The 57,671-nt window shown below is 71.0% G+C and carries 48 protein-coding genes, 1 tRNA gene, 1 other RNA gene and 1 pseudogene (1 of these 51 running past the window's edge); 40 read left to right on the top strand and 11 right to left on the bottom strand.

The genetic code is table 11. The features are described 5' to 3' along the window. Positions 1 to 708, top strand: partial view of a peptide chain release factor 2 gene (prfB, locus tag RM704_RS30215; RefSeq protein WP_033524966.1) — the 3' portion only. The gene continues 396 nt to the left of window position 1, outside the view; only the last 708 of its 1,104 coding nucleotides appear in the window; its start codon lies off the left edge, out of view; it ends in the stop codon at positions 706 to 708. A 307-nt stretch (positions 709 to 1,015) separates the two neighbouring features. Then, a complete protein-coding gene (locus RM704_RS30210; protein ID WP_033524967.1) occupies positions 1,016 to 1,930 on the top strand; it encodes a hypothetical protein in 915 nt (304 codons plus the stop codon). A gap of 107 nt (positions 1,931 to 2,037) precedes the next feature. Here the strand turns inward: RM704_RS30210 and RM704_RS30205 are convergent, their stop codons facing one another. Then, positions 2,038 to 2,229, bottom strand: coding sequence for a hypothetical protein (locus RM704_RS30205; protein WP_033524968.1), 192 nt, complete (start codon positions 2,227 to 2,229; stop codon positions 2,038 to 2,040). Positions 2,230 to 2,470: 241 nt separating this feature from the next. On the opposite strand from RM704_RS30205, the gene ftsE reads away from it, so the two are divergent. From ftsE to ssrA, 5 genes are all read left to right on the top strand, one after another. Continuing rightward, positions 2,471 to 3,160 carry a cell division ATP-binding protein FtsE gene (ftsE, locus tag RM704_RS30200; RefSeq protein ID WP_033524969.1) on the top strand — a complete coding sequence of 230 codons (690 nt, stop codon included), beginning with the start codon at positions 2,471 to 2,473 and terminating at the stop codon, positions 3,158 to 3,160. 34 nt (positions 3,161 to 3,194) lie between these two features. Continuing rightward, a complete protein-coding gene (ftsX, locus tag RM704_RS30195) occupies positions 3,195 to 4,112 on the top strand; it encodes a permease-like cell division protein FtsX (protein ID WP_033524970.1) in 918 nt (305 codons plus the stop codon). A gap of 68 nt (positions 4,113 to 4,180) precedes the next feature. Further along, positions 4,181 to 5,380 carry a S41 family peptidase gene (locus RM704_RS30190; RefSeq protein ID WP_033524971.1) on the top strand — a complete coding sequence of 400 codons (1,200 nt, stop codon included), beginning with the start codon at positions 4,181 to 4,183 and terminating at the stop codon, positions 5,378 to 5,380. A gap of 72 nt (positions 5,381 to 5,452) precedes the next feature. After that, the gene (gene smpB, locus RM704_RS30185; RefSeq protein WP_033524972.1) at positions 5,453 to 5,995 is read left to right on the top strand and encodes an SsrA-binding protein SmpB; all 543 of its coding nucleotides are present in this window, start codon (positions 5,453 to 5,455) and stop codon (positions 5,993 to 5,995) included. Between the two features lie 113 nt (positions 5,996 to 6,108). Further along, positions 6,109 to 6,495, top strand: a transfer-messenger RNA (tmRNA) gene (gene ssrA / locus RM704_RS30180). A 77-nt stretch (positions 6,496 to 6,572) separates the two neighbouring features. On the opposite strand, the gene RM704_RS30175 is transcribed toward ssrA, so the two are convergent. The 6 genes from RM704_RS30175 to RM704_RS30150 form a co-directional block, all read right to left on the bottom strand. Further along, positions 6,573 to 7,586: a LacI family DNA-binding transcriptional regulator gene (locus tag RM704_RS30175; RefSeq protein WP_033524973.1), complete on the bottom strand. Its 1,014-nt coding sequence runs from the start codon at positions 7,584 to 7,586 to the stop codon at positions 6,573 to 6,575. Continuing rightward, entirely contained in the window at positions 7,583 to 9,868 is a 2,286-nt protein-coding gene (gene yicI / locus RM704_RS30170) for an alpha-xylosidase (RefSeq protein ID WP_311591377.1), read from the bottom strand. The genes RM704_RS30175 and yicI overlap by 4 nt, the downstream gene beginning before the upstream one ends. 25 nt (positions 9,869 to 9,893) lie before the next feature. Continuing rightward, positions 9,894 to 10,718, bottom strand: coding sequence for a carbohydrate ABC transporter permease (locus RM704_RS30165; RefSeq protein ID WP_033524974.1), 825 nt, complete (start codon positions 10,716 to 10,718; stop codon positions 9,894 to 9,896). Then, positions 10,715 to 11,668: a carbohydrate ABC transporter permease gene (locus RM704_RS30160; RefSeq protein ID WP_033524975.1), complete on the bottom strand. Its 954-nt coding sequence runs from the start codon at positions 11,666 to 11,668 to the stop codon at positions 10,715 to 10,717. Before RM704_RS30160 ends, RM704_RS30165 begins: the two co-directional genes overlap by 4 nt. Continuing rightward, positions 11,665 to 12,963 (bottom strand): extracellular solute-binding protein, encoded by a 1,299-nt coding sequence (locus RM704_RS30155; RefSeq protein WP_033524976.1) that lies wholly within the window; start codon positions 12,961 to 12,963, stop codon positions 11,665 to 11,667. The genes RM704_RS30160 and RM704_RS30155 overlap by 4 nt, the downstream gene beginning before the upstream one ends. A gap of 98 nt (positions 12,964 to 13,061) precedes the next feature. Beyond that, positions 13,062 to 14,471, bottom strand: coding sequence for an MFS transporter (locus RM704_RS30150; RefSeq protein ID WP_311591376.1), 1,410 nt, complete (start codon positions 14,469 to 14,471; stop codon positions 13,062 to 13,064). A gap of 84 nt (positions 14,472 to 14,555) precedes the next feature. On the opposite strand from RM704_RS30150, the gene RM704_RS30145 reads away from it, so the two are divergent. The 15 genes and pseudogenes from RM704_RS30145 to RM704_RS30075 all read left to right on the top strand — a co-directional run bounded on the left by RM704_RS30145 (position 14,556) and on the right by RM704_RS30075 (position 33,733). Next, positions 14,556 to 15,530 (top strand): LysR family transcriptional regulator, encoded by a 975-nt coding sequence (locus RM704_RS30145; protein ID WP_033524978.1) that lies wholly within the window; start codon positions 14,556 to 14,558, stop codon positions 15,528 to 15,530. A 161-nt stretch (positions 15,531 to 15,691) separates the two neighbouring features. Continuing rightward, positions 15,692 to 16,666 carry a hypothetical protein gene (locus RM704_RS30140; protein WP_311591375.1) on the top strand — a complete coding sequence of 325 codons (975 nt, stop codon included), beginning with the start codon at positions 15,692 to 15,694 and terminating at the stop codon, positions 16,664 to 16,666. Further along, entirely contained in the window at positions 16,666 to 18,975 is a 2,310-nt protein-coding gene (locus RM704_RS30135) for a bifunctional polysaccharide deacetylase/glycosyltransferase family 2 protein (RefSeq protein ID WP_033524979.1), read from the top strand. Before RM704_RS30140 ends, RM704_RS30135 begins: the two co-directional genes overlap by 1 nt. Next, a complete protein-coding gene (locus tag RM704_RS30130) occupies positions 18,972 to 20,222 on the top strand; it encodes an acyltransferase family protein (RefSeq protein ID WP_078936911.1) in 1,251 nt (416 codons plus the stop codon). The genes RM704_RS30135 and RM704_RS30130 overlap by 4 nt, the downstream gene beginning before the upstream one ends. A 118-nt stretch (positions 20,223 to 20,340) precedes the next feature. Next, the gene (locus RM704_RS30125; RefSeq protein ID WP_033524980.1) at positions 20,341 to 21,156 is read left to right on the top strand and encodes a hypothetical protein; all 816 of its coding nucleotides are present in this window, start codon (positions 20,341 to 20,343) and stop codon (positions 21,154 to 21,156) included. 156 nt (positions 21,157 to 21,312) lie between these two features. Next, positions 21,313 to 21,768: a helix-turn-helix domain-containing protein gene (locus RM704_RS30120; RefSeq protein WP_033524981.1), complete on the top strand. Its 456-nt coding sequence runs from the start codon at positions 21,313 to 21,315 to the stop codon at positions 21,766 to 21,768. Positions 21,769 to 21,968: 200 nt separating this feature from the next. Further along, positions 21,969 to 23,360 carry a serine hydrolase domain-containing protein gene (locus RM704_RS30115; protein ID WP_033524982.1) on the top strand — a complete coding sequence of 464 codons (1,392 nt, stop codon included), beginning with the start codon at positions 21,969 to 21,971 and terminating at the stop codon, positions 23,358 to 23,360. A 202-nt stretch (positions 23,361 to 23,562) separates the two neighbouring features. Next, positions 23,563 to 24,945, top strand: coding sequence for a nitrate/nitrite transporter (locus RM704_RS30110; protein ID WP_033524983.1), 1,383 nt, complete (start codon positions 23,563 to 23,565; stop codon positions 24,943 to 24,945). Positions 24,946 to 25,183: 238 nt separating this feature from the next. Beyond that, entirely contained in the window at positions 25,184 to 26,374 is a 1,191-nt protein-coding gene (locus RM704_RS30105) for a uroporphyrinogen-III synthase (RefSeq protein ID WP_052145794.1), read from the top strand. A gap of 301 nt (positions 26,375 to 26,675) precedes the next feature. Further along, positions 26,676 to 27,265, top strand: a pseudogene (locus tag RM704_RS30100) (CGNR zinc finger domain-containing protein). 290 nt (positions 27,266 to 27,555) lie between these two features. Next, on the top strand, positions 27,556 to 28,131 hold the full coding sequence (locus RM704_RS30095; RefSeq protein WP_013003188.1) for a sigma-70 family RNA polymerase sigma factor: 576 nt from the start codon (positions 27,556 to 27,558) through the stop codon (positions 28,129 to 28,131). Between the two features lie 29 nt (positions 28,132 to 28,160). Continuing rightward, positions 28,161 to 28,949 carry an anti-sigma factor family protein gene (locus tag RM704_RS30090; protein ID WP_192829543.1) on the top strand — a complete coding sequence of 263 codons (789 nt, stop codon included), beginning with the start codon at positions 28,161 to 28,163 and terminating at the stop codon, positions 28,947 to 28,949. A gap of 124 nt (positions 28,950 to 29,073) precedes the next feature. Further along, complete coding sequence (locus tag RM704_RS30085; protein ID WP_033524986.1) at positions 29,074 to 31,371, top strand: HelD family protein; 2,298 nt, start codon at positions 29,074 to 29,076, stop codon at positions 31,369 to 31,371. Between the two features lie 397 nt (positions 31,372 to 31,768). Further along, on the top strand, positions 31,769 to 33,181 hold the full coding sequence (locus tag RM704_RS30080) for an NAD-dependent malic enzyme (RefSeq protein ID WP_033524987.1): 1,413 nt from the start codon (positions 31,769 to 31,771) through the stop codon (positions 33,179 to 33,181). 270 nt (positions 33,182 to 33,451) lie between these two features. Continuing rightward, complete coding sequence (locus tag RM704_RS30075) at positions 33,452 to 33,733, top strand: HU family DNA-binding protein (protein WP_005486790.1); 282 nt, start codon at positions 33,452 to 33,454, stop codon at positions 33,731 to 33,733. 162 nt (positions 33,734 to 33,895) lie between these two features. Here RM704_RS30075 and murA read toward each other — a convergent pair whose 3' ends face one another. After that, the gene (gene murA, locus RM704_RS30070) at positions 33,896 to 35,242 is read right to left on the bottom strand and encodes a UDP-N-acetylglucosamine 1-carboxyvinyltransferase (RefSeq protein ID WP_033524988.1); all 1,347 of its coding nucleotides are present in this window, start codon (positions 35,240 to 35,242) and stop codon (positions 33,896 to 33,898) included. Between the two features lie 358 nt (positions 35,243 to 35,600). Here murA and RM704_RS30065 point away from each other — a divergent pair, with 358 nt between their 5' ends. From RM704_RS30065 to RM704_RS30020, 10 genes are all read left to right on the top strand, one after another. Further along, a complete protein-coding gene (locus RM704_RS30065; RefSeq protein ID WP_033524989.1) occupies positions 35,601 to 36,173 on the top strand; it encodes a YqgE/AlgH family protein in 573 nt (190 codons plus the stop codon). Between the two features lie 29 nt (positions 36,174 to 36,202). Then, positions 36,203 to 36,484 carry a DUF3039 domain-containing protein gene (locus RM704_RS30060; protein WP_005486786.1) on the top strand — a complete coding sequence of 94 codons (282 nt, stop codon included), beginning with the start codon at positions 36,203 to 36,205 and terminating at the stop codon, positions 36,482 to 36,484. Between the two features lie 224 nt (positions 36,485 to 36,708). Further along, complete coding sequence (locus RM704_RS30055; protein WP_033524990.1) at positions 36,709 to 38,010, top strand: extracellular solute-binding protein; 1,302 nt, start codon at positions 36,709 to 36,711, stop codon at positions 38,008 to 38,010. Continuing rightward, positions 37,988 to 38,995 carry a carbohydrate ABC transporter permease gene (locus RM704_RS30050; RefSeq protein WP_107072196.1) on the top strand — a complete coding sequence of 336 codons (1,008 nt, stop codon included), beginning with the start codon at positions 37,988 to 37,990 and terminating at the stop codon, positions 38,993 to 38,995. Before RM704_RS30055 ends, RM704_RS30050 begins: the two co-directional genes overlap by 23 nt. Beyond that, positions 38,992 to 39,834, top strand: a complete 843-nt coding sequence (locus RM704_RS30045) for a carbohydrate ABC transporter permease (protein WP_033524992.1) — start codon at positions 38,992 to 38,994, stop codon at positions 39,832 to 39,834. Before RM704_RS30050 ends, RM704_RS30045 begins: the two co-directional genes overlap by 4 nt. Before the next feature lies 1 nt (position 39,835). Further along, positions 39,836 to 41,482 (top strand): beta-N-acetylhexosaminidase, encoded by a 1,647-nt coding sequence (locus RM704_RS30040; protein ID WP_033524993.1) that lies wholly within the window; start codon positions 39,836 to 39,838, stop codon positions 41,480 to 41,482. Positions 41,483 to 41,855: 373 nt separating this feature from the next. Further along, on the top strand, positions 41,856 to 42,749 hold the full coding sequence (locus RM704_RS30035) for an FAD binding domain-containing protein (RefSeq protein WP_033524994.1): 894 nt from the start codon (positions 41,856 to 41,858) through the stop codon (positions 42,747 to 42,749). Beyond that, entirely contained in the window at positions 42,746 to 44,689 is a 1,944-nt protein-coding gene (locus tag RM704_RS30030) for a 2Fe-2S iron-sulfur cluster-binding protein (protein WP_033524995.1), read from the top strand. Before RM704_RS30035 ends, RM704_RS30030 begins: the two co-directional genes overlap by 4 nt. Further along, positions 44,686 to 47,001, top strand: coding sequence for a xanthine dehydrogenase family protein molybdopterin-binding subunit (locus tag RM704_RS30025; RefSeq protein ID WP_033524996.1), 2,316 nt, complete (start codon positions 44,686 to 44,688; stop codon positions 46,999 to 47,001). The genes RM704_RS30030 and RM704_RS30025 overlap by 4 nt, the downstream gene beginning before the upstream one ends. A gap of 179 nt (positions 47,002 to 47,180) precedes the next feature. After that, positions 47,181 to 47,777 (top strand): SUKH-4 family immunity protein, encoded by a 597-nt coding sequence (locus RM704_RS30020; protein ID WP_311591374.1) that lies wholly within the window; start codon positions 47,181 to 47,183, stop codon positions 47,775 to 47,777. A gap of 93 nt (positions 47,778 to 47,870) precedes the next feature. Here the strand turns inward: RM704_RS30020 and RM704_RS30015 are convergent. After that, a tRNA-Cys gene (locus RM704_RS30015) sits at positions 47,871 to 47,942 on the bottom strand. A 236-nt stretch (positions 47,943 to 48,178) separates the two neighbouring features. Between RM704_RS30015 and RM704_RS30010 the strand changes: the two genes are divergently transcribed. The 5 genes from RM704_RS30010 (at position 48,179) to RM704_RS29990 (ending at position 53,298) form a co-directional block, all read left to right on the top strand. Then, positions 48,179 to 49,666, top strand: coding sequence for an MFS transporter (locus RM704_RS30010; protein ID WP_033524998.1), 1,488 nt, complete (start codon positions 48,179 to 48,181; stop codon positions 49,664 to 49,666). 84 nt (positions 49,667 to 49,750) lie between these two features. After that, the gene (locus RM704_RS30005) at positions 49,751 to 49,951 is read left to right on the top strand and encodes a hypothetical protein (protein WP_033524999.1); all 201 of its coding nucleotides are present in this window, start codon (positions 49,751 to 49,753) and stop codon (positions 49,949 to 49,951) included. A gap of 32 nt (positions 49,952 to 49,983) precedes the next feature. Further along, the gene (locus tag RM704_RS30000) at positions 49,984 to 50,358 is read left to right on the top strand and encodes a type II toxin-antitoxin system death-on-curing family toxin (protein WP_192829547.1); all 375 of its coding nucleotides are present in this window, start codon (positions 49,984 to 49,986) and stop codon (positions 50,356 to 50,358) included. A 160-nt stretch (positions 50,359 to 50,518) separates the two neighbouring features. Further along, on the top strand, positions 50,519 to 52,315 hold the full coding sequence (locus RM704_RS29995) for a DEAD/DEAH box helicase (protein WP_033525001.1): 1,797 nt from the start codon (positions 50,519 to 50,521) through the stop codon (positions 52,313 to 52,315). A gap of 341 nt (positions 52,316 to 52,656) precedes the next feature. After that, positions 52,657 to 53,298: an IclR family transcriptional regulator gene (locus tag RM704_RS29990; RefSeq protein WP_033525002.1), complete on the top strand. Its 642-nt coding sequence runs from the start codon at positions 52,657 to 52,659 to the stop codon at positions 53,296 to 53,298. A 135-nt stretch (positions 53,299 to 53,433) separates the two neighbouring features. Here the strand turns inward: RM704_RS29990 and RM704_RS29985 are convergent, their stop codons facing one another. Beyond that, positions 53,434 to 54,264 carry an alpha/beta fold hydrolase gene (locus RM704_RS29985; protein ID WP_033525003.1) on the bottom strand — a complete coding sequence of 277 codons (831 nt, stop codon included), beginning with the start codon at positions 54,262 to 54,264 and terminating at the stop codon, positions 53,434 to 53,436. A 109-nt stretch (positions 54,265 to 54,373) separates the two neighbouring features. On the opposite strand from RM704_RS29985, the gene RM704_RS29980 reads away from it, so the two are divergent. Beyond that, positions 54,374 to 54,850: a MarR family winged helix-turn-helix transcriptional regulator gene (locus tag RM704_RS29980; protein WP_033525004.1), complete on the top strand. Its 477-nt coding sequence runs from the start codon at positions 54,374 to 54,376 to the stop codon at positions 54,848 to 54,850. A gap of 80 nt (positions 54,851 to 54,930) precedes the next feature. Continuing rightward, positions 54,931 to 55,731: a S16 family serine protease gene (locus RM704_RS29975; protein WP_033525005.1), complete on the top strand. Its 801-nt coding sequence runs from the start codon at positions 54,931 to 54,933 to the stop codon at positions 55,729 to 55,731. Between the two features lie 37 nt (positions 55,732 to 55,768). Here RM704_RS29975 and RM704_RS29970 read toward each other — a convergent pair whose 3' ends face one another. Then, positions 55,769 to 56,269, bottom strand: a complete 501-nt coding sequence (locus RM704_RS29970; RefSeq protein WP_192829548.1) for an Lrp/AsnC family transcriptional regulator — start codon at positions 56,267 to 56,269, stop codon at positions 55,769 to 55,771. Positions 56,270 to 56,391: 122 nt separating this feature from the next. Between RM704_RS29970 and hppD the strand changes: the two genes are divergently transcribed. Next, positions 56,392 to 57,555 (top strand): 4-hydroxyphenylpyruvate dioxygenase, encoded by a 1,164-nt coding sequence (hppD, locus tag RM704_RS29965; RefSeq protein WP_033525006.1) that lies wholly within the window; start codon positions 56,392 to 56,394, stop codon positions 57,553 to 57,555. Positions 57,556 to 57,671: the final 116 nt, after the last annotated feature.

The following is a 57,671-nucleotide window of genomic DNA, read 5'->3' as shown; positions in this document are numbered from 1 at the left end:
GCCGAGGCCGGTGGCGTCGACGCCGCCGACTTCGCCGAGAAGCTGCAGCGGATGTACCTGCGCTGGGCGGAGCAGAAGGGCTACAAGACCGAGGTGTACGAGACCTCGTACGCGGAGGAGGCGGGCATCAAGTCCACCACCTTCGCCGTGCAGGTGCCGTACGCCTACGGCACGCTCTCCGTCGAGCAGGGCACGCACCGGCTCGTCCGCATCTCGCCCTTCGACAACCAGGGGCGGCGCCAGACCTCCTTCGCCGGTGTCGAGATCCTGCCCGTGGTCGAGACGACGGACCACATCGAGATCGACGAGTCCGAGCTGCGCGTGGACGTCTACCGGTCCTCCGGGCCCGGCGGCCAGGGCGTCAACACCACCGACTCCGCGGTGCGGTTGACCCACCTTCCCACCGGCATCGTCGTCTCCTGCCAGAACGAGCGGTCGCAGATCCAGAACAAGGCCACCGCGATGAACGTTCTCCAGGCGAAGCTGCTGGAGCGGCAGCGCCAGGAGGAGCGGGCCAAGATGGACGCCCTCAAGGACGGCGGCAGCTCCTGGGGCAACCAGATGCGTTCGTACGTCCTGCACCCGTACCAGATGGTCAAGGACCTCCGCACCGAGCACGAAGTCGGCAACCCCGAGGCCGTGTTCAACGGCGAGATCGACGGCTTCCTGGAGGCCGGAATTCGCTGGCGCAAGCAGCAGGAGAAGTAGGCCCGCCACATTCGGCGCTTTGTCGACAAGGCAACTGCCTTCCACCGGAAGGCAGTTGCCTTTTCTGTGTGGGGATGTCTGGGTCTTACGTCACACTCACATGTTGGTGACGAGGTCAAATGCGGTGAACGGGACATCGCGTACGCAACGACCTTGACGTTGCTGGGAAAACTGAGAAGCTGACGTATGGCATGCGCATTACTGGGGCGCATGTGAACCGGGGGACTTCGACCCAACCGACTGCTCCCGTTGATCGCGGCCCCGGGCGCTGCTCCATTTACTGATAGCTACTGGGGGTAGCAGCCATATGACGAAGAAGACGCGGATCCGCGTGGCGCGAATAGCCGCGGGTGCCGTGATCGCCGCCGGCGCGTCGCTGACCGCCGCGGGCGCCGCTTCCGCGCTGGACCTCGGTGTCGGCGTGGGCGTCAGCACCGACGACGGCGGTTCCATCAAGGCCGATGTCTCGGTCCAGACCGGCAACGACACCGAGGGCAACACCAACGTCGGTGCGACCACCGGCGAGACGACCGGTGAGACCACGACCGGCGAGACCACCGCCGGCACGACCGGCAGCGTCAGCACGACGGGCACCATCGGTACGACCGGCACCACGGGCGGCGACACCGGCACGACCGGTACCACGGGCACCACCGGCACCACGGGTGGCGACACGGGTACCACGGGCACGACCGGTACCACTGGCACGACGGGCACCACCGGTACCACCGGTACCACTGGCACGACCGGTACCACGGGCACCACCGGCACGACCGGTACCAGCGGCTCCACCTCGAACGGAACGTCCAACGGGACGTCCAACGGCACCTCGGGCGGCTCCACCTCGAACGGGACGTCGAACGGCACCTCGGGCGGTTCCACCTCCAACGGGACCTCCGGCGGCTCCTCCGACGGCGGCTCGACCTCCGGCGGCACCGACGGCGGTTCCTCCGTCTCCGGCGGCTCCTCCGACGGCGGCTCCACCTCCGGTGGGACCGACCCCGACGGCGGCAACGACGAGGTCGTCCAGCAGGAGGGCTCCTCGGCCCTCACCGACACCGGATCGGAGACCGAGGCTCAGGGCGCCGGCAGCGGCGAGCTGGCCGAGACCGGTGCCGCCGAGACCACGTTCCTGCTGGTCGGTGCCGCCACGATGATCGCCGGCGGTATCGGCTTCCGTCTGCTGCCGCGCCTGATGGTCGGCCGCGGCGCCGCCGCCTGACCGTAGACGGTCGGACACGGCACACGTACGACGAAGGCCCGGGGCAGCCAGCCCCGGGCCTTCGTCGTACGTCCTGTCCCGCGCACGCCCTGTGTCGTCGGGCGTCCCTATGCCGTCTGGTGAGCCAACAGCGCCACGGCCGCTATGAGGATCGCCAGGAGGGCGATCAGGGTCATGGGGCTCAGGCCCGCGAAGGGGTTCTCCTGCTGGAGCCGCTCGCGGCTGGCCCGGCACACATGGCAACGGCCCTCGGCGACGGGGGACGCGCAGTTCGCGCACACCAACCGGTCGTACGTCATGCGCCTCGCCCTCCTTGCAATGGCCTCACACATACCTCAACGCTTCGCGGAACCGGACCGTTCCTCCACCCCACTGTGCCAGGTTCCTGAGGAGGTTGCGCGGGGGCCTCGGAAAGGGGTGGGGGCGGTTGTGGCGCGGCCGCGGGCCGGTGGCGGCTTGCCGCGCAGTTCCCCGCGCCCCTCACGGGGCTGGGGACGGTACAGTCTCGTCCATCCATCCCCGACGGCTTGTGGTGCATCCGTGATCCGATTCGACAACGTGTCCAAGGTCTACCCCAAGCAGACCCGCCCCGCACTCAGGGATGTCTCCCTGGAGGTGGAAAAGGGCGAGTTCGTGTTCCTCGTGGGGTCCTCCGGCTCCGGAAAGTCCACGTTCCTGCGGCTGATCCTCCGGGAGGAGCGGTGCAGCCAGGGGCAGGTGCACGTCCTGGGCAAGGATCTCGCGCGCCTGTCCAACTGGAAGGTGCCGCAGATGCGCCGCCAGCTCGGGACGGTCTTCCAGGACTTCCGGCTGCTGCCGAACAAGACGGTCGGCGAGAACGTCGCCTTCGCGCAGGAGGTCATCGGCAAGTCGCGCGGCGAGATCCGCAAGTCCGTGCCGCAGGTGCTGGAACTGGTCGGCCTCGGCGGCAAGGAGCAGCGGATGCCGGGCGAACTGTCGGGTGGTGAGCAGCAGCGTGTGGCCATCGCACGGGCTTTCGTGAACCGGCCCAAGCTCCTCATCGCGGACGAGCCCACCGGCAACCTCGACCCGCAGACCTCCGTCGGCATCATGAAGCTGCTCGACCGCATCAACCGGACGGGCACCACCGTGGTGATGGCGACCCACGACCAGAACATCGTGGACCAGATGCGCAAGCGCGTCATCGAGCTGGAGAAGGGCCGCCTCGTCCGCGACCAGGCGCGCGGCGTCTACGGCTACCAGCACTGACCGCCCCGTCCACGGAAAGGCCTATCGAGACGCCATGCGCGCCCAGTTCGTCCTGTCGGAGATCGGTGTCGGTCTCCGCCGCAATCTCACGATGACCTTCGCGGTCATCGTCTCCGTCGCCCTCTCCCTCGCCCTGTTCGGCGGCTCACTGCTGATGAGCGACCAGGTCAGCCAGATGAAGGGCTACTGGTACGACAAGGTCAACGTGTCGATCTTCCTCTGCAACAAGAGCGACGCGGAGTCCGACCCCAACTGCGCCAAGGGCGCCGTCACGACCGAGCAGAAGAACCAGATCAAGTCCGACCTGGGCAAGATGGCCGTCGTCGAGAACGTCGCCCACGAGTCGCAGGACGAGGCGTACAAGCACTACAAGGAGCAGTTCGGCGACTCCCCGCTCGCCAGCAGCCTCACCCCGGACCAGATGCAGGAGTCGTACCGCATCAAGCTGAAGGACCCGGAGAAGTACCAGGTCATCGCGAGCGCCTTCAACGGCCGTGACGGTGTCCAGTCGGTGCAGGACCAGAAGGGCATCCTGGACAACCTCTTCCGGCTGCTCGGCTATCTGAACTGGGCGGCGCGCGGTGTGATGGCGGTCATGCTGATCGTGGCGCTGCTGCTGATCGTCAACACGGTGCGTGTCTCGGCGTTCAGCCGCCGGCGTGAGACGGGGATCATGCGGCTGGTCGGCGCCTCCGGTTTCTACATCCAGGCGCCGTTCATCATGGAGGCCGCGGTCGCCGGGATCATCGGCGGCACGATCGCCTGTGCCTTCCTGATCCTGGGGCAGTACTTCGTGATCGACAACGGGGTGTCCCTGTCCCAGAACCTGCCGTTGATCAATTTCGTGGGCTGGGACGCGGTCCTGACGAAGCTGCCGCTCATCCTCGCGGCGAGCTTCCTGATGCCCGCGTTGGCCGCCTTCTTCGCTCTGCGCAAGTACCTGAAGGTGTGACGCACGCCCCTGGGGGCCGTACCGGCAAGGGCCGGTACGGCCCTTCGCGTTGTCCTAGACTCGCCGTCATGTCAGGCCGCGACCTGTTCTCCCAGCCCCGCCGCATCGGCCGCGGGGCCGCCCTGACATTGGTCTTCGCGAGCGTGCTCGCCACCGGCGCCGCGACCGGCTCCTTCGACGACCCGCGCGGCGGGACCACGGCCGTCGCGAACCCCTCCCGCCCCGCCCCGGCCGACAAGGAGCAGGACGTCGCCGACGCCGCCGCCGAGGCCATGGCCGAGGGCAAGTCCCCCGTGGAGGCCGCCGAGCGTGCCGTCAGCCGCAGCGGCGACCGGTGGGGCGCGGTCTACTCCGAGGGTGAGTACGAGCAGTTCGAGGAGGCCCTCGACGGCGAGTACACCGGCGTCGGCCTGTGGACCCGGCTGGAGCGCGACGGCCGGATCGAGGTGACCCGGGTGCAGGACGGCTCACCCGCCGCCCGCGCCGGGATCCGCGCGGGGGACCGCCTCGTCGGCGTCGACGGCGAGAAGGTCGACGGCCGCCCGGTCACCGAGGTCGTCTCCTTACTGCGCGGCGACGCGATCGACGAGGGCACCGGGAACACCGGGACCCCGAAGAGCGCGGCCGCCGGTACGAAGGTGACGCTGGTGCTGGAGCGCGCCGGCCGGACCTGGTCCGCGACCCTGCGCCGGGCCCGCCTCTCCACCGAGGACGTGACCGTGAGCCGCACCGCCGGCGGGGTCAGCGTCATCACCGTCGACGCGTTCACCAAGGGCTCCGGCGATCTCGTACGAGCCGCCGTCGAGCAGTCCGCCGACGCCGCTGGCTTCGTCCTCGACCTCCGTGGCAACTCCGGCGGTCTGGTCTCCGAGGCCGTCACCGCCGCCTCCGTCTTCCTCGACGGGGGCCTCGTCGCCACCTATGACGTCAAGGGGGAGCAGCGGGCCCTGCACGCCGAACCCGCCGGCGACACCACCAGACCCCTGGTCGCGCTCGTCGACGGCGGCACGATGAGCGCGGCCGAGCTGCTCACCGGTGCGCTCCAGGACCGGGGACGCGCGGTGGTCGTGGGCTCCCGCACCTTCGGCAAGGGCTCGGTGCAGATGCCGAGCCGCCTCCCCGACGGCTCCGTCGCCGAACTGACCGTCGGCCACTACAACACCCCCTCCGGCCGGGGCGTCGACGGCCGGGGCATCACCCCCGACCTCGAAGCGGACGAGGACGCCCTGCAGCGGGCCGAAACGGTGCTGAGCGGTCTCGGGCAGTGAGCCGCCCTCGTTAATCGGCTTCCCTCGCACCCCCTCCGTGGTGCGAAAATGGACGGCACTATGAGCAAGGGAATGTACGTACCGAAAGAGTCCCAGCCCAAGCAGGGCGGGACGGCCGTCAAGGGCCGGGACGGCGAGAAGGGCGGCAAGAAGAAGATCGTCGCCCAGAACAAGAAGGCCCGGCACGACTACGCGATCATCGACACGTACGAGGCCGGCCTCGTGCTGACGGGCACGGAGGTCAAGTCGCTGCGTCAGGGCCGGACCTCCCTGGCCGACGGCTTCGTCCAGATCGACGGGGGCGAGGCGTGGCTGCACAACGCCCACATCCCCGAGTACCACCAGGGCAGCTGGACCAACCACTCCGCGCGCCGCAAGCGGAAGCTCCTGCTGCACCGCGAGGAGATCGACAAGCTGGAGTCCAAGGCGCAGGAGACGGGTCACACGATCGTGCCCCTCGCCCTGTACTTCAAGGACGGCCGGGCCAAGGCCGAGATCGCGCTCGCGCGAGGCAAGAAGGAGTACGACAAGCGGCAGACGCTGCGGGAGAAGCAGGACCGGCGGGAGTCGGACCGGGCGATCGCGGCGGCGAAGCGGAAGCAGCGGGGCCAGTAGGGCGAGGTCGCCGGGAATACGGTGGCATCGGCTCGCGTTGGTCACGTACGATGGCACCTGCACCCCACAGCGGGTGCGGACGTCCTCCCCGGAGGGCATTGAAAAAACAACATGGGGATGATCGGTTTCGACAGCGGCTGTTGAGGCAGGGGAAGCGTGTCGAGGAAGCGGCAATGATCTCGTAAACCATATGTCGCAACCAATAATCGCCAACACCAAGCGCGATTCCCAGACCTTCGCTCTCGCTGCCTGATAAGCAGTGATCGAAGGCCCTAATGGGTGTCAGCCCGGGAGTGTTCCCGGCCCGGATCCTGGCATAATCTAGGGAACTAAACCATTGAGCCCGGTCACGGGGTTCGATGGGAAATCAAACAGTGACTGGGCCCGTCGGCGACTTGTTCGCGTGATCGCCGGGGCCGAGAAAATCGCAGCGAACTGCACACGGAGAAGCCCTGGTTCTGCACCGTTGGACGCGGGTTCGATTCCCGCCATCTCCACAATTCCCATGTGGGCGAGGCCCCGCTGCCGTAAGGCAGCGGGGCTTTCGTCATTTCTCAGCAGGTCACCCGCCACCCGGTCATCCCGTCACCCGGCGGGCCGTGCTCGCCCGAACGGTCAGGCGGGGCGGGAGCAGGGTGGCCTCGGGGACGGGCGTGCCGGAGAGCTTCCTCATCAGCAGGGCCACCGCCTGTTCGCCCACCTCCGCCGCCGGGATGGCGATCGAGGTGACGGGCACGGGGAGGGCCGCGGCGACGTCGTCCGGGCACAGGGCCGTGATCGAGAGGTCGGCGGGGACGCGCAGGCCCAAGTGCTCGAACGCGTCGACCAGGGGTTCCAGGACCGCCTCGTTGTGGATCACCACACCCGTGAGGGCCGGCTGTTCGCGCAGCAGGCGTTCCGCGACCGCGCGGGCCGCCGCCGGGGTGGCCTCGCAGGGGTGCACCGTGGAGGACATGCCGTTGCGGGTGGCGGCGGAGGTGAAGCCCTGGACGACGCGCTGTGCGAAGGACGTCTGGCGGACGTAGACCTCGGGCGGGGAGCCGATCAGGCCCACCACGCGGTGGCCCAGACCGGCCAGATGCTCCACGCACAGTTCGCCCGCCGTCCTGAAGTCCAGGTCGATGCAGGTCAGGCCGGAGCGATCGGCGGGAAAGCCGATCAGGACCGAGGGGCGGTCCAGCGTGCGCAGCAACGGCAGCCTCGGGTCGTGGAGTTGGACGTCCATCACGATCAACGCGTCCACCAGGGCCGAGTCCGCCACCCGCCGCAGGCCCTCCTCGCCCTCCTCCTGCGTCAACAGCAGGACGTCGTGGTCGTGTGCGCGGGCCGTCGTGACCGCCGAGACCGCGAACCGCATGACCACCGGCACATGGATGCCGGCCCGTAAGGGCACCACCATCGCCAACACGTTCGACTTGCTGCTGGCCAGGGCGCGGGCGCCCGCGTGCGGGCGGTACCCCAGCTCGCGGATGGACGCCTCGACCCGCGCCCGTGTCTCCGCCGAGATCGGGCGCTTGCCGCTCAGCGCGTACGAGACGGTGCTCGGGGAGACGCCCGCGTGCCGGGCCACGTCCGTGATCTTCACCGTCACCTCGCCCTCGTTCCCGGGGGAGCGGACTCCCCGTCCAGTTCCAGCGTCAGGAACCCCGTGCCCGCCTCCGCCCGCACCTCACGCCCGTGCGCCGCGAGCCCCCAGGGCGCCCTCGGCTCACCGCAGGACGCCCGCAGCACGGTCCCCTCCCGTACGACGGTGAACGTCACCTCGCCCACCGGGACCGTCACCTGGGCGCCGTGTTCGAGGCCGTACGCGTGCAGGGTGACCCCGTCGGCGTGGTCGTAGTCCGGGCGGTCCACCGCCGCGCCGACCGGGACGACCGTGCCCGGCCGGACGAGGAGCGGCACGCTGGTGAAGTCGTGCCGTTCGCGGACCCAGCGGGGGCCGGTGACCGTGCCGCCGTCCGGGAAGCGGGTCCAGGTGCCCTCGGGGACGTAGTACGTGACGTCGCCCTCGTCGTCGAAGACGGGTGCCACGAGGAGGTCGGGGCCGAGCATGTACTGGCGTTCCAGGTGCGCGCAGCCCGGGTCGTCCGGGAACTCCAGCACCATCGCCCGCATCAACGGCACACCCTCGGTGTGGGCGGTGCGCGCGGCCTCGTAGAGGTAGGGCATGAGGCTGAGCTTGAGGTGGGTGAACTTCCGGAGCACGTCGACCGATTCGTCGTCGAAGAGCCAGGGGACCCGGTACGACGACGAGCCGTGCAGACGGCTGTGCGAGGAGAGCAGGCCGAAGGCGATCCAGCGCTTGAACAGGGCGGGGGAGGGGGTGCCCTCGAAGCCGCCGATGTCGTGGCTCCAGTAGCCGAAGCCCGACAGGCCGAGCGACAGGCCGCCCCGCAGGGACTCGGCCATCGACTCGTACGTGGACTCGCAGTCGCCGCCCCAGTGGACGGGGAAGCGCTGGCTGCCGACCGTCGCCGAGCGGGCGAAGAGGACCGCCTCGCCCTCGCCCCGGTGTTTGCGCAGGACGTCGAAGACGGTGCGGTTGTAGAGGTAGGTGTAGTAGTTGTGCATCCGCTCCGGGTCCGTGCCGTCGGACCAGGCCACGTCCAGGGGCACCCGCTCGCCGAAGTCGGTCTTGAAGCAGTCGACGCCCTGGGCGAGCAGCGCCTCCAGCTTCGACGCGTACCACTCGCGGGCCGCCGGGCTGGTGAAGTCGACCAGCGCCATGCCGGGCTGCCAGAGGTCCCACTGCCAGACGCTGCCGTCCGGCCGGCGCAGGAGGTGGCCGAGGGCCTTGCCCTCCGCGAAGAGGGGGGAGCGCTGGGCGATGTACGGGTTGATCCAGACGCTGATCCTGAGCCCCCGGCGTTTGAGGCGGGCCAGCATGCCCTCCGGATCGGGGAAGACCCGGGGATCCCACGCGAAGTCGCACCACTGGAACTCGCGCATCCAGAAGCAGTCGAAGTGGAAGACGGACAGGGGCAGCCGGCGCTCCCGCATGCCCTCGATGAAGGAGGTCACCGTCTCCTCGTCGTAGGAGGTGGTGAAGGAGGTCGACAGCCACAGGCCGAACGACCAGGCGGGCGGGAGGGCCGGGCGGCCGGTGAGGGCGGTGTACTTGCGGAGGATGTCCTTCGGGGTGGGGCCGTAGATGACGTAGTACGTGAGCTGCTGGGTCTCCGCGCTGAACTGGACCCTCGACACCACCTCCGAGGCGACCTCGAAGGACACCTTGCCGGGGTGGTCGACGAAGACGCCGTAGCCCGCGTCGGTGAGATAGAACGGCACGTTCTTGTAGGCCTGTTCGGTGGCCGTGCCGCCGTCGGCGTTCCAGACGTCCACGACCTGGCCGTTCTTGACCAGCGGGCCGAAGCGTTCACCGAGGCCGTAGACGCTGGTGCCGACGCCCAGGTTGAGCTGTTCGCGGAGGTAGTGGGCGCCGGACGCCTCGCGCATGATGCCCATCGACTTGGGGCCGCTGGTGGTGAGCGTGCGGCCGTGGGCGAGGAAGTCGACGTGCCAGGGGCCGCCGCGCGACACACGGACCGACAGGTCTCCGGCGGTGAGAGTGGCGTGCTCGTCGTCGTAGGAGGTGTGCGGGGTGAACTCCTCGCTCGTCAGCTCGAAGCGCGGGCCGCGCGGTCGCTCGCCCTCGAAGTGGGTGAACGTGACACCGATGACGTCGGGCATCGGGGCGTGGGCGCTGATCGTCACGACCGGTCCCTTCAGCAGGTCGCCGCGGTGGCGGATGGGCCGGGTCGGGGCGTGCACCTCCAGGGCGCCGCCCGCCGTCGCGGTGACGTCGAGCACCTCGGCCGGGTACGCGGCGGTGACGCCCTCGCGGAGCAGCCAGTAGCCGTCGGTGAACTTCATGTGGGGGATCTCCTTACGTCACGGCCTACTTCACGGCTCCCACCGCGATGCCGCGGGTGAGCGTGCGCTGGAAGAGGAGGAAGAACACCAGGGCGGGGAGCAGGCCGAGCAGGGCGGCCGCGTTGGTCATCGTGGCGTCCATCAGACGCTGGCCCTGGAGGACGCCGAGGGCCACGGACACGGTCTGGTTGTCGTTGGAGATCAGCATGACCAGGGGCAGCAGGAACTCGTTCCAGGTCCAGATGAAGAAGAAGACCAGGAGCACGCCCAGGGTGGGTCGGCTCACGGGGACGACGATCCGCCACAGCACCTGCCACTTGGTCGCGCCGTCGATCCGGGCCGCCTCGACGATCTCGCGGGGGAACTGCCCGAGGACCGAGGAGAGGAGGTAGGTGCCGAAGGCCGCCTGGATCACCGTGAAGACGATGATCACGCTGAGCCTCGTGTCGTAGAGGCCGACCTCCTTGCTCAGGTAGTAGACCGGGTAGACCAGCGCCTCCTGCGGGAGCACGTTCGCGAGGACGAAGAAGGCGAGGACCCAGGTCCGGCCCTTGATCCGGCCGATGCCGATCGCGTACGCGTTCAGGACGGACAGGACCACGGCGAGCAGCGCCACCGAGCCGCTGATCAGCACCGAGTTGACGAGCTTCCGGCCGAAGTCGACGCGCTCCCAGAAGTCCCGCACACCGTCCGTGTGGAAGCCCTCGGGGAGACTGAGAGGGCCGTTCTGGGCGTACTCCGCCGGGGACTTGACCGCGTTGAGCGCGACGATCAGGAACGGCACGATCATGAACAGGGCCGCGACGCACAGGGCGATCAGCACCGGGTAGCGGCGCAGGGCGGTGGTCACGCGTCGGTCCTCTCCTGGAGTTTCAGGCCGACCAGGGCCAGGGCGAGGACGAGCACGGTCAGGACGGTGGAGATCGCCGCGCCGTAACCGACCTGGGTCTTCTCGAAGAACGTGGTGAAGGAGAAGTAGGACGGCACGTCCGTGGCACCGCCGGGGCCGCCCTTCGTCAGCACGTACACCGCGCCGAACACCTTGAGCGCGGCGATCGTGCACCACAGCAGGACCACATGGATCTCGGGCCGGATCTGCGGCAGCGTGATGTGGCGGAAGCGGCGCCACCAGCCGGCGCCGTCCAGCTCGGCCGCCTCGTACAGCGCCGGGTCGACGCGTTGCAGGCCCGCCATGAAGACCACCAGCGGGAAACCGAGCTGCACCCATACCATCACGGCCATGACGGTGTAGAGGGCGAGGTCCGGGTCGCCGAGCCAGTCCTGCTGCCATCCGCCCAGGCCGACCGCCTTCAGCACCTCGTTCAGGGAGCCGTTCTCCGGGGCGAGGATCCAGCTCCAGACGATGCCGGCGACCGCGATCGGCAGCACCTGGGGCAGATAGAAGCAGGCGCGCAGCACGGCGGTGACCCGGCCGCCGAAGTGCTTGCCGACGAAGTCGAACAGGGCGGCGGCCAGGACCAGCCCGAGCGCGGTCGGCACGGCGGCCATGGCGACCACCATGAACAGGCTGTGCCGGAACGACGCCCAGAAGTCCTCGTCGCCCGCCAGTTCCCGGTAGTTGGCGAGGCCGGACCACTCGGGGCCGCCCACGCCCTGCCAGTCGGTGAAGCTCACCCCCGTGTTCATCAGGAACGGGACGACGACGACGGCGAGGAACGCGAGGGCACCGGGCAGGAGGAACAGGGCGTAGGAGTCACCGGGGCGGCGGGGGCGGTGGGCGGCGCGGCCGGAGCGGCGCTTCCCACCGGCCGCCGACCCCCGTTCGACGGTCACCGTCATCGCTTCGGCGCGTCCTTCTCGTACGCCTCCCCGATCGCGTCCAGGTAGGCGTCCGGATCCGAGCCGCCGGTGATCAGTTTCTGGGTCTCGGAGACGAGGACGTCGTAGAAACCGGGCACGGGCCAGTCGGGGTAGAAGGCCAGACCGTCCTTCTCGGAGAGGGTGTTGAAGTCGGCGATCAGCTCCTTGGCCCGCGGGTCGGTGAGGGCGGCCGGGTCGGCGGCCATCGGGACCCCGCCCTTCTCTCCCAGCAGGTTCTGGATCTTCTCCGACATGGTGATGTCGATGAAGTCGTAGGCGAGTTCCTTGTTCTTCGCCCCTTCGGGGACGACCCAGAGGTTGCCGCCCGAGCCGAGCGTGAGGTCGGTGTCCGGCCACGGGAAGGTGCCCCAGTCGAACTGGTTCTCCGCCGTGAAGCGGCCGTACCACCAGCTTCCCGAGAACAGCATCGGCGCCTTGCCCTGGATGAACGAGACGCCCGCGTCCTCGGACTTCGTCCCCGTCGACTTCTCGCTGATGTACCCCTTCTCCACCCAGTCGGCGAAGGTCCGCGCCCCGTACGTCCACGCGGCGTCGTGGAAGTCGGTCTCGCCCTGGTACAGCTCGTAGGCGTTCACCCAGGCACGGTCCGCCTTGCTCAGCGCCAGCTGGTACAGGTACTGCTGCGCCATGTACTCGGCACCGGCGTTGGCCAGCGGGGTGATGCCCGCATCGACGAACTCGTCCATCGCCGCGGTGAGTTCGGCGAGCGTGGTGGGCTCGGCGATGCCGTGCTCCGCGAAGAGGTCCTTGTTGTAGAAGACCATCGTGTACTCGGCGTAGTTCGGCACGCCGTACCACTTGCCGGAGCCCATGACCCCGTCGGTGTCGTACTGGCTGGTGGTGCGGACACCCGCGCCGATCTTCTTGTCCCAGCCGCGCGCGGTGACCTCCGGGGTGAGGTCGGTGAGAAGGCCCTGCTTGGAGAGGAGCCCGGCCGTCGCGTTGCCCTTGTTGTACTCCATCAGGTCGGGCGCGTCGGAGGAGTTGAGGACCATCGGGGCCGTCTTGCGGATCTGTTCGAAACCCTTCTCCTCGAACTCGACCTCGACGCCCGGATGGGTCTTCTCGAACTCCTCGATCGCCGCGTTCCACGCCACGCCCATCGCGCTGTCGGGACCCTCGTAGTGCCAGAGGCGGAGCGTGCTGCCGTCCCCGCCCCCGCCGCCGTCCGAGCCGCCGCAGGAGGTCAGGAGCAGGGCCCCGCTCAGGGCCGCCGCCGCGAGCGCCGTCATACGCCTTCGTGCCGTTGACATCCTGTGCCTCCAGGGGAGTCGGATGGATCGTCGAACGGTGTGGTCGAATCGCTTCGACGCCTGACGTCGAAGCGCTTCGAGGGAAGGTAAGGGCGGGTTCAGAGTGCGTCAATGGGTGCACGGGAATTCGTCCGGATCATCGCGACCGGCAGAGCCAGGGCCGCCGCGGCCACCGGTACCGCGAAGCCGGTCGCGCCGGAGGCGAAGCCGGTGCCGGCCGCCGGGGCGTGTTCCGCGACCCAGCCGCCCAGCGCCGATCCGCCCGCTATCCCGCCGAGCAGACCGGTGACGGCGAGGGTCATGCCCTCGTTCAGCCGGCCCCGCGGGGTGCGCCGCTGGACCAGGGCCATGGCGGTGACCATCGTGGGAGCGGTGGCCATGCCGGCGAGCAGGAGGGCCGGGGCGAGGAACAGCAGGGACCCGGTGCCGGCGGCGGCGAGCCAGGGGAGAGCCATGAGGGCGGTCATCGCGGCGAGGCACCGGCAAAGGCGGCGCTCCGCCGGGCCCGTCACCCGCAGCGCGCCGTAGGCCAGCCCCGCCGCGCAGGAGCCGGCCGCCTGCAGGCCGAGGATCACCCCCGCCCAGGAGGCATGGCCCCGGGCGTCCGCGTAGGCGATGGTGACGACCTCCAGGGACCCGAAGACCGCACCGGTGGCGAGGAAGACGGCGAGGAGCGGCGGGATGCCGGGGGCGCGCAGGGGGGACTTCGCGGTCGTACGGCCCGTGGGCGGCGGTTCCGTGGCGCGCTGGGCGGCGAAGAGCAGGACGCCCGTCATGCAGAGCAGGCCGCCGACCAGGGTGCCGGCCTCGGGGAACAGGGTGGTGCAGAGGACGGCGGCGAGGACCGGGCCGAGCATGAAGCAGAGTTCGTCCGCCGCCTGTTCGTAGGAGTTGGCGGTGTGCAGGGCGGCAGGGTCCCCCTTCAGGAGATGGGCCCAGCGGGCGCGGGACATGCCGCCGGTGTTGGGGGCCGTGGCGGTGGCCGCGTACGAGGCGAACAGGGTCCAGTCCGGGGCGTTCCAGTGGACACAGGCGATCAGGCAGAGGCCGCCGAGGAGGGCGACGGCGGTGGCGGGTACGGCGATCCTGGCCTGGCCGTGGCGGTCCACCAGCCGGGCGGTCCAGGGGGCGACCAGGGCGGTGGCGCCGAGGCCGGTGGCGACGACCGCGCCGGCGAGGGCGTAGGAGCCGCGGGCGTCGGCGATCATCAGGATCGCGCTCACGCCGAACATGCCCATGGGGAGGCGGGCGAGGAGGGCGGCCGCGGCGAAGCGGAGGGTGCCGGGGTGCTGGAAGAGGGCGCGGTAGGGGGTGGGGGCGCCTGAGGGGGTGGGGGTGCTTGTTTCGTCGGCGGGTGCGGATGGGTGGGGCTTCTCGCGCAGTTCCCCGCGCCCCGTTCGGGGCGCTGTCCTCGGGCGGCGACGAGAAGAGAAGTCGGCTGCCACGAGGGTGTCGGCGGTGACGGTGAGCAGGGGCGTGCGTGGGTGGTCGGGTTCGGGTCTCGGCATGTGGCCTACCGTCGCCCGTTCCTTGATCCACCGTCCAACACCTGCTCCGTCGTCATTCACGCACTTCAGTTGTAGATTCGCCGGATGTCCGCCGCCCCGTACGCCGTCGATCCTCGGCTTCTCCGCGGGTTCCTCGCCGTCGCCGAAGAACTGCACTTCACCCGGGCCGCCGCTCGGCTCTACGTCGCCCAGCAGGCACTCAGCCGGGATGTCCGGCGGCTGGAACGGGAGTTGGGGGTGGAGCTGTTCGTGCGCAGCACCCGGCAGGTGGTGCTGACGGGGGACGGGGAGCGGCTGGTGCCCCACGCGCGGCGGGTGCTGGAGGCGCAGGAGGAGTTGGTGGCCGCGTTCCGGCAGGCCCGGCCCCTGCTGGTGGACCTCAACTCGCCGGGGCTGGCCACCGGCGCGCGGGTGCTGCGGCGGGCCCGGGAACTGGCGCCGGAGCTGGAGCTGATGGCCCGCTACGAGAGCGGACTGACGTACGCGGCGGCCGAGATCCTCGCGGGGCGGCTGGACGTGTCGTTCGGGCGGTTCGCGGGGCTCGAACCGGCGGTCCGGGTCGGCCTCGCACAGCAGCCGGTGCGGTACGCGCCGATGACGGTGATCCTGCCCGAGGACCACCGGCTGGCCGCACTGGACGCCGTACCGCTGGCGGAACTCGCGGGCGAGCGGGTGTACGCCGGGGCCGGGAACCCCCGTACGCCGGAGTGGACGGATCTGGCGGCGCGGCTCTTCGAGGGGCGGGGGATCGAGCTCGCGCCGCCCGCCCCGCTGGCCGTGGGGGAGGAGGAGTTCCGGCGGATCATGGCCAAGACGAGGTCACCGGTACTGGCGGTGGTGGACTTCCCGCCCATGCCGGGCACGGTGGCGCGGCCGCTCGTCGACCCCGTACCGCTGTCCCCGGTCTCGCTGGTGTGGCGGAAGGGGCTCCGCCATCCCGGGCTCGACGCGTTGCGGCGGGCCGCCGCCGAGCTGGCGGAGGCGGGAGTATGGCTGTCACATCCGGCGGACGGGTGGATTCCGCCCACAGATGCACTCATCATGATGACCTTCATCTGACGTCACACACATGCACATCTTTCCCGCCCATACATTCGTTGGCCCGGGTGCGTGTGAATGGGTGGGGCGCCCCGGATCGGGTGGGGGCCCGGTCCGGTACAGGAAAGTGCGACAGCCCGGCATCGAACACGCACCTGGAACGATCCCGTGGGGGGAAGTGCGTGCACGTCGACAACTGGCCCAAGGGCATTCAGCCGAAGCGGACCGAGGGCGAGGGCCCGGGTCCGGGCCGTGATGGTGGTGGCGGTGACTCGGGAAACGAGGTGGTCTGGCCCGACGCCGCCGGCAGGACGGGAGCGGTCTCCCAGGTGGAGGCGGCGCCCTGGGAGCGGCCCGACCAGCCCGGGCGCAACCACGATCCGCACGAGGTGACCGTCCAACTCGACGGCGTCGGGCGTGAGGTGGAGGAGGGAACCGGCAGACACGCCGGGAAGAACGGGGACGCGGCGGGTGCCGGTCAGGACTCCGACGGGCCGGTCTTCGTCGACGAGTCGGGGCGGCGCCGCAACCTCTACCGGCGGCTCGGTATCGCCGTCGGCACCGCCTGCGCGGCGTACGCCGTGGTCATCGTCGGCACCCTGGTGTCGGGCAACTCCGACGCCCCCTGGCTGCCGGTGCCGATGCAGAAGGACGACAAACCGGCGAGCAAGGTGGACACACCTCCGCTGCCGGCCGAGTCGGACGAGCGGTCCGACACGGCGGACGGTTTCGTACCCGACTCCGGTCCGGGCGGCGGCCGCGCGGGAGCGACGGTCTCGCCCGGCGGCAAGTCGCCGACCGGTGCGTCGGGACGGGCCCGGCAGCCCGAGTCGTCCGCCGGTGCCGAGCCCTCGGCCCGGCCCAGCGCCGGCGTGGTGCCGCAGCCGAAGCCGAGCACCAGCGCCGAGGACCCCGAGCCGTCCGCCTCCGCGTCCGAGCCGCCGAAGGTCGACCCCAGCCCCTCGGCCTCGCCGTCGCCCACGCCCTCGGACACCACCGACCCCGGCCCCGCTCCGGACGGCGGCACGGACACCGTCGCCGGCGGTCCGGCCTCCCCGGCGCCCGTCGAGCCCGCCCCGGCGACCTCGGACGGCTCACAGAGCCCGCAGGAGCCGTCGAGCCCGCAGGACCCGCAGAACCCGGAGACACCCGCCTGATGACCCGCTCCCAGCGCGGCGGCACGCCCTCGCGTGCCGCCAAGCGCCCCACCCGCTCACCGCGTTCCTCGACGAGCGGTACGGGCGGCACCGACGACACCACGGAGAACGGCTCCGCGAAGCGTGCGCGCAGGAGCCCGAAGAAGCGTTCCGGGCGGCGGGTGCCGCTGCGTCATCTGCTCCCCTGCGTCCTGCTCCTCGCCCTGATGGCCATGCTCATGCTGCGCGGCTACGTGCACAGCGAGATCCTCGCGGACCACCGGGTCCGGCCGCCCGTCTCGAACGACCGGGTGCCGAAGGACATACTGAAGGGCGGGCCCGTCATCGACACCCGCTCGGAACGCCGCCTCAGCCTGGACATCCCCGACTACGAGCTGGTCCTGACGTTCGACGACGGGCCGGACCCCCGGTGGACCCCCAAGGTCCTCGACATGCTGAGGAAGCACGACGCCAAGGCCGTCTTCTTCATCACCGGCACCATGGCCTCCCGCTACCCGGACCTGGTCCGGCGCATGGTCGACGAGGGCCACGAGATCGGTCTGCACACCTTCAACCACCCGGACCTCTCGCTCCAGACGAAGGACCGCATCGACTGGGAGCTCTCCCAGAACCAGCTGGCGCTCGCGGGCGCCGCCGGTATCCGCACCTCGCTGTTCCGGCCGCCGTACTCGTCGTTCTCGGAGCGCATGGACAACCGGACGTGGCCGGTGACGCAGTACATCGGCAGCCGCGGCTACATCACCGTCGTCAGCGACACCGACAGCCAGGACTGGCAGCGGCCGGGTGTCGCCGAGATCATCCGCCGGTCCACGCCCGAGCGCGGCGAGGGCGCGGTCGTGCTGATGCACGACTCCGGCGGCGACCGCTCGCAGACCGTCGCCGCGCTGGACCGCTACATCCCCCAGCTCCAGGTCAAGGGCTACAAGTTCGACACCCTGACCGGCGCCCTGAAGGCCCCCAGCGCCCATACCCCGGTCACGGGCCTCGGCCTGGTGAAGGGCAAGGTCTGGGTCACCCTGGTGCAGGTCTCGGAGAAGACCACGAGCGTCCTCGTCGTCGCCCTCGCGGTCGTCGGCGTCCTCGTCCTCGCCCGCTTCGGCCTGATGCTGATCCTGTCGGTCGCGCACGCCCGCAAGGTCCGCCGCCGCGCCTTCCGCTGGGGCCCGGACGGGCCGATCACGGAACCCGTCTCGGTGCTCGTCCCCGCGTACAACGAGGCCAAGTGCATCGAGAAGACGGTCCGTTCCCTGGTGGCGAGCGACCACCCCATCGAGGTGCTGGTCATCGACGACGGCTCCAGCGACGGCACGGCCGGCATCGTCGAGGAGCTGGGCAAGGACCTGCCGGGCGTCCGCGTCGTACGGCAGCTCAACGCGGGCAAGCCCGCCGCCCTCAACCGGGGCATCGCCAACGCCCGGCACGAGATCATCGTCATGATGGACGGCGACACGGTCTTCGAACCGTCCACCGTCCGCGAACTGGTCCAGCCCTTCGCCGACCCCCGGGTCGGCGCGGTCGCCGGTAACGCCAAGGTCGGCAACCGGGACACCCTCATCGGCGCCTGGCAGCACATCGAGTACGTGATGGGCTTCAACCTCGACCGCCGGATGTACGACATCCTGCGCTGCATGCCGACGATCCCCGGCGCGGTCGGGGCGTTCCGCCGCGAGGCCCTCGAACGCGTCGGCGGGATGAGCGAGGACACCCTCGCCGAGGACACCGACATCACCATGGCCATGCACCGCGACGGCTGGCACGTCGTCTACGCGGAGAACGCGCGCGCCTGGACCGAGGCCCCGGAGTCCGTCCAGCAGTTGTGGTCCCAGCGCTACCGCTGGTCGTACGGCACCATGCAGGCGATCTGGAAGCACCGTGGCTCGTTCTTCGACCGGGGGCCCTCCGGCCGCTTCGGACGCGTGGGCCTTCCGCTGGTCTCGCTGTTCATGGTGGTGGCGCCCCTGCTGGCCCCGCTGATCGACGTGTTCCTGCTCTACGGGCTGATCTTCGGGCCCACGGAGAAGACGATCGGCGCCTGGCTGGGCGTCCTGGCCGTCCAGGTGGTCTGCGCGGCCCTGGCGTTCCACCTGGACAAGGAGCGCATGACCCATCTGATCTCCCTCCCCCTCCAGCAGCTCCTCTACCGCCAGCTCATGTACGTCGTCCTGCTCCAGTCGTGGATCACGGCGCTGACCGGCGGCCGGCTGCGCTGGCAGAAGCTGCGGCGGACGGGTGCCGTGGGGCTGCCCGGCGCGCCGCCGGAGGGTGCCGTGCCCCAGCAGCAGACGGGGGAGCGGAGGCCGGTCGGATGAGCACCCTCGCGCACGGCTCCACGCCGCCCGACTCCTCACACCCCGGCTCACAGGACGACTCGCGGCCCGGCTCGCCCGCGCCGGGTGTGCCCCCGCAGGCCGGCGCCGGACCGCAGGACCCGCCCGCCCGCGCCCCCGGCCGGGACCGCTACTTCGACCTCCTCAGGGCCCTCGCCCTCTTCCGGGTGGTGCTCTACCACCTCACCGGCTGGGCCTGGCTGCCGCTCCTCTTCCCCTCCATGGGCGTGATGTTCGCCCTCGCCGGCCACCTCATGGCGCGCTCGCTGAGGCGCCCGGCCCTGGGTGTCGTCCGGGGCCGGCTCCGCCGACTGCTGCCGCCGGTGTGGCTGCTGGGTGTCGTCGGCGTGACGGCGATGGTGGTCCAGGGATGGGGGCCGGACGCGGACGGGCACCCCGCCTGGTGGTGGTTCCACCTCACGTTCTGGATCGTCCCGATCAGCGACCCGCCGTACGCCGAGGGCCTGCCCGGAGTCCAGGGCCTCATCGGCGCCGACTGGGCCGGGGAACTCGCCGGACCTCTCTGGTACGTCCGCGCCTACCTCTGGTACGTCGTCCTCTCCCCGCTGCTGCTCCGCGCGCTGCGGGCGGTACCGGCGGTGACGGTCCTCGCTCCGATCGCGCTGGCCGGGGTCTTCGAGCTGGGTCTGCTCCAACTGCCGGGCGAGCGGTTCGCGTCGGGGCTGACGGACTTCAGCACGTTCGGCGCCTGCTGGATCCTCGGCATGGCCCACCAGGAGGGCATCCTCGCGCGCCTTCCGCGCTATCTCGTCCCCTCCGTGGCCCCGGCGGTCGCCCTGGTCGGTCTCTGGTACGCCCTGAACCACGACTTCGGCACCGGCAACGACCTGGACAGCATGCCGTTCGCCCAGGCGCTCTGGTCCGTCGGCACGGTGGCGCTGCTGCTGCACATCAGCCCGTCGTGGCAGGAGTGGCCGGACCGGCTGCGCCGCTGGGACGGGCTGATCACCCTGCTCAACGCCCGTGCCGTGACGATCTATCTCTGGCACAACACCTGCATCCTGATCGCCGCGACCCAGTGGGACCGGCTGTGGAACGTGGTGTTCCTCGAACAGCACGTCCCGTGGCTGCTGGAGAGCGTCTGGCCCGTGCTGGTCGTGACCTGGCTGCTGATCGCCCTCTGTGTCGTCGCCTTCGGCTGGGCGGAGGATCTGGCGGCCCGGCGCAGGCCGCGGTGGTGGCCGGCCCGTCGTGTACTGAGCCGGTAACCAACCGGGATACGCACTTGCGTACGACTGACCGGGTGTTGGATGTTGGGCTCGCTTGAGGCAGGTGTTCCTCGCACTGCTCGCCTCGTCGAAGCGACTCAAGGAGTGACACCCGCCGATGACCCAGCCCCCCGGCCAGCCGCCGTACGACGGTTACGGAACCCAGCCGCCGCAGCAGCCGTACCCGGGGTCGTACCCGCCTCCGGGCCAGGTGCCCGGTCAGCCGCCGAACCCGTACGCGACGGCTCCGCAGCAGCCGTACGGGGCCGGCGGGCAGCCGCCGTACGGGGCGCCGGGCGGGCCGGGGGCGGGGAACTACGGGCCTCAGTACGGGGGTTATCCGCCGCCGCCCCCGCCCTCCGGTGGTAGCGGTGGCAAAGTCGCGCTGATCATCGTGGCCGTCGTGGCGGCGCTCGCGGTGATCGGCGGGGGAGTCTTCCTCCTCACCGCCAACGGGGACGACGACACCACGGCCAAGCCCGAGCAGAGCGTCTCGGCCACGGAGACCGGCTCCGCGACCCCGACGGAGGAGGCCACCGGGGACGACGCCGCCGACGAGGGCACCGGAACGCCCGACGGCGGTCTGGACGACGGCGGCTCGAGCACCGCGCCCGCCAAGGGCGTCGAGGGCCAGTGGCAGGACGACGAGGCCCGGACCCTGACCATCGGTGCCGAGCAGACCAGCGGTGACGGCAAGGGCCAGCACCCGCTCTCCTACATCGACATGGTCGGCGGCAAGGGCATCATGACCGGCGTCGGTGCCTACCGCGACGAGAACAACTTCCGTATGGCCCTGACCCCCATGGCCTCGAAGGACGTCAGCGACGAGGACGTCACCTTCGCCACCGTCCGCCGCTCCGGCGACGACGTGGTCATCACCTGGGAGGCCGGCGGCACGGACACGCTCAGCTATGTGGGCGAGTCGTCGAGCTGACGCGCTCCGGTACGTCGGTGGGGGGTGGGCCGGGTCTCCGGCCCACCCCCCACCGCTGTGTCCCTGTCTCCCGCTCGTCGCCGATCCCACCATGGGGGCCGGGGCAACCAAGCGGTGGGGCGGTGGCGACTGAGGGGGAGGGAAGGAGCGTCCACCATGAAGAGCGATGCCGCTCACATCGACGAGTTCGCGGCCTGGATACAAGGCGTGATGCGGGCGCGCGGGTACGACATCGACAGCCCTCGGGGCGGTGGAAAGACCAAGCTCGCCGAGGACGCGGGGGTGCACCGGGCGGCCATCACCCGGTTGCTGCAGCGGCAGAGCATGCCCGATCTGGACACGATGCGCGGTCTGTCCAGGGCGCTCGGCATCCCCGTGCGGGAGGTCCTGATCCGCTCGGGCAAGCTGACCGAGCAGGACCTGCCCCCCACCCACACGCCACCCGGGACCGGCACGGTCCCCGGCGACCCCACGCTCACCGCCGAGCAGGCGGCGGCCGCTCTCGGCATCCCGGAACACCTGCGGGCGGCCTTCGTCCAGATCACCGAACAGCTCCGACGCGGCGCCCCCGACGCCCCGGAAGCGGGCGGGGGCGACCAGGCGGGTACCTGACCGTCCCCACCACCTGAGCCCTCCCTGACCCCGACCCCGACCTCGAGGCCGCGTGCGGCAGTCGTCGTACGCGGCCTTCGCGCGCTCAGCCCGGAACACCGTTCGTGCTTGCGCACGCTGTGCGCAATGCGTACGGTGTTCCAGGCCGCCGCGCAACGCACGGCGGCGGCCCCGCCCGCACACGTCCCGGAGGATCCGCCATGTCTCAGCCCGCCGCCCCCGCCCCTGTCCCCGCCCTCGACCTCGCCCACTGGCAGCGTCGCCTCGACACCCTCCGCGCCGCCCACGACGTGCCCGGCGCGAGCCTCGCCTTCGTCGTCGACGGCGAGGTCCACGAACTCGCGAGCGGGGTGCTCAGCCGCGCGACCGGCGTGGAGACCACCACCGACTCCGTCTTCCAGCTCGGCTCGATCGCGAAGGTCTACACCGCCGCCCTCGTCATGCAGCTGGTGGAGTCCGGCGAACTCGACCTGGACGTCCCGGTGGTGAAGGTGCTGCCGGAGTTCGCGACCGTCGACCCGGCCGCCACCGAGGTCATCACGCCCCGCATGCTGCTCTCCCACACCAGCGGCCTGACCTGCGACTTCCACATCGACACCGGGCGCGGCGACGACGCGATCGCCAGGTACGTCGAGGCCGCGAAGGGCGTGGCGATGGACTGCCCGCCGGGTACGGCGGTGTCGTACAGCGGCATCGGATACGTCGTCCTCGGCCGGATCGTCGAGGTGCTGACCGGGCTGACCTGGGACCAGGCGCTCAAGGAGCGGGTGTTCACGCCGCTCGGGCTGACGCACTCCATGACCCTGCCCGAGGAGGCGCTGCCGTTCCGCGCGGCGATGGGACACCTCGCGGGGGAGGACGGGACGCAGACGCCGGCCCCGGTCTGGGACCTGATGCCACGCGCGGCCGGACCGGGCGCCCGGGTGCTCGCCACCGCCGGGGACGTCGTCCGGTACGCGAAGGCCCACCTCGACGGCGGCGCCGGCGTCCTCCGCCCCGAGACGGTGAGGGCCATGCAGGCCCGCGAGACCGACGTCCCGGACAAGTGGACGGTCAGCGCCGACGGCTGGGGCCTCGGCTGGACGCTGTACGACTGGGACGGCGTCCCGGGCTACGGCCACGACGGCGCCGCGACCGGCCAGTACGCCTTCCTCCGTGTGGTGCCCACCGAGGGCGTCGCCGTCGCGTTGCTCACCAACGGCGGCGCCTCCCGCCTCCTCTACGCCGACCTGCTGCGCGAGTTGCTGGCGGAGCTGGCCGGGATCACGCTGCCCGCCCCGTTCGCCCCGCCCGCCGAGCCGCCCACCGTCGACATCACGCCCTGGACCGGTACGTACAAGAGGGAGGGAGTCGTCATCACGATCGGCGAGAGGAACGGCACACCGCACCTCACGTACGCCTTCGTGGACGGCATGGTCGGCTACTCGCCGGACCTGGAGATGGAACTCGTGCCCTTGTCGGACACGGTGTTCGCCGGGGCGGGCGGCGGCGCCTCGTTCGCGGAGGACTGGATGCCTGTGGTCTTCGCCACGCTCAGCGACGGCACCCGGTGCGCCTACATTGGCATGAGGGCCGCGCCGAAAGTGGCGTGACCACCGGGTATCCGCCAGGTGTCCACCCGGTATGACGCCCTGCTCACCGATTCCTCACCGGCCGGTCCGCCCGCTCGTGAGAGCAAAGTTCCTTTCCGGTCACCCAGTGCCACAGGCAGGAAACGCGCTCTCCCTACCTTCGGGACTCATCACCCCTCATCACCGCATCGCGACACCGGAGCCCGGAGAACGTGGAGGCGTCATGACAGCCCCGAGCACTGCCCCCGCATCGAGCAGGGGAGGCCGCTGGATTCAGCACTGGGACCCTGAGAACGAAGCCTTCTGGAACGAGACCGGCGAGAAGGTCGCCCGTCGCAACCTCTTCTTCTCGGTGCTCTCGGAGCACATCGGCTTCTCCATCTGGACCGTCTGGTCGGTGATGGTGCTCTTCATGGGCCCCGAGTACGGGCTCACCCCGGCCGACAAGTTCTTCCTCGTCTCGATGGCCACGCTGGTCGGCGCCATCGTCCGCATCCCGTACACCTTCGCGGTGGCGATCTTCGGCGGACGCAACTGGACGGTCGTCTCCGCGAGCCTGCTGCTGATCCCGACCGTCGCGGCCTTCGTCGTGATGGAGCCCGGGACCTCGTTCAACACGTTCCTGATCTGCGCGATGCTCGCCGGCATCGGCGGCGGCAACTTCGCCTCCTCCATGACGAACATCAACGCCTTCTTCCCGCTGCGGAAGAAGGGCTGGGCGCTCGGTCTCAACGCGGGCGGCGGCAACATCGGCGTCCCGGTGGTGCAGCTCATCGGTCTCGCCGTCATCGGCGCCGCCGGCGGTCCCCGTGTCCTGCTCGGGATCTACATCCCCTTCATCGTCATCGCCGCGGTCCTCGCCGCCGTCTACATGGACAACATCGCGTCCGTGAAGAACGACACCGGTGCCGCGAAGGACGCCGTGAAGGAGGGCCACACCTGGATCATGTCCTTCCTCTACATCGGCACCTTCGGCTCCTTCATCGGCTACAGCTTCGCCTTCGGCCTCGTCCTGCAGACCCAGTTCGGCCGTACGCCCCTGGAGTCCGCGTACGTCACCTTCATCGGCCCGCTGCTCGGCTCGCTGATCCGGCCGGTGGGCGGCGCACTCGCCGACAAGTACGGCGGCGCCAAGATCACCCTGTGGAACTACGTCGGCATGGCCGCCGCCACCGGGATCATCGTCATCGCCTCCATGCAGAAGTCGCTGCCGCTCTTCACCACCGCGTTCATCGTGCTCTTCGTCCTCAGCGGCCTGGGCAACGGCTCCACCTTCAAGATGATCCCGGGCATCTTCCAGGCCAAGGCCCTCGCCAAGGGTCTGGAGGGAGAGGAGGCCGCGGCCTACGGACGCCGTCTCTCCGGTGCCTCCATGGGCATCATCGGCGCGGTGGGCGCCCTCGGCGGCCTCGGCATCAACCTGGCCTTCCGGCAGTCCTTCCTCTCCGTGGGCTCCGGCACCGGCGCCTTCGTCGCCTTCCTCGCCTTCTACGGGCTCTGCTTCGCGGTGACCTGGGCCGTATACCTTCGCCGCTCGGCCTCGAACGCCTCTGCGACGACGGCCGCGACGGAGGCGAAGCCGCAGCTCAGCTACGCCGAGGTGTGACATCGCCCATGCTGTGACACGTGCGACGTAACACCAGCGACATCAAGCCGAACCGAGCCTGTCACGCGCCGTTGACAGGCTCGTTCGGCATGTGGGCGCGCCAATCGGTGCACCCGCACAGAGCTTCGACTGAGTGCAACGACTCGACTGCGGGACGAGAGCCATGTACGACGAACAGCAGCGACCCGAGCGATCAGATCGAGCCGATCGACCAGACAGGACGGTTCTGATGGATCGGATGGACCGGACAGATCGAACGGACCGGACTGACCGCACCGACCGAGCGGACCGGGTGGCGCAGACCGAACACGGGCCGCTCGCCGGCTTCACCGTGGGCGTCACCGCCGCCCGCCGTGCCGACGAGCTCGGGGCACTGCTCCAGCGCCGCGGCGCCGCGGTCCTGCACGCCCCCGCGCTGCGCATCGTGCCGCTCGCCGACGACAGCGAACTGCTCGCCGCGACCAAGGGCCTGCTCGACCAGGCACCCGACATCGTGGTGGCGACGACGGCCATCGGCTTCCGCGGCTGGGTCGAGGCGGCGGACGGCTGGGGCCTCGGCGAGGCCCTGCTCGACCGGCTGCGGGGTGTCGAGGTCCTGGCCCGCGGACCGAAGGTGAAGGGCGCGATCCGCGCCGCCGGTCTCACGGAGGAGTGGTCCCCCTCCTCCGAGTCCATGGCCGAGGTGCTCGACCGTCTGCTGGAGCAGGGGGTCGAGGGCCGCCGCATCGCCGTCCAGCTCCACGGCGAACCGCTCCCCGGCTTCGTGGAGTCCCTGCGCGCCGGGGGAGCGGAGGTGGTCGGCGTCCCCGTCTACCGCTGGATGCCCCCCGAGGACATCACCCCCGTGGACCGCCTCCTCGACGCGACGGTCGGCCGCGGCGTCGACGCCCTCACCTTCACCAGCGCCCCCGCGGCGGCGTCCCTGCTCTCCCGCGCCGAGGACCGGGGCCTGCTCCCTGAGTTGCTCAACGCGCTGAACCACGACGTCCTCCCCGCCTGTGTGGGCCCGGTGACCGCCCTGCCGCTCCAGGTCCACGGCGTGGACACGGTCCAGCCCGAACGCTTCCGCCTCGGCCCGCTCGTCCAACTCCTGTGCCAGGAACTCCCCGGCCGCGCCCGCACGCTGCCCGTCGCCGGCCACCATGTGGAGATCCGCGGCCACGCGGTCCTCGTCGACGGGGCCCTGCGCCCCGTGCCCCCGGCCGGCATGTCCCTGCTCCGCGCGCTCTGCCGCAGGCCCGGCTGGGTCGTCCCCCGCTCCGACCTCCTGCGCGCCCTCCCCGGCGCGGGCCGCGACGAACACGCCGTGGAGACGGCGATGGCCCGCCTCCGCACGGCCCTCGGCACCCCGAAACTGATCCAGACCGTGGTCAAGCGCGGCTACCGCCTGGCCCTGGACCCGGCAGCGGACGCGAAGTACGACGCGTGAGGGACGGACCGGCGGTCTTCGGCCGCGGGTCCGTCAGGGCCTGCGGCCCGTGCTTCTCGCCCTGAGGGCCGAAGGCCCGAAAGGGGCGCGGGGAACTGCGCGACCAGCCCCCACCGGGCGGACGGCTGGGGGTCGAAGGGGCGCAGCCCCTTGAGGACGGGACGGGATGGGGCGGCGGGGGCGACCCAACCCGCCCGAGCACCGCAGGTTCCCCTCACCGGGTGCGCCCAGGCACTGTAAGGGGTACGTACCTCTCAAACGCACCCCTGCCGGCCGGCAACCCAAGGGCGGTGACAGGCACATGGCACACCCCCAACCCCCTCGCTTCGACTGCGGCCACCTCTGCCTGGACTTCCTCACCACCACCCACCCCGAGGAACAACTCGACTCCCCGACCGGCCTGCGCGCCTGGATCACCGCCGCCCACCTGGTCCCCGAGGGCACCCCCCTCGACCACGTCACCCCCACTGGCTGGTCGGCTTCAGAGAACTGCGCGGCCACATCGCCCGGTTGGTGCGCCCCGCCCCCGACCGCGCCCCGGACCCCCGCGCCTTCGACCTCTCCCTGGCGAGGGTCAACGACCTGGCCCGCGCGGCGACTCCGGTCCTCCGTGCCGTCCGCGGCGCCGACGGCACCCTCACCCGCGCGCTCGACCACACCCCCGACTGCGCCGCGCTGCTCGCCCTGCTCGCCCGTGACACCGTGGAGCTGCTCACCGACCCCGACGCCTGCGCGAGCCTGCGCCAGTGCGCCGGTGACAACTGCCCCGTCGTGTACGTCGACACCTCCCGCGGCCGGCGCCGCCGCTGGTGCTCCAGCGAGATCTGCGGCAACCGCGAACGCGTGGCCCGCCACCGCCGCCGGGCCGATCTGGCCCGTGCCCGCGCGTAGTTGGCACCGAAATGCCCACCCGCCCTACCCCGTCGGGAAGTTGGGCAAACCCCGGGTAGCCGTAAAGAAGCAGCAGTGCTGTTTTTCACATCGCGACGCGGGTGTCTTCACAGTTCCCGTCCAGGCGTGCCGGTTTAAGCGTGGATATGGAACCACTTGTCCCCCACCTGCCTCACTTTTCCCGCGTTGAATCGAGAAAGTTGTGGCTCAACTCTGAACACACAACTGGTTACCTACGTATCCCGATGTGAGCGACCGACTGGGGGAACCCCCGGACACCGGAGGTAGCCGTGCGCAAGGATTCCGCTGTGGCCGATGAACGCCCGCACAGGGCCCGACATCGCGCATCACAGCCCTCAGAGCCAGACGAGGAGCTGATGCGCGCGCTGTACCGCGAGCACGCTGGACCCTTGCTCGCGTACGTGCTGCGTCTGGTCGCGGGCGACCGCCAGCGTGCCGAGGACGTTGTGCAGGAAACTCTCATCAGGGCCTGGAAGAACGCCGGTCAGCTCAATCGAGCGACCGGATCGGTACGCCCCTGGCTGGTGACGGTCGCACGCCGCATCGTCATCGACGGCCACCGCAGCCGGCAGGCCCGGCCGCAGGAGGTCGACCCGTCGCCGCTGGAGGTCATCCCCGCGGAGGACGAGATCGACAAGGCGTTGTGGCTGATGACACTGTCGGACGCGCTGGACGACCTGACCCCTGCCCACAGGGAGGTCCTGGTCGAGACCTATTTCAAAGGGCGTACGGTCAATGAGGCGGCCGAGACGCTTGGCATCCCCAGTGGCACCGTCCGCTCCCGGGTGTTCTACGCCCTGCGGTCGATGAAGCTGGCTCTAGAGGAGCGCGGGGTGACGGCATGAGCAACATCTACGGGGGGTATGGACCGGGAATGCCCGGATCTGTGCAAGGAGCCCAAGGTTCCGGCGACAACATCCACGAGACCGTCGGCGCGTACGCCCTCGGGATACTGGACGACGCCGAGGCCACACAGTTCGAGATGCATCTCGCCACGTGCGAGTGGTGCGGACAACAGCTCGACGAGCTGGCCGGTATGGAACCGATGCTGGCCGCGCTCGCCGACCTGCCCGCTGCCCAGGGCACACCTGCCATCGGCGAGTCCCTGTCGGCGAAACCGACCACCGGACTCGCGGACCGCCTGGTCGGCGAGGTCGTCCAGCACCGCGCGAAGAAGAGCCGACGGAACTTCTTCATGCTGGCGGCCGGTGTCGCCCTGATCGTCGGCGGCCCGACGGCGGTGTTCGCGACGACGGGCGGCGGGGACGAGGCGCCGAAGGAGGGGCAGACCTTCAGCGCGGCGCAGGACTCCTTCACGCACATGGGCGCGAAGGACAAGGTGTCGTCCACCGACGCGTCCACGCAGGTCACCGCCACGGTCGGCATGGAGTCCAAGGCCTGGGGCACGCACGCGGTCCTGGAGCTGAAGAACGTCAAGGGTCCGGAGAAGTGCTCGCTGATCGCCGTCGGCAAGAACGGCGAGCGTGAGACGGTCACCTCCTGGTCCGTCCCGGAGTGGGGCTACGGCATCAAGAACGCCAAGACCGAGCAGGCGAGGAACCCGCTCTACGTCCACGGCGGCGCGGCCTTCACCCCCGACGAGATCGACCACTTCGAGGTTCTGACCTTCAGCGGCAAGAAGCTCGTCTCGGTCAAGGCGTAACCCGTCGAGGCGAAACGCCACTCCTCGCGGCAAGCAGCGGACGGACCCCGGTAGGGCACATAGCCTGGCGGGGTCCTTTTCGCGTACGGTGGACGGCTGCCCAGCACGTCAGAAGGGGGCCCGGGTGGCCGCTCAGGTTCAGCAGGAAACGCTCGACTCCGCTCACGACTCGGTGCGTGAGAAGGAGATCGGCGTCGAACAGGAACATCTGGACCGGGTCTACCGGCGTCTCGAGGAGAAGATCCACGAGGCGGAGTTCCTGATGAACGACGCGGCCAAGCGCGGTCAGGTCGGCACCCCGGGCGCGCTCGCGGAGCGGGACGCCCAGGTCTTTCGGGCGGGCATCCACCTGAACCGCCTCAACAACGAGTTCGAGGACTTCCTCTTCGGCCGGATCGACCTGCTGCTCGGCAAGGACGGCAAGAAGGGTCCGGACGGCGCGTACACCGCCGTCGAACCGGCCGAGGGCGCGGTGCGCCCCGACAGGACCGCCGACATCGCCGAGACCCTGCACATCGGCCGCATCGGCGTCCTGGACTCCGACTACGCGCCGCTGGTCATCGACTGGCGGGCCCCGGCGGCCGCCCCCTTCTACCGCTCGACCCCGGTCGACCCCGGCCGGGTCGTCCGCCGCCGGGTCATCCGCTCCAAGGGCCGCAAGGTGCTCGGCGTCGAGGACGACCTGATGCGCCCCGAGCTGAAGGCCTCCCTCGACGGCCACGAGCTGCCCGTCATCGGCGACGGCGCCCTCATGGCCGCCCTCGGCCAGGCCCGCAGCCACACCATGCGCGACATCGTCGCCTCCATCCAGGCCGAACAGGACCTGGTGATCCGCGCCCCCGCCGCCTCGGTGACGTACGTCGAGGGCGGCCCCGGCACCGGCAAGACGGCCGTCGCCCTGCACCGCGCCGCCTACCTCCTCTACCAGGACCGCCGCCGGTACGCGGGCGGCATCCTGATCGTCTCCCCGACCCCGCTGCTGGTCGCCTACACCGAAGGCGTCCTGCCCTCCCTCGGCGAGGAGGGCCAGGTCGCCATCCGCGCCATCGGTTCCCTGGTCGACGGTGCCGAGGCCACGCTGTACGACTCCCCGGCCGTGGCCCGCGCCAAGGGCTCGTACCGCATGCTCAAGGTGTTGCGGAAGGCCGCCCGGGGCGCCCTGGAGTCGAGCGACGCGCCCACCCGCCTGCGGGTCGTCGCCTTCGGCCGGCGCCTCGAACTGGAGGCCCCCGAACTGGACCGCGTCCGCCGCAACGCGCTCAGCGGCACGGCCCCGGTCAACCTGCTGCGCCCCCGGGCGCGCAAGCTGCTGCTGGACGCCCTGTGGTCCCAGTCGGGCGCGGCCGGCCGCCACACCGATCCGGAGCTGGCCGCCGAACTGCGCTCCTCCTTCGACGAGGACATCACGAGCGAGGACGCGTTCATCGCCTTCCTCGACGCCTGGTGGCCCGAACTGACCCCGCGCGGCGTGCTCGCCGCCATGGCGGACGAGCGCCGCCTCGGCCGCTGGGCCCGCCGCATCCTCAACCCGGGTGAGGTCCGCCGCGTCGCCCGCTCCCTGAAACGGGACGGTCTGTCCGTGCACGACGTCGCCGTGCTCGACGAACTCCAGGCGATCCTCGGCCTCCCGGCCCGCCCCAGGAAGAAGCGCGAACTCGACCCGCTGGACCAGCTCACGGGCCTGGAGGAGCTCATGCCCGTACGCGAGGAGACCCAGCGGGAGCGGGCCGAGCGGCTGGCGCAGGAGCGCACCGAGTACGCGCACGTCATCGTCGACGAGGCGCAGGACCTGACGCCGATGCAGTGGCGGATGGTGGGCCGCCGCGGCCGCCACGCCACCTGGACGGTCGTGGGCGACCCCGCCCAGTCCTCCTGGTCCGACCCCGACGAGGCGGCCGAGGCCCGGGACGAGGCCCTGGGCACCCGCCCCCGCCGCCGCTTCACCCTCACCGTCAACTACCGCAACCCGGCCGAGATCGCCGAACTGGCGGCGAAGGTGCTGGCCCTGGCCATGCCGGGCTCCGAGTCCCCGTCGGCGGTCCGCTCCACCGGGGTGGAGCCCCGCTTCGTCACGGCGGCCCGCGACACCCTCGCCCGTACGGCCCGCGCGGAGGCCGCCCGTCTGCTGGACCTCGTCGACGGCACGGTGGGCGTGGTGGTCGCCATGAACCGCCGGGAGGAGGCCGCCCGCTGGCTGGCCGGCCTCGGTGACCGTGTGGTGGCCCTCGGCAGCCTGGAGGCGAAGGGCCTGGAGTACGACGCCACGGTGGTCGTCTCCCCGGCGGAGATCGCGGACGAGTCCCCGGCCGGGCTGCGGGTGCTGTACGTGGCCCTCACCCGGGCGACACAGCAGCTGACGGTCGTGTCGGCGGAGAGGGACGACCCCGACGCGAACGGAGTCCCCGACCTGTTGCGGGACTGACGCGCGGGCGGGACTGACGCGAGGAGCCCCACCGGACCGCACCGTCGGCGCGCCCCCGACCCCCCGAGCTCCAAGGCGCCCCAAAAACAACTCCCGTACGGGAATGGCCTTACGGGATCTGTTTGTTAGCCTGGGTGTGGCACCGGCTCGATCCAAGCCCCCGGGCCCAACCTTCGTCGCTTAGAGCGACCACTTGCCGCGAGGCGAGCATGGCGGGTCGGTGCCACTGAACGTAGGAAGAGGTCCACGTCGAATGTGACGTGGACCTCTTCTTGTTGAGAACAAAACGTTCTCAACCCCGGACGGCTAACGCCTACCCGGCGGTAGGTGCGACGATCGGACGGCAAAACGCAGCAAACGCAGTAGCAGAAGTACGCGAAAGCAGAGGAAGTCGGCCATGGCAACGGCGCCCAGCGTCTCCTACTCGATGACGGTCCGGCTGGAGGTGCCCGCGAGCGGAACCGCGGTCTCCCAGCTCACCGGAGCCGTCGAGTCCCACGGAGGCTCGGTGACCGGCCTCGACGTGACCGCGTCCGGCCACGAGAAGCTCCGCATCGACGTCACCATCGCCGCCACCTCCACCGCGCACGCCGACGAGATCGTCGAGCAGCTGCGCCACATCGAGGGCGTGACGCTCGGCAAGGTCTCCGACCGTACGTTCCTGATGCACCTCGGCGGCAAGATCGAGATGGCGTCGAAGCACCCCATCCGCAACCGTGACGACCTCTCGATGATCTACACCCCCGGTGTGGCCCGCGTCTGCATGGCGATCGCCGAGAACCCCGAGGACGCCCGCCGCCTCACCATCAAGCGCAACTCCGTTGCGGTCGTGACGGACGGCTCCGCCGTGCTGGGCCTCGGCAACATCGGCCCCAAGGCCGCGCTGCCCGTCATGGAGGGCAAGGCGGCCCTCTTCAAGCGGTTCGCCGGCATCGACGCCTGGCCGATCTGCCTGGACACCCAGGACACCGACGCGATCGTCGAGATCGTCAAGGCGATCGCCCCCGGCTTCGCGGGCATCAACCTGGAGGACATCTCCGCGCCCCGCTGCTTCGAGATCGAGGCCCGCCTGCGCGAGGCCCTCGACATCCCCGTCTTCCACGACGACCAGCACGGCACCGCGATCGTCGTCCTCGCCGCCCTCACCAACGCACTTCGCGTCGCGGGCAAGGCGATCGGGGACATCCGCGTCGTCATGTCGGGCGCCGGCGCGGCCGGTACGGCCATCCTCAAGCTGCTCCTCGCCGCCGGTGTGAAGAACGCCGTCGTGGCCGACATCCACGGTGTCGTGCACTGCGACCGCGACGACCTGGTGGACGCCGCCTCCGACTCGCCGCTGCGCTGGATCGCCGACAACACCAACCCCGAGGGCCTCACCGGCACCCTCAAGGAGGCCGTGCGCGGCGCCGACGTGTTCATCGGCGTCTCGGCCCCGAACGTCCTCGACGGCGACGACGTGGCCGCCATGGCGGACAACGCCATTGTGTTCGCTCTCGCGAACCCGGACCCCGAGGTCGACCCCGCCGTCGCCCGGCTGACGGCGGCCGTCGTGGCCACCGGCCGCTCCGACTTCCCGAACCAGATCAACAACGTGCTGGTCTTCCCGGGTGTCTTCCGCGGTCTCCTCGACGCCCAGTCCCGCACCGTCAACACCGAGATGATGCTGGCCGCCGCGACCGCGCTCGCGGACGTCGTCACCGAGGACGAGCTGAACCCGAACTACATCATCCCGAGCGTCTTCAACGACAAGGTCGCGGGCGCGGTCGCCGGCGCGGTGCGCGAGGCCGCGAAGGCGGCGGCGTCGGCCTGAGCCCCCGCTGTGACGGTGACCACGGCCCCGCGCCGTCGGCGCGTCGCGGGACCGGAGGGCTTGCGCCGCCCTTTAGTGTGGCGGCCAAGCTCAGGCCTGCCGCGACGCCCATGGGCGTTCGTGTGACTCCCAAGGGTGTTCGTGTGACTCCCCAGGGGTGCCGGATTGGCTTTCCCGCCGCAGGTGAGTGCAGGATGCGTTTCTGGGCGCGAGGGTCTGACGACGGACCCGGGTCCGCCTCAACGGCAAGAAGAACACGGGAGTAACAACATGAACCGCAGTGAGCTGGTGGCCGCGCTGGCCGACCGTGCCGAGGTGACCCGTAAGGACGCCGACGCCGTGCTGGCCGCGTTCGCCGAGGTCGTCGGCGACATCGTCGCCAAGGGCGACGAGAAGGTCACCATCCCCGGCTTCCTGACCTTCGAGCGCACCCACCGTGCCGCTCGCACCGCTCGTAACCCGCAGACCGGCGACCCGATCCAGATCCCGGCCGGCTACAGCGTGAAGGTCTCCGCGGGCAGCAAGCTCAAGGAAGCGGCCAAGGGCAAGTAACCTTGCCGGCTGTCTCGCACGGGATGGTGTGCGGCGCGTAGAACGCCTGATGGGGGCGGCACCTGGTCTTCCAGGTGCCGCCCCCATCGTCGTAGGGACATCGGGTGCGGGCCGGTGGAGCCGGTCGCGCGGTTCCCCGCGCCCCCTACGGGGCGCGGGCCCCTAGCCCAGTGCCTTGCCCGGCAGCTCGACCTTCGCGCCGAGCTCCATGAGCTTCTCCATGAAGTTCTCGTAGCCGCGGTTGATCAGCTCGATGCCGTGGACCCGGGAGGTGCCCTGGGCCGCGAGGGCGGCGATGAGGTACGAGAAGCCGCCGCGCAGGTCGGGGATGACCAGGTCGGCGCCCTGCAGACGGGTGGGGCCGGAGACGACCGCCGAGTGCAGGAAGTTGCGCTGGCCGAAGCGGCAGTGCGAGCCGCCGAGGCACTCGCGGTAGAGCTGGATGTGCGCACCCATCTGGTTCAGCGCCGAGGTGAACCCGAGCCGGGACTCGTAGACCGTCTCGTGGACGATCGAGAGGCCGGTGGCCTGCGTCAGCGCGACGACCAGGGGCTGCTGCCAGTCGGTCTGGAAGCCCGGGTGGACGTCCGTCTCCAGCGCGATCGACTTCAGCTGGCCGCCCGGGTGCCAGAAGCGGATGCCCTCGTCGTCGATCTCGAAGGCACCGCCCACCTTCCGGTAGGTGTTCAGGAACGTCATCATCGAGCGCTGCTGGGCGCCCCGGACGTAGATGTCGCCTTCGGTCGCCAGCGCGGCGGACGCCCAGGAGGCGGCCTCCAGGCGGTCCGGGAGCGCCTTGTGGTTGTAGCCGCCGAGCGAGTCCACACCGGTGATGCGGATCGTGCGGTCGGTGTCCATCGCGATGATGGCGCCCATCTTCTGCAGGACGCAGATGAGGTCCTCGATCTCCGGCTCGATCGCCGCGTTCGCGAGTTCCGTCACGCCCTCCGCGAGGACGGCCGTGAGCAGCACCTGCTCGGTCGCGCCCACCGACGGGTACGGCAGCTGGATCTTGGTGCCCCGCAGTCGTCGCGGCGCCTCCAGGTACTGGCCGTCCTCCCGCTTCTCGATCTTCGCGCCGAACTGCCGCAGCACCTCGAAGTGGAAGTCGATCGGCCGACCGCCGATGTCGCAGCCGCCGAGGCCGGGGATGAACGCGTGGCCGAGGCGGTGCAGGAGGGGGCCGCAGAAGAGGATCGGGATGCGCGACGAGCCCGCGTGGGCGTCGATGTCGGCGACGTTCGCGCTCTCCACGTTCGTCGGGTCCATCACCAGCTCGCCCGGCTCGTCGCCGGGGCGGACCGTTACGCCATGCAGCTGCAGCAGCCCGCGCACGACCCGTACGTCGCGGATGTCGGGCACGTTGCGCAGCCGGCTCGGACCGCTGCCGAGCAGCGCGGCGACCATGGCCTTGGGTACGAGGTTCTTCGCACCGCGGACACGGATCTCGCCACTGAGCGGGGTGCCGCCGTGTACAAGCAGTACGTCGTCAGAGCCGTTGACGGTCATGGATCTCGCGTTCCGTGGAGTTGGGCAGAGGCGTGTTGCGGCGTGGGCGGACGGCCGACGGACCCGTTGTGCGGGGGCCGGCGCGGCGCGAGCCGGAGAGCTAGCGTAATCGCCGCCCACCCCCCTTCCGTAAGCCCAAGTGCTTCTCAGCCACGTCATGGATTCGCCACAACACGAACCGTTCACCGTCGGCCACGGGGGGTCACCGCGCAGGCCCGTGCGCCCCCCGCGCCCGCCCGTCTCCCCTCACCACCCCACCGGAGGTCCCGCGGGCCGCTGGCCTGGATTCATGGCCGCGCGCACACCGCTAGGGGCATTGACTCCCCGTACACGGGCGGGATGCGGGATCATGTCTGGCATGACCGAGGTGTCCTCGCTCACAGGGCGGCTGCTCGTGGCCACGCCCGCCCTGGCGGACCCGAACTTCGACCGCGCTGTCGTGCTGCTCCTCGACCACGACGAGAAGGGCTCGCTCGGCGTGGTCCTCAACCGGCCCACCCCGGTGGACGTCGGCGACATCCTGGAGGGCTGGGCGGATCTCGCCGGCGAACCCGGGGTGGTCTTCCAGGGCGGCCCGGTGCAACTGGACGCGGCGCTGGGGGTGGCGGTGATCCCCGGCGGCGGCTCGGTGGACCGGACCCCGCTCGGCTGGCGGCGCGTGCACGGCGCGATCGGCCTGGTCGATCTGGAGGCCCCGCCGGAACTGCTGGCCTCCGCGCTCGGCTCGCTGCGCATCTTCGCCGGGTACGCGGGCTGGGGCCCCGGCCAGTTGGAGGACGAGCTGGCCGAGGGCGCCTGGTACGTCGTCGAGTCCGAACCCGGCGACGTGTCCTCCCCCTGCCCGGAACGGCTCTGGCGCGAGGTCCTGCGCCGCCAGCGCAGCGAACTCGCGATGGTGGCCACGTACCCGGACGACCCTTCGCTCAACTGATGCGTGTGCGCTTCAGTACCCTTGGCGTCATGAGCACTCTTGAGCCCGAGCGCGGTACTGGTACGGGGACCCTCGTCGAGCCGACGCCGCAGACGTCGCACGGCGATGGTGACCACGAGCGCTTCGCCCACTATGTCCAGAAGGACAAGATCATGGCGAGCGCCCTCGACGGCACGCCCGTCGTGGCGTTGTGCGGGAAGGTGTGGGTCCCGGGCCGCGACCCGAAGAAGTACCCCGTGTGCCCCATGTGCAAGGAGATCTTCGAGTCCCTCGGCGCGGGCGGCGACGACCAGGGCGACGGCAAGAAGTAATCAGGGCGCGATCGGCTCGGGAGCGCTGTCGGCGGGTGCTCCCGAGCTTTGTCGCGCCCTTTGTGCTGAACGTCGTTGCAGGGGACGCTTCTTCGGATCACAAGGTGGTTGAGACCTCTTGTGGTCATGTTCCTGTACTCCATAGCCTCCGGTGTGTTGTGTAGAGCAGAACGCCCGTTGCAGAGAATGCAACGCTCCGCTCCCCCCTCCGGAGGATTCGCTCGATGAAGCTCGCCGCCCGACTCGCCGCGCCCCTGGCGGCACTGGCCCTCGCCGGGCTGACCGCCTGTGCTCCTCAGACCTCCGACAACTCCTCCTCCGGGGAGGACGAGAAGACCGGCACCCTGCGGGTGTGGCTCTTCCAGGAGGTGAGCAACGAGCCGAAGCAGAAGGTCGTCGACAAGGTGGTCGCCGCCTTCGAGAAGGCGCACGACGGCGCGAAGGTGAAGGTCGAGTACATCCCCGTCGAGACCCGCGCCCAGCGCATCAAGGCCGCCTTCAACGATCCCGAGAGCGCGCCCGACGTCATCGAGTACGGCAACACGGACACCGCCGGCTACGTGAAGGACGGCGGACTCGCCGACGTCACCACGGAGTTCAACGCCTGGTCCGAGGCCAAGGACTCCGACCCGACCGCCAAGACGTCCGTGACGGTCGACGGAAAGGTCTACGGGGCGCCGTTCTTCGTGGGCGTGCGCGCCCTGTACTACCGCACCGACGTCTTCGAGGAACTCGGCCTCGAACCCCCGAAGAGCCTCGACGAGCTGGCCACCACCGCCAAGCGGATCCGCGCCGCCGAGCCGGAGCTGTACGGGCTCGTCGTCGGCGGGGCCTACACCTACGGGGCCATGCCCTTCGTCTGGGCCAACGGCGGCGAGATCGCCGAGGGCAAGGGCGGCTCGTACGCCTCGACCATCGACAGCGCGGCCGCCCGGAAGGGCATCGAGGCCTACACCTCGCTGTTCGGCGACGACAACTGCCCGGCCGCCAAGTGCGCGAGCATGGGCGGCAACGACACGGTCACCGCGTTCGCCGCGGGCAAGGCGGGCATGGCGATCGGCGGTGACTTCAGTCACGCGGCCGTGGAGGCCGGCAAGGTCAAGGGCAAGTACGCGGTCGTGCCGCTGCCGGGGGTGAAGTCCGGCTCGGTGGCCCCCGCGTTCGCGGGCGGCAACAACATCGGCGTCCTGAAGAGCACCACGCACCGCACCCTCGCCGTCGACCTGATGAAGCGGCTGGCGTCCAAGGAGACCCAGGGCGAACTCTTCGACGCGATGGGCTTCCTGCCGACGTACACGGACGTACGGGCCGAGGCGGCCGAGGAGGAGCCGTTCATCGAGCCCTTCGTCAAGACGCTGTCCTCCGGTACGAAGTTCGTGCCCGCCTCCCCGGCGTGGGCGCAGATCGACGCGTCGCTGGTGCTGCCGACGATGTTCCAGGAGGTCGTCAGCGGCAAGAAGGACGTGGCGGAGGCGTCGAAGGACGCGGCGAAGCGGATGAACGATGCCTTCGGCTCCGCTGGTTGAGCCGAAGGCGACCGAGGGGGCGGGGGGTGCCGCGCGTCGGCGCGTGCGGATTCGTCGTGGCTCGTCGCGCCCATCCGGCGGTAGCCGCGCATTCGGCACGGCCCCGCGCCCCCATGGGGGCGCCACCCCTTGGCTCTATCTCGCCCCCGCGCTGGTCGTCCTCGGCGGGCTGCTCGTCCATCCCCTCTATCAACTCGGGCTGATCTCGCTCTTCGAGTACACCCAGGCCCAGGTCAGCGGTGGTGCGCCGACCGCCTTCCGCGGAGTCGGGAACTACGCGGAGCTGTTCGGGGACCCCGAGTTCTGGCAGGTGCTGCTCGCCACCGTCGTGTTCGCGGCGGCGTGTGTGGTGTCCACGCTCGCCGTCGGGTGCGCGCTCGCCGTACTGCTGACACGAGTACGGGCCGTGCCGCGGCTCGCGCTGATGCTGGCGGCGCTCGGCGCGTGGGCGACCCCGGCGATCACCGGCTCCACGGTCTGGCTGCTGCTGTTCGACCCGGACTTCGGGCCGGTCAACCGCGTCCTGGGCCTCGGCGACCACTCCTGGACGTACGGGCGGTACAGCGCCTTCTTCCTCGTCCTGCTCGAAGTGGTCTGGTGTTCCTTCCCGTTCGTGATGGTGACCGTCTACGCGGGCATCCGCGCCGTACCGGCGGAGGTCCTGGAGGCCGCGGCTCTGGACGGCGCCTCGCAGTGGCGGATCTGGCGGTCGATTCTCGCGCCGATGCTCCGCCCGATCCTCGTCGTCGTCACCATTCAGTCGATCATCTGGGACTTCAAGGTCTTCACCCAGATCTATGTGATGACGGGCGGCGGCGGAATCGCGGGCCAGAACCTCGTACTGAACGTGTACGCCTACCAGAAGGCCTTCGCGTCCTCCCAGTACAGCCTCGGTTCGGCGATCGGCGTGGTGATGCTGGTGATTCTGCTGGCGATCACCCTGGTGTATTTGCGACTGCTGCGCAGGCAAGGGGAGGAGCTGTGAATTCACCGGGTTTCCCGCGTCGGCCCTGGCGGCTCGCCGCGGAGGCGTCCGCCCTGGTCATCGCGGTCGTGGTGGCGTTCCCGCTCTACTGGATGGTGCTGAGCGCCCTCAAGCCGACGGGTGAGATCGAGTCGTCCGAGCCCCGGCCGTGGACCCTCGCGCCGACCCTGGATTCCTTCCGCCGCGTCTTCGGGCAGCAGGAATTCGGCCGTTACTTCGCCAACAGCCTTGTCGTCGCCTGCACGGTGGTCGTCGCCTCCGCGCTCATCGCGTTTCTCGCCGCGACGGCGGTCACCCGATTCCGCTTCCGATTCCGGACCACCTTGCTGATCATGTTCCTGGTGGCCCAGATGGTTCCGGTGGAGGCCCTGACCATCCCCCTCTTCTTCCAGATGCGCGACTTCGGTCAGCTCAACACCCTGGGCGCGCTGATCCTGCCTCACATCGCCTTCTCACTGCCGTTCGCGATCTGGATGCTGCGGGGCTTCGTGAAGGCCGTACCGGAGGCGCTGGAGGAGGCCGCCCAACTCGACGGGGCGAGCCGCTCCCGATTCCTCTGGCAGATCCTTTTCCCCCTCGTCTTCCCGGGGCTGGTCGCCACCAGTGTCTTCTCCTTCATCTCGGCGTGGAACGACTTCCTGTTCGCCAAGTCGTTCATCATCAGCGACACCTCCCAGTCGACCCTGCCGATGGCCCTCCTGGTCTTCTACAAGCCGGAAGAGCCGGACTGGGGCGGCGTGATGGCCGCGTCCACCGTGATGACCGTCCCGGTGCTGGTCTTCTTCGTACTCGTACAGCGACGGCTGGTCTCCGGACTGGGCGGCGCGGTGAAGGACTGATGTGAACTCCCACCTGATTCCGGCGCCCCGCGGCGTCGCGGCCCGTGCGGGCGAGGTACGGCTGACGGCGCGCTCCCGGCTCTTCGCCTGCGAGGGGACGGAGGGCGTCGGCCGCTGGCTGGGCACCGTACTGCGGGACGCCACCGGCCTGCCGCTGCGCGAGGGTCGGGAACCGGACGACACCGAGGAGGACGGCATCGGGCTCCGGCTCGACCCCGGCCTCGGTCCCGAGGAGTACCGCCTCGTCAGCGACCCCTCCGGCGTCCTCGTCGAGGGCGGCGGCGCGGCCGGTGTCTTCTGGGGTGCGCAGACCCTGCGTCAACTCCTCGGCCCCGAGGCGTACCGCAGGGCCCCGATCCACCGCGACCGCGCCTGGACCGTGCCGTACGTCACCGTCGAGGACGCCCCCCGCTTCCGCTGGCGCGGCCTCATGCTCGACGTCGCCCGGCACTTCATGCCCAAGGACGGAGTCCTGCGCTATCTGGACCTGATGGCCGCGCACAAACTCAACGTCCTCCACCTGCACCTGACCGACGACCAGGGCTGGCGGGTCGAGATCAAGCGGTACCCCCGGCTGACCGAGGTCGGCTCATGGCGGGCCCGAACGAAATTCGGCCATCGCGCCTCACCCCTGTGGGAGGAGAAGCCGCACGGGGGTCACTACACCCAGGACGACGTCCGCGAGATCGTCGCCTACGCGGCGGAGCGGCACATCACGGTGGTCCCCGAGATCGACGTCCCGGGACACAGCCAGGCCGCCATCGCCGCCTACCCGGAACTCGGCAACACCGACGTCGTCGACACGGCCTCCCTCGGCGTCTGGGACACCTGGGGCGTCAACAGGAACGTACTCGCCCCCACCGACCGCACCCTGCGCTTCTACGAGGGGGTGTTCGAGGAGGTCCTGGAGCTCTTTCCGGCCGATGCCGCCCCGTTCTCGGCGTTCGTGCACATCGGCGGCGACGAGTGCCCCAAGGACCAGTGGCGGGAGTCGGCCGCCGCGCAGGCCCGGATGCGGGAGCTGGGGCTCGCGGACGAGGACGCGTTGCAGTCGTGGTTCGTCCGGCACTTCGACAACTGGCTGACCGCGCGCGGGCGTCGCCTGATCGGATGGGACGAGATCCTGGAGGGCGGCCTCGCGCCGGGGGCCGCTGTGTCGTCCTGGCGGGGGTACGCGGGCGGGGTCACGGCGGCCCGCATGGGGCACGACGTGGTCATGTGCCCCGAGCAGCAGGTGTATCTGGACCACCGTCAGGACGGCGGCCCCGACGAGCCGGTGCCCATCGGCTGGGTGCGCACCCTGGAGGACGTCTTCCGGTTCGAGCCCGTTCCACCGGAGTTGACGCACGACGAGGCTCGGCACGTGCTGGGCACCCAGGCCAATGTGTGGACCGAGGTGATGGAGGACCAGGCGCGCGTGGACTACCAGACGTTCCCGCGCCTGGCGGCCTTCGCAGAGGTGGCCTGGAGCCGGCTGCCGGCCCCCGCCGAACGTGACTTCGGCGACTTCGAGCGGCGGATGACGGCACACCGCGCGCGACTCGACGCCCTGGGGGTCGGTTATCGGCCGCCTTCGGGCCCCCGTCCGTGGCAGCGGCGACCCGGTGTGCTCGGACGTCCGATCGAGGGGGCGCCCCCGAACGTGTGAGGCGGCCGCGAAGGCGTAGGACGGAAAGCGCGTGCCCTGCGACGGTGGCCGCACGGGACACGAGTGGAACGAGAGGTGCGAGAGCCCCCGGAAGGGGTCAATCCCCGCCTACGGGAGATGCCGTGCCAAAACGGACCATCTCTCGGGTGAGGTGGGCGAATGCCTCCTGGCGGACCCCCGCGTTCGGGCCTCGCGAGAATGTGCCAGAGTTGCCACGTCCGCCCTGTCAGCACGTACCGTACGGCAACACAGGCGGACCAGGGTCTGCCGCTCGGATCATGCCGGCTTCGGGCAACGGTGTCGGATGATGCGCGTCCCAGGCGTGATCCGAACGACGGACCCTACGGTGGGGCAGCGGGAAGGGGCAGCCGGTTTGACCACGCACGCACCGCAGGCGGCGCAGGCCGTGACCCTGCCCGGCTCGCTGGACGAGGCCGTGGCGGCTCTCGCCGCCATGCCCTGGGCGGTTCCGGTGGCGGGCGGCACGGACCTCATGGCCGCGGTCAACTCCGGGCAGCTCAGGCCCGCCGCGCTGGTCGGGCTCGGCCGGATCAGCGAGATCCGCGGCTGGCAGTACCAGGACGGCCATGCCCTCCTGGGAGCGGGACTGACGCACGCCCGGATGGGGCGCCCGGACTTCGCGGCGCTCATTCCGGCGCTCGCCGCCGCCGCGCGCGCCGCCGGACCACCGCAGATCCGCAACGCCGGTACCCTCGGCGGCAACATCGCGACGGCCGCCCCCACCGGGGACGCGCTGCCCGTGCTCGCCGCCCTGGAGGCCACGCTGATCATCGCGGGCCCGGGCGGGGCCCGCCGTGAGATGCCCGTCTCCCACCTGCTGGCCGGCATGGAGATGCTGCGCCCCGGTGAACTCATCGGCTTCGTGCGCGTGCCGCTGCTGCACGCCCCCCAGGTCTTCCTGAAGGCCACCGGGCGCACCGGCCCCGGCCGCGCGGTCGCCTCCGTCGCCCTCGTCCTCGACCCCGCCCGGCGCGGGGTGCGGTGCGCCGTCGGAGCCATAGCGCCGATGCCGCTGCGCCCGCTGGACGCCGAGGCGTGGGTCGGTCAGCTGATCGACTGGGACGGCGAGCGCACCCTGGTGCCCGAGGCGCTCCAGGCCTTCGGCGAGTACGTCGCCGCCGCCTGCATCCCGGACCCGGCGCCGGAGGTCGACGGCTCCGTGACACCGCTTCCGCCCGCCGTACTGCACCTGCGGCGCACCGTCGCCGCGCTGGCCCGACGAGCACTGGGGAGGGCACTGTCGTGACCGACGACCAGCACGGAGAGGGCACCCCGCAGCAGGGGGGCCAGGGCGGCTGGGAGCGGCTGCCGCAGGGCGACTACGACGACGGCGCCACCACGTTCGTCCAGCTCCCCGAGGGGGGCATCGACGCGCTGCTCGCCGCCGACAGCCCGCTGGCCGCGCCCGGCCACGGCTACGTGCCGCCGCAGATAGCGACGAATTCCGTCAACCCGGTCCCGGTGCACCCGGGGCAGGTCGGTGACACGGCCCACACCGCCGGCACCGACCCGTCCGTCCCGGGCACCTGGACGATGCCGGCCGGGGGCGCCGAGTGGCACGACCCGAACGCCGGGCAGCCCTCGCCGCCGACGCAGCACGGGTTCACGTACAACCCCGGCTCGACCGGGCAGTGGACGTTCGAGGAGCCGACCGCGCCGGAAGGCACCGCTCCCGGTCACGATGTGACCGGCGAGTGGTCGATTCCGGTCGCCGGTGGTGATCTTCCGGACGAATCCGGTGAGTTCAGCACCTCGGCCCTGGTCGAGCAGTGGGGCGGCACCCCGCCCGCCACGCTCCCCGGCGGAGCCGCCGCGCCCTGGGCGACGGAGGAGATCGGCACGGCGTGGACCGCGCCGCCGCCGGCCCGGACCGAGGAGCACCCCGCCGACGAGCGCCCGGGCGACGAGCACTCGGCTGCGGGCCGCCCGGCGGGAGACGGTGCGCCGGGTACGGCCACGGACACCTCCGGCGAGCCCTCCGCGGCCTCTGGGAGCGCGTACCCCGGTCAGGGCCCCGAGACCGCCGGGGATGCCGCGGAAGGCGCTCACGAGCCCGCTGAGCCGGTCGGCGGGGCCGATACGGAGCCCACGGACACCACGGACCCCGAGCGGGCCGAGGAGCCGGAGACGGCCGCCGACGCGCCCGGGGCCGCCGAGTCCGGCGAGTTCGCCGAGCCCTCCGGGGCCGAGGGCGACCCGGCCCCGACCGAGGAGTCCGCCCCCGCCCCGCCCCCGCACGACGACCACCCCCTCGCCTCCTACGTCCTGCGCGTCAACGGAACCGAGCGGCCCGTCAGCGACGCCTGGATCGGCGAGTCGCTGCTCTACGTGCTGCGCGAGCGGCTCGGCCTCGCCGGCGCCAAGGACGGCTGCTCGCAGGGCGAGTGCGGCGCCTGCAACGTGCAGGTCGACGGCCGGCTCGTGGCGTCCTGCCTGGTGCCCGGCGTCACCGCCGCGGGCAGCGAGGTGCGCACCGTCGAGGGCCTCGCCGCCGACGGGCAGCCCTCGGACGTGCAGCGGGCCCTCGCCAAGTGCGGTGCCGTGCAGTGCGGTTTCTGCGTGCCCGGCATGGCGATGACCGTGCACGACCTCCTGGAGGGCAACCCCGCCCCCACCGATCTGGAGACGCGCCAGGCGCTCTGCGGCAACCTCTGCCGCTGTTCCGGCTACCGGGGCGTCCTCGCGGCCGTCCGTGACGTCGTCGCCGAGCGCGAGGCGCACACGGCCGCCGAGAACGAGGCCGCGGACACCGACGAGGCGCGCATCCCGCACCAGGCCGGACCCGGCGCCGGCGGCGTCAACCCGGCGGCGTACGACGCCCAGCAGACACCCCCACCGGCCCCGCACGACCCCGACCGGTCCTACGGCGGCCAGGGGCTGTCGTTCACCGGCCCGGACGACTCGTACGGCGGCCAGGGACAGTCCTTCGGAGGGCAGGACCAGTCCTTCGGGGGCCAGGACCAGTCGTTCGGCGGCCAGGACCAGTCGTTCGGCGGCCAGGATCAATCCTTCGGGGGGCAGGACCAGTCCTTCGGCGGCGGTCCGGGAGACACCTACGGCGGTCAGGGCCAGTCCTTCGCCGGTCAGGGTGACACGTACGGCGGCCAGGGGCAGTCGTTCGGCGGTCAGGACGACTCGTACGGCGGTCAGGGCCGGTCGTTCGGCCAGGACGGAGGCCAGGCGTGAGCAACGAAACCGTCATCGCGACGCCCGCGGGCCCCGGCGATGCCGCGCCCGCTCCCGAGCAGTTGCCGCACGGCCTGGGCGCGTCCCTGCCGTCCGCCGACTCCCGGGCCAAGTCCGAGGGCACCTTCCCGTACGCGGCCGACCTGTGGGCCGAGGGCCTGCTGTGGGCCGCCGTGCTCCGCTCGCCGCACCCGCACGCGCGCATCGTGTCCATCGACACGTCCCATGCCCGCGAGATGCCCGGCGTACGGGCCGTCGTCACCCACGAGGACGTGCCGGGCGTCGCCCTGCACGGCCGCGGCAAGGCCGACCGGCCCCTGTTCGCCTCCGAGGTCGTCCGCCACCACGGCGAGCCCATCGCGGCCGTCGCCGCCGACCACCCCGACACCGCGCGGATGGCCGCCGCGGCCGTCATCGTCGAGTACGAGGTGCTCGACCCGGTGATCGACCCGGAGCAGGCCTTCGAGGCCGAGCCCCTGCACCCCGACGGCAACCTCATCCGCCACATCCCGCTGCGCCACGGCGACCCGAACGCGGCCGGCGAGATCGTCGTCGAGGGCCAGTACCGCATCGGCCGCGCGGACCCGGCCCCCATCGGCGCCGAGGCCGGCCTCGCCGTGCCCCGCCCCGACGGCGGCGTCGAGCTGTACGTGGCCTCCACCGACCCGCACACCGACCGCGACGCGGCCGCCGCCTGCTACGGCCTGGCCCCCGACCGCGTCAAGATCGTCGTCACCGGTGTCCCCGGCGCCACCGCCGACCGCGAGGACCAGGGCTTCCAGCTCCCGCTCGGCCTGCTCGCCCTGAAGACCGGCTGCCCGGTCAAGCTGACGGCCACCCGCGAGGAGTCCTTCCTCGGCCACGCCCACCGCCACCCCACCCTGCTGCGCTACCGCCACCACGCGGACGCCGAGGGCAAGCTGGTCAAGGTCGAGGCGCAGATCCTGCTCGACGCGGGCGCCTACGCCGACACCTCCTCGGAGGCGCTGGCCGCCGCCGTCTCGTTCGCCTGCGGCCCCTACGTGGTCCCCAACGCCTTCATCGAGGGCTGGGCGGTCCGCACCAACAACCCGCCCTCCGGCCATGTGCGCGGCGAGGGCGCGATGCAGGTCTGCGCCGCCTACGAGGCGCAGATGGACAAGCTGGCGAAGAAGCTGGGCATCGACCCGGCGGAACTGCGCATGCGCAACGTGATGTCCACGGGCGACGTGCTGCCGACGGGCCAGTCGGTGACCTGCCCGGCGCCGGTCGCCGAACTCCTCCAGGCCGTCCAGGAGTTCCCGCTGCCCGCCCTGCCCAAGGACACACCCGAGGAGGAGTGGCTGCTCCCGGGCGGCCCCGAGGGCGCGGGCGAGCCGGGTGCCGTGCGGCGCGGCGTCGGCTACGGCCTCGGCATGGTCCACATGCTCGGCGCCGAGGGCGCGGACGAGGTCTCCACGGCCACCGTGAAGGTCCACGACGGCATCGCGACCGTCCTGTGCGCCGCCGTCGACACCGGCCAGGGCTTCTCCACCCTCGCCCGGCAGATCGTCCAGGAGACCCTCGGCATCGACGAGGTCCACATCGCCCAGGTCGACACCGACCAGCCCCCGGCGGGCCCGAGCTGCCGAGGCCGGCACACATGGGTCTCCGGCGGCGCGGTGGAACGCGCGGCGAAGATGGTCCGCACCCAGCTGCTGCAGCCCCTGGCGCACAAGTTCGGCATGTCCACGGAGCTGCTGCAGATCACCGACGGCAAGATCACGTCGTACGACGGTGTGCTGTCCACCACGGTCGCGGAGGCGATGGACGGCAAGGAACTGTGGGCCACCGCCCAGTGCCGCCCGCACCCCACCGAACCGCTGGACGAGGCCGGCCAGGGCGACGCGTTCGTGGGCCTCGCCTTCTGCGCGATCCGCGCGGTCGTCGACGTCGACATCGAACTCGGCTCGGTCCGGGTCGTGGAGCTGGCGGTCGCCCAGGACGTCGGCCGGATCCTCAACCCCGACCAGCTCACCGCGCGTATCGAGGCGGGCGTCACCCAGGGCGTGGGCATCGCGCTGACCGAGAACCTGCGCACCCCGCGAGGCCTGGTCCGCCACCCCGACCTGACCGGCTACGCCCTGCCCACCGCCCTCGACGCCCCCGACATCCAGCTCGTCAAACTGGTGGAGGAACGGGACGTCGTCGCCCCCTTCGGCGCGAAGGCGGCCAGCGCGGTGCCGGTGGTCACCTCACCGGCGGCCGTCGCGGCGGCGGTACGGGCGGCCACGGGCCGCCCGGTGAACCGCCTGCCGATCCGCCCGCAGGCGGCGGTGGTGACGGGGGCGTAGGGCCGGGGGAGGCGCCCGCGGGCGGCCTCCGGCACAGCCTTCGACGTGCGGCTTCGCGCGTAGGGCGGGCGTTGTCAGTGGGGCGGCGTATGGTTCTGGGAAGTGGGGACGACGACCGCTCGGCGGTGCGGGGACCCCACAGGGGGAAGCACACTGAGAACCATGTGCCGGGGGGAGCCATGAGCACGATGACGATGGGGACAATGGGCCTGACGGACCTGAACGACCTGCGTGACCCGACCCACCTGAACGACCTGGCGGTGCTGACCGGAGGACCGGTCACCCGCTCCGGACTGGCGCTGGACCTGCCGGCCCGGTTGCTGGACGAGGAGTTCGGCCCGAGCAGGGTGTGGCGCTTCGAGGACTTCGACTTCCCGGCCACGCTCACCCATGAGCCGACCCGCCGCTTCCTGCGGGACATGGGCCTGCCGGAGGACCACGGCTTCTTCCACCTCGACACGGACATCCCGCTGCCGACCCTCGCCGAGTACTACGCACACGAGGGCGCCGGTGCCGGCACCCCCGACCGACTCCCCTCCCGGGCGGCCCACTTGATCCGCCTCGGCCACTTCGTCGAGGGCAACAGCCTCGTCGTCGACGGCACCACCGGCGCGATCCTCAACTGGAGCGAGCCCGAGTCGACCCTCTGCCCCCTCGACGCCGACCTCTCCACCCTGGCTTTCACTCTCTGGCTCCTGCACCGCGAGAAGCAGGAGAAGACGGCGACGGGTTGCTGGGTGGACCGCCTGCGCAACGAGGCGTGCGCGGAGCTCTGACCCCCGCCGGACCTCACGCACCCCACGGACCCGGCCACCGGCACACGACGACGGGCCGACCGCTGAGAAGGCGGTCGGCCCGTCGACGTACGGAGGCCGTGGCGGGAATCGAACCCGCGTAACTCGCTTTGCAGGCGAGTCCCTGAACCACTCGGGCACACGGCCGGGTTGGGAGCGGGAGACCGGTGGGGCCTGTCGCTCCGAACTCGATGCGTCGACCGTAGGCGGGGCTCGGGTGGGGGCTCAAGGGCGGCGGGGGTGCCGCAACGGGACTGCCATACGCCGTTCATGAAAGGGCGTGTGCGGGGTCGGCGTACGGGCCGGGCGTAGGACCAAGGTCCCAGGGGGCGAGGGGCCTTAGACAGGGGCGAAAGTCTGTCGTGCCCCTTACGCTGGCGGGCATGGCCGACTCCGAACCGCGTGGCGCGGGTGTCACGCAGAGCCCTGTTCCGACCTCGGTCGCCGGCGGCGAGGAAGGCGTGCTGAGCCGCTCCTACCGGGGGCTCAGCATCGGGATCGTCTCGGTCGTACTGCTGATCGCCTTCGAGGCCATGGCGGTCGGGACGGCCATGCCGGTCGCCGCGCGGGAGCTGGACGGGATCTCGGTGTACGGGTTCGCGTTCTCGGCGTACTTCACGACGAGCCTTTTCGGGATGGTGCTGGCGGGGCAGTGGGCGGACCGGCGGGGGCCGCTGGGGGCGCTGACGGCGGGGATCGGTGCCTTCGCGGCCGGGCTGGTGCTGTCGGGGACGGCGGCCGCGATGTGGCTCTTCGTCCTCGGACGGGCCGTGCAGGGGCTCGGCGGCGGGCTGGTGATCGTCGCGTTGTACGTCGTCGTCGGGCGCGCGTACCCGGACCGGCTCCGGCCGTCGATCATGGCGGCCTTCGCGGCGAGCTGGGTCATCCCGTCCGTGGTCGGCCCCCTCGCCTCGGGCGCGGTGACGGAACAGCTCGGCTGGCGCTGGGTGTTCCTGGGGATCCCGGTGCTGGTGGTCCTGCCGTTGGGGCTGGCGCTGCCGCAGATCCGGCGGCGGGCCTCCGGGCCGGTGACCTCCAACTCCGCCTCCGCCTCCAACTCCGCCACGGCCTCCGCTCCCTCCGCCTCCTTCGACCGCCGACGGATCCGGCTCGCCTTCGGTATCTCGCTCGGGGCCGGGCTGCTGCAGTACGCGGCTCAGGATCCGCGGTGGTGGTCGCTGGTGCCGGCGGTCGCGGGGGTCGGACTCCTCGTGCCGGCGGTGGCGGGGCTGTTGCCGAGAGGGACGTACCGGGCGGTGCGGGGGCTGCCGTCGGTGGTGCTGCTGCGCGGGGTGGCGGCGGGCTCGTTCGTGGCGGCCGAGTCGTTCGTGCCGTTGATGCTGGTGACCCAGCGCGGGCTGTCACCGACGCTCGCCGGGTTCTCGCTGGCGGCCGGTGGGGGGACCTGGGCGCTGGGGTCGTGGGTACAGGCGCGGGCGCGGGTGGAGCCGTACCGGGAGCGACTGATGACGGTGGGCATGGTGCTGGTCGCGGCGGCGATCACCACGCTGCCGGGGGTGCTGATCGACTCCGTCCCGGTGTGGACCGTGGCCGTCGCCTGGGCCTTCGGCTGTTTCGGGATGGGGCTGGTGATCTCCTCCACCAGCGTCCTCCTGCTCCAGCTCTCCGCCCCCGAGCAGGCCGGCACCAACTCCGCGGCCCTGCAGATCTCCGACGGCCTGTCCAACGCGCTCCTCCTCGCGACGGGCGGCGCCGCCTTCGCCGCGCTCGGCGGCGGCGCGGTCGGCCACACGGCCGCCACGAACACCGCGGCCGCCTCCCACCCGGCCGCCTTCGTCGCGGTGTTCCTGCCGATGGCGGGGGTGGCGTCGGTGGGGGCCTGGGTGACTACGCGGTTGCGGGCGCGGTGAGGGAGGGGCGGGGACGGGCTCGGGACGTCGGCGGGGTTCGTAAACCGGTGGTTATCGGGTGATCGCAGCCCCTGGTCTCGCCCCATGACCGAGATCACCCTCCGCCTCGACCCCGAGCGCCATCGCGCCCTCGCCGACCTCGCCGACGCCCAGGGGCGACGGCCGGAGGAGGTGGCGGTAGAAGCCGTGGACATGCTTCTGCGGACGGAGGCGGGCAGCGTGCGGGCGCGGGCCGAGCGGCTCGCCGCGCAGCATGCCGAGTTGCTGCGGAGGTTGGGCGAGTGAGCGCGGAGACGCAGGAAATGAGCCGTCAGGAAATGAGCCGTCATCTGACGGTCGCCGAGGTGTCGGCCATCGCCGGGATCGCCTTCGGCGGGCGGCAGCCCGAGACGCGCGAGGCGGGGCTGCTGGAGTCGGCCGTGCACCGTTCGCGTGCCCGGATGTTCGGCACCGCCGCCTACACCGACCGCTACGAGCAGGCCGCCGCCCTGCTCCACGCCCTCGCCACCAACCACCCCCTCGTGGACGGCGACAAGCGAACGGCCTGGCTCGCGGCGGCCACCTTCCTGGCGGTCAACGGGGTGGACCTCGCGGCGGTGGACCAGGACCGGGCGTACGACCTGGTCATCGATGTGGCGTCCGGTGGGGAGAGCGAGGTCGGTGCGATCGCCGAGCGGTTGCGGGGGTTGTGAGGTGGATCCCATCGCCGGGGGAGGGGGTGTCGTACGCGCGTCGACACGGTCCGGGCGCCGGTAGGGTGGCCCGGTTGTCATACGTAGCCGAGGTGTCCGAGTCGCTGCGCGAGTCGCCCGGGGCTACCCGCCGAGCCGCTCAACCCCCAGACCGGAGACCGTGACTACCACCGCCACCTCCTCCTCGAACCACCACCTCTCGCCCGCCTTCCCGGGCCGTGCCCCCTGGGGCACCGCCAGCAAGCTGCGCGCCTGGCAGCAGGGGGCGATGGAGAAGTACATCCAGGAGCAGCCGCGGGACTTCCTCGCGGTCGCGACCCCGGGCGCCGGTAAGACGACCTTCGCGCTGACGCTCGCGTCCTGGCTGCTGCACCACCATGTCGTGCAGCAGGTGACGGTCGTGGCGCCCACCGAGCACCTGAAGAAGCAGTGGGCGGAGGCCGCGGCGCGGATAGGGATCAAGCTGGACCCCGAGTACAGCGCGGGACCGCTCAGCAAGGAGTACGACGGGGTCGCGGTCACGTACGCCGGAGTGGGCGTGCGGCCCATGCTGCACCGCAACCGCAGCGAGCAGCGCAAGACCCTGGTGATCCTGGACGAGATCCATCACGCCGGTGACAGCAAGTCCTGGGGTGAGGCCTGTCTGGAGGCGTTCGAGCCCGCCACCCGGCGGCTCGCGCTCACCGGTACGCCCTTCCGGTCCGACACCAACCCCATCCCCTTCGTCACCTACGAGGAGGGGGCGGACGGCATCCGGCGGTCCTCCGCCGACTACACCTACGGCTACGGCAACGCGCTCGCCGACAACGTCGTGCGGCCCGTCATCTTCCTCTCCTACAGCGGCAACATGCGCTGGCGCACCAAGGCGGGCGACGAGATCGCCGCGCGCCTCGGCGAGCCCATGACCAAGGACGCGGTCAGCCAGGCCTGGCGTACGGCGCTCGATCCGCGCGGTGAGTGGATGCCGAGCGTGCTGCGCGCCGCCGACCAGCGGCTCACCGAGGTCAGGAAGGCCATCCCGGACGCCGGTGCCCTCGTCATCGCCACCGACCAGGACTCCGCCCGCGCCTACGCCAAGCTGATCCGGGAGATCACGGGGACCAGCGCGACGGTCGTCCTGTCCGACGACTCCGGTGCCTCGGACCGCATCGACGAGTTCAGTCGCAACACCGACCGGTGGATGGTCGCCGTGCGGATGGTGTCCGAGGGTGTCGACGTGCCCCGCCTGGCGGTCGGGGTCTACGCCACCACCATCTCCACGCCGCTCTTCTTCGCCCAGGCCGTCGGACGTTTCGTCCGGTCCCGGCGGCGCGGCGAGACCGCGTCCGTGTTCCTGCCGACCGTGCCCGACCTGCTCACCTTCGCCAACGAGATGGAGGTCGAGCGGGACCACGCCCTCGACAAGCCGAAGAAGGCGGGCGAGGAGGACCCGTACGCCGAGGAGGACAAGCTCCTCGCGGAGGCGGAGAAGCAGCAGGACGAGGACACCGGCGAGCAGGACATGCTGCCGTTCGAGGCGCTCGAGTCCGACGCCGTGTTCGACCGGGTCATGTACAACGGCGCCGAGTTCGGCATGCAGGCCCATCCCGGCAGCGAGGAGGAGCAGGACTACCTCGGCATTCCGGGGCTGCTGGAACCCGACCAGGTGCAGCTGCTGCTGCAGAAGCGGCAGGCGCGGCAGATCGCCCACAGCCGCAAGAAGCCGGACGCCGAGGCCGACCTGGTGGAGCTGCCGGCAGACCGGCGGCCCGTGGTCACCCACAAGGAACTCCTTGAGCTGCGGAAACAGCTCAACGGCATGGTCGGCGCGTACTCCCACCAGAGCGGCAAGCCGCACGGGGTCATCCACACCGAGGTACGACGGGTGTGCGGCGGACCGCCGAGCGCCGAGGCCACGGCGGGGCAGCTGCGCCAGCGGATCGCCAAGGTGCAGGAGTGGGCGACCCGGATGAAGTGACGCCGGGCGCTCCGGGGGTGCGTGAAGGTGCGTGAGGGTGTGTTCCGGGGAGCGTGCCGTGCGTGGTGCGCTCGTACATTTCGCGACAAAGCGAAGTAGTCCGTACCGGACACTGCCCGGATTCTGGACGGAGTCTTCCGCTCAGCGAACCCGCTCGTCTACTGTCCCGCTACGCACACGCCCCGTGGCAGCGCCGCCGCGGAGCGCAGCCGTGAAGCGACTCCGCCCGGATCATCCGGGTTCAGCCGATCGGCGGCCTCTGTAGCGCGTCGCCGAACGGGACCGGTGACGCATCAGCCGTGACAGGGGTCGCCGCCCTCACCCAAGAAGGAGTGGGCGTCGTGACCGCGGAGACCTCTCAGACGCTTGATCGGGGACTGCGCGTCCTCAAGCTGCTCGCCGATACCGACCACGGGCTGACCGTCACCGAACTGTCCAACAAGCTCGGGGTCAACCGGACTGTTGTCTACCGCCTGCTCGCCACCCTGGAGCAGCACTCCCTCGTCCGTCGTGACCTGGGCGGACGTGCCCGGGTGGGGCTGGGGGTGCTGCGGCTCGGGCGGCAGGTGCATCCGTTGGTGCGTGAGGCCGCGTTGCCGGCGCTGCGCTCGTTGGCCGAGGACATAGGGGCGACCGCCCACCTCACGCTCGTCGACGGCACCGAGGCATTGGCCGTCGCCGTCGTCGAGCCGACCTGGACGGACTACCACGTGGCGTACCGGGCCGGGTTCCGCCACTCGCTGGACCGGGGGGCCGCCGGGCGGGCCATCCTGTCGGGGCGGCAGCAGCCGGGGGACTGGCCGGGGTACGCGCTCACTCACGGTGAGCTGGAGGCCGGAGCGAGTGGGGCCGCCGCGCCGCTGCTCGGGGTGACGGGGGTCGAGGGCAGTGTGGGCGTGGTGATGCTGGCCGACGCGGTACCGGAGCGGGTGGGCCCGCGGGTGATGGACGCGGCACGGGAAGTGGCCGACGCGCTCCGGTGACGCAGGGGTCGGTCAGGCAGGGTCCGGCGACGCAGGGTCCGGTGACACGGGCCGCCGTGACGCGGGCCGCCGTGACGCGGGCTCCGGCGACGCGGACTCCGGCGACGCGTGGTCCGATGACACCGGCGCCCCCTGCTAGGGGTGTCGTTCCAGCCAGTCCAGCAGGTGTGTGGTGAAGGTCTCCGGCTGCTCCATGTTCGCGTAGTGGCCGACGCCCTCCATGGTGACGGTGTGGCCCTTCGTGGCGACCGTGCCGACCAGGCGTTCGGCCATGGCGATGAGGTCCGGGGCGTCCAGAGCGCCGTTGATGGCGAGGGTGGGGGCGGTGATGCCGGCGGCGCGGGCCCAGGTGTCCGTGACCGGGACGTGCCAGTCCGTCTCGCCGACGGTGTGCTTGAGGGCGGTGGCGCGGCTCATCTCCCGTACCCGCCGTACGACGTCGGGGTCCACGTCCTCGACCGACCGGTACGGGCCGGCGACGGCCTCGCCGACCACTTCGAGCCAGCCCTCTAGGTCACCCGACATCAGCGTGCCGTAGTACCGGGCGACGCTGTCCTTGGTCCAGGGGTCCGTGTGCTCAGGCTCGCTGGTGCCGACGCCGCTGACGACGAGGGCGCGTACGAGGTCGGGATGCTCCAGGGCCGTGTCGACCGCCGTGCCCCCGCCCATCGACATCCCGACCAGGACCGCCGGGCCGGTGTCCAGGTGGCGCAGCAGGGCGGCGAGGTCGTCGGTGAGGCGGAACGGTCTGCTCGCGTTGGCGGAGGCGCCGTGGCCTCGCGCGTCCGGGGCGATGACCCGGTGACCTGCCGCCGTCAGGGCGGGCACCAGGTCGCGCCACATGGTGTGGTCCGTGAAGCCACCGTGCAGCAGCACGAGCGGGGTGCCCGAACCGGCGTCCTGGTAGGCGAGGGGACCGTCGTCGGACTGGAAGGTGCGGGTGAGGACCTGCGAGGCATCAGTCATGACAACCAAGGTGTCATGTTGCGGGAAAGATGACAACCCAGTTGTCATCCTCTGGTGCGGTGGGGGCGTGGCAGACAATGAGCCGGTGACAGAGACCAATGAGCAGCCGGTGACAGAGACCAATGAGCCGCTGCCGCCCGACGCGCTCGCCGGGCGGCTGTCCGAGGTGTTCGCCGTCCTGGGGCCCCTCTACCGGCGGACGACCCGCGCGCTGGAGCTGAAGGAACGGAAGGAGGGGTTCCCCGTCGGCGTACGCGCCGTCCTGGAGCTGCTGCGGATGGCCGAGCGGCCGATGACCGTGCCGCAGATGGGGCGGACACTGGCGTTGAGCAGGCAGTTCGTGCAGCGGATGGTCAACGAGGCGGCCGGGCGGGACCTGGTCGAGGCCATCCCCAACCCCGCGCACCAGCGCTCCTCCCTGATCCGGCTGACCGACACCGGCCGTACGGCCATCGACGCGCTGGTCGCCCGGGAGAGCGCGCTGCTGAAGCAGGCCGGAGGCGATCTGACGGCAGCCGATGTCGACTCCTGTGTGCGGGTTCTGACGCAGCTCCTCGCACTCTTCGAGGACGTGGACGTCAACTGAGACGCACCGTCCGGCCTCGGCCGCGGTCCGGGGCACCACCGCCCCCTGGCCGGAAGTGCCCCTCACGTTAGATTGACCCCGTGCTCTCTCGTCTCTCCAGCCTTTCGCGTCCCGTCGCCGTAGCCATAAGCGCCCTGCCGGTGGTGGGGCTGCTCGCCACGGTGACGTTCGCGCCGTTGCCGTTCTCCGTGGCGCAGCCGGGGATGACGGCGAACGTGCTCGGCGAGAACAAGGGCGAACCGGTGATCACGATCAGCGGCGCGCAGGCCCGCAAGACCAGCGGCCAGCTGCGGATGACGACGATCGAGGCGACGGGACCGGACGCCCGTATCCACCTCGGCGACGTGCTCGACGGCTGGTTCCGTACCGACCAGGCCGTCATGCCGCGCGAGGCGGTCTACCCCAGCGGCGACACCACCGAGGAGATCCAGGAGCACAACGCGGCCGAGATGAAGGAGTCCCAGGACACCGCCACCGAGGCCGCGCTCGCCTACCTCGGCGAGGACTCCGATGACATCGAGGTCACGCTGCGGCTCGCCGACGTCGGCGGCCCCAGCGCGGGCCTGCTCTTCTCGCTCGGCATCATCGACAAGCTCGACGGCGACGGCAGCGGCGGCGACCTCACGGGGGGCCGCGTCATCGCCGGTACGGGGACCATCGACACCTCGGGCAAGGTGGGCGCGGTCGGCGGGGTCGCCCTCAAGACCCAGGCCGCCCGCCGCGACGGCGCCACCGTGTTCCTGGTCCCCAAGGCCGAGTGCTCCGACGCCAAGGCCGAACTGCCCAAGGGACTGCGGCTCATCCCGGTGACGACGCTGAAGGGCGCGGTCGGCTCCCTCGTCGCGCTGGAGACGGGCAAGGGGTCCGTACCGAACTGCTGACGGGAACACCGCGCCGTCGGCGCGCTGAAAGCGTCGGCTAGGTCGTCGTCTCCCGAGGCCCGTCGCTACGTTCGCGAAGCGCCTCCTGCTCCACCAGCGGGATGATCCGCAGCGGTACGGGGTTCTCCATGACGATCGCCGTGGCCGCCCGGACGATGCCGTCGATACCGACGACCCGGTCGATCACCCGCTGGAGATCGGCGTTCGACCGGGCCACCAGCCGGCACAGCATGTCCCCGCTGCCGGTCGTCGTGTGCAGTTCCAGCACCTCCGGCACGGTCGCCAGGTGCGCCCGTACGTCCGCCCCCTGCCCCTGCCGGATCTGCAGGGTCGCGAACGCCGTGACCGGATAGCCCAGCGCGGCCGGATCCACCTCGGGACCGAAGCCGCGGATGACGCCACTCGACTGAAGCCGGTCGAGCCGGGCCTGCACCGTGCCCCGCGCGATCCCCAGCCGCCGGGACATCTCCAGCACCCCGATCCGGGGCTCGCGCGCGAGCAGGACGATCAACCGCCCATCCAGATGATCGATCGCCACCAGACCTCCCGAGTTGGTCATGCTGCGCAGAACAAGCCGCACGATGGACATGTCACTGAACAGATTGTCCAGCCGATGCGCCAACTGTTGCACACCTTGCGGTGCGGGAGGACTCTGCGGTCATGGCAGCCACCTCCGCGCACACACCCGGCACATACGACGTCCCCGGCACCGCACGGCAGGCGGATCCCTTCCCGGTCAAGGGAATGGACGCGGTCGTCTTCGCCGTGGGCAACGCCAAGCAGGCCGCCCACTACTACTCCACGGCGTTCGGCATGCGCCTCGTCGCCTACGCCGGCCCCGAGACCGGCAGCCGCGAGACGGCGAGCTACGTCCTGGAGAACGGCTCGGCCCGGTTCGTGCTCACCTCGGTCGTCAAAGCCGCCACCACCTGGGGCCACTTCCTCGCCGAGCATGTCGCCGAGCACGGTGACGGCGTGATCGACCTCGCCATCGAGGTCCCGGACGCCCGCCGCGCGTACGCCTACGCCGTCGAGCACGGCGCGCGTTCCGTCATCGAGCCGTACGAGGTGAAGGACGAGCACGGCACGGTCGTCCTCGCCGCGATCGCCACCTACGGCACGACCCGGCACACCCTCGTCGAGCGCACCGGCTACGACGGCCCGTACCTCCCCGGCTACGTCGCCGCCGACCCCCTCGTCGAGCCGCCCACCCAGCGCACGTTCCAGGCCATCGACCACTGCGTGGGCAACGTCGAACTCGGGCGCATGGACGAGTGGGTTGAGTTCTACCACCGCGTCATGGGCTTCACGAACATGAAGGAGTTCGTGGGTGACGACATCGCCACCGAGTACAGCGCGCTGATGTCGAAGGTCGTGGCGGACGGCACGCTGAAGGTCAAGTTCCCCATCAACGAGCCCGCCCTCGCCAGGAAGAAGTCCCAGATCGACGAGTACCTGGAGTTCTACGGCGGCGCGGGCGTCCAGCACATCGCGCTCAACACGAACGACATCGTCCGGACGGTACGGACGATGCGGGCGGCCGGTGTCGAGTTCCTCGCCACGCCCGACTCCTACTACGACACGTTGGGGGAGTGGGTCGGCGACACCCGCGTCCCCGTCGACACCCTCCGCGAACTCAAGATCCTCGCGGACCGGGACGAGGACGGGTACCTGCTGCAGATCTTCACCAAGCCGGTCCAGGACCGGCCGACGGTGTTCTTCGAGATCATCGAGCGGCATGGGTCGATGGGCTTCGGCAAGGGCAACTTCAAGGCGCTGTTCGAGGCGATCGAGAGGGAGCAGGAGAAGCGGGGCAACTTGTGAGGGCGCCTTTGAGCTCGGGGGTTCGGGTGCGTCGGCGGGTGCGGGTCCGGTGGGGCTTCTCGCGCAGTTCCCCGCGCCCCTGAAAAGCAGGGGCTGCGCCCCGTGCTTTTCAGGCC

The organism is Streptomyces gottesmaniae, from assembly GCF_031845845.1.
Taxonomy (GTDB): Bacteria; Actinomycetota; Actinomycetes; order Streptomycetales; family Streptomycetaceae; genus Streptomyces; species Streptomyces akebiae.
Note: the sequence above shows the minus strand (reverse complement) of the source record. Positions and strands in the feature narration are given on the sequence as shown.

Excerpts from the sequence above, each read along its gene's own strand:
- RM704_RS30210 (WP_033524967.1), top strand. The coding sequence starts at position 1,016 with ATGACGAAGAAGACGCGGATCCGCGTGGCGCGAATAGCCGCGGGTGCC.
- RM704_RS30205 (WP_033524968.1), bottom strand. The coding sequence starts at position 2,229 with ATGACGTACGACCGGTTGGTGTGCGCGAACTGCGCGTCCCCCGTCGCC.
- ftsX (WP_033524970.1), top strand. The coding sequence starts at position 3,195 with ATGCGCGCCCAGTTCGTCCTGTCGGAGATCGGTGTCGGTCTCCGCCGC.
- RM704_RS30190 (WP_033524971.1), top strand. The coding sequence starts at position 4,181 with ATGTCAGGCCGCGACCTGTTCTCCCAGCCCCGCCGCATCGGCCGCGGG.
- smpB (WP_033524972.1), top strand. The coding sequence starts at position 5,453 with ATGTACGTACCGAAAGAGTCCCAGCCCAAGCAGGGCGGGACGGCCGTC.
- yicI (WP_311591377.1), bottom strand. The coding sequence starts at position 9,868 with ATGAAGTTCACCGACGGCTACTGGCTGCTCCGCGAGGGCGTCACCGCC.
- RM704_RS30160 (WP_033524975.1), bottom strand. The coding sequence starts at position 11,668 with ATGACGGTGACCGTCGAACGGGGGTCGGCGGCCGGTGGGAAGCGCCGC.
- RM704_RS30155 (WP_033524976.1), bottom strand. The coding sequence starts at position 12,963 with ATGTCAACGGCACGAAGGCGTATGACGGCGCTCGCGGCGGCGGCCCTG.
- RM704_RS30150 (WP_311591376.1), bottom strand. The coding sequence starts at position 14,471 with ATGCCGAGACCCGAACCCGACCACCCACGCACGCCCCTGCTCACCGTC.
- RM704_RS30145 (WP_033524978.1), top strand. The coding sequence starts at position 14,556 with ATGTCCGCCGCCCCGTACGCCGTCGATCCTCGGCTTCTCCGCGGGTTC.
- RM704_RS30135 (WP_033524979.1), top strand. The coding sequence starts at position 16,666 with ATGACCCGCTCCCAGCGCGGCGGCACGCCCTCGCGTGCCGCCAAGCGC.
- RM704_RS30130 (WP_078936911.1), top strand. The coding sequence starts at position 18,972 with ATGAGCACCCTCGCGCACGGCTCCACGCCGCCCGACTCCTCACACCCC.
- RM704_RS30125 (WP_033524980.1), top strand. The coding sequence starts at position 20,341 with ATGACCCAGCCCCCCGGCCAGCCGCCGTACGACGGTTACGGAACCCAG.
- RM704_RS30120 (WP_033524981.1), top strand. The coding sequence starts at position 21,313 with ATGAAGAGCGATGCCGCTCACATCGACGAGTTCGCGGCCTGGATACAA.
- RM704_RS30115 (WP_033524982.1), top strand. The coding sequence starts at position 21,969 with ATGTCTCAGCCCGCCGCCCCCGCCCCTGTCCCCGCCCTCGACCTCGCC.
- RM704_RS30110 (WP_033524983.1), top strand. The coding sequence starts at position 23,563 with ATGACAGCCCCGAGCACTGCCCCCGCATCGAGCAGGGGAGGCCGCTGG.
- RM704_RS30105 (WP_052145794.1), top strand. The coding sequence starts at position 25,184 with ATGGACCGGACAGATCGAACGGACCGGACTGACCGCACCGACCGAGCG.
- RM704_RS30090 (WP_192829543.1), top strand. The coding sequence starts at position 28,161 with ATGCCCGGATCTGTGCAAGGAGCCCAAGGTTCCGGCGACAACATCCAC.
- RM704_RS30080 (WP_033524987.1), top strand. The coding sequence starts at position 31,769 with ATGGCAACGGCGCCCAGCGTCTCCTACTCGATGACGGTCCGGCTGGAG.
- RM704_RS30075 (WP_005486790.1), top strand. The coding sequence starts at position 33,452 with ATGAACCGCAGTGAGCTGGTGGCCGCGCTGGCCGACCGTGCCGAGGTG.
- murA (WP_033524988.1), bottom strand. The coding sequence starts at position 35,242 with ATGACCGTCAACGGCTCTGACGACGTACTGCTTGTACACGGCGGCACC.
- RM704_RS30065 (WP_033524989.1), top strand. The coding sequence starts at position 35,601 with ATGACCGAGGTGTCCTCGCTCACAGGGCGGCTGCTCGTGGCCACGCCC.
- RM704_RS30060 (WP_005486786.1), top strand. The coding sequence starts at position 36,203 with ATGAGCACTCTTGAGCCCGAGCGCGGTACTGGTACGGGGACCCTCGTC.
- RM704_RS30055 (WP_033524990.1), top strand. The coding sequence starts at position 36,709 with ATGAAGCTCGCCGCCCGACTCGCCGCGCCCCTGGCGGCACTGGCCCTC.
- RM704_RS30050 (WP_107072196.1), top strand. The coding sequence starts at position 37,988 with ATGCCTTCGGCTCCGCTGGTTGAGCCGAAGGCGACCGAGGGGGCGGGG.
- RM704_RS30020 (WP_311591374.1), top strand. The coding sequence starts at position 47,181 with ATGAGCACGATGACGATGGGGACAATGGGCCTGACGGACCTGAACGAC.
- RM704_RS30010 (WP_033524998.1), top strand. The coding sequence starts at position 48,179 with ATGGCCGACTCCGAACCGCGTGGCGCGGGTGTCACGCAGAGCCCTGTT.
- RM704_RS30005 (WP_033524999.1), top strand. The coding sequence starts at position 49,751 with ATGACCGAGATCACCCTCCGCCTCGACCCCGAGCGCCATCGCGCCCTC.
- RM704_RS30000 (WP_192829547.1), top strand. The coding sequence starts at position 49,984 with ATGAGCCGTCATCTGACGGTCGCCGAGGTGTCGGCCATCGCCGGGATC.
- RM704_RS29985 (WP_033525003.1), bottom strand. The coding sequence starts at position 54,264 with ATGACTGATGCCTCGCAGGTCCTCACCCGCACCTTCCAGTCCGACGAC.
- hppD (WP_033525006.1), top strand. The coding sequence starts at position 56,392 with ATGGCAGCCACCTCCGCGCACACACCCGGCACATACGACGTCCCCGGC.